The sequence below is a fragment of the Vibrio sp. T13N genome (assembly GCF_032970445.1).
GTDB lineage: Bacteria > Pseudomonadota > Gammaproteobacteria > Enterobacterales > Vibrionaceae > Vibrio > Vibrio diabolicus.
The window spans coordinates 633,225-683,844 of sequence record NZ_JAWJYE010000001.1; the positions used below are offsets into that span (position 1 = coordinate 633,225).

The window sequence follows — 50,620 nt, forward strand, 5'->3', positions numbered from 1 at the left end:
CATCTGATGTGGTGATGACACGAATGTTGCCATCGTGATCGGTACCCCATGAGCGCACATTGCCCGGGTTTTGCGCAACGAGAGTATTTTCGCCTGTTTTTAGATTATGTCGATAAACATCAAAGACTTGCGGGTTACGCTCGTTACTCGAAATCAAAATGTCATCGGGTTGATTGTCTAGTGTGTCGATAACGTATGCCACAACACCGGATGTCGGTGTGATGGTTTTCTCTTCGCCTGTTTTGACATTAACCGTCACGAGATAAAAGTTCTCATCTCCTCCCGTATCACGAGAGTAAATTACGGTGTCTTCGCCAACCCAGTAGTAGTATGCAATGTCGCGCCCTGTTACGGATGTGACGCGTTTTATCTGATCGGGGTTATCTGTGGGATAAACAAAGACGTTCTTACGGTCTTGCCATGGCTTCATCATTGAGATGTAGTCACCAGCAGGAGAGATTTGATAGCTAGAAACTTCGCTGTTTTTAAAGAAATAATCCACTGGATACTCGGGTGGAATGACTTCAGCATTGGTTGTGGTGGATGTTTGACTGCAACCCGCCAATAATAATCCAAAAGTGGCAGCAAGAAAAAGCTTGCGAGTGTGCATTGTGTAACGCTCCTTGTGTAAAGGACCTTAAGCTCATGAGCTTTTGGCCAGGGTGATAGATTCATCGCAGTTACTGCGAGCAAGCAACGAACATTAAAATAGCTGTGGCTTATGATTAGTGTGCTTTTAATAAATAGCGCATTGCTTCGCTACTATGACCCTGGCATTGTCCAAAAGTGGCGTTAGATTGTGATTATTGATTCAGTATCTACCTGAACTTTGTATTAGATCACGGTTTTACGGCTATTTTGTCTTCTATATCATTGGGATAGTCGACAGCAGTAAAAGCGCTGCCATCCCATAGTTAAACCCTTTTACACGCCTAGATGTGGTCAACCAGCGTTGAAGTTGCATGCCTGCCGCAGTCCAAAATGTTACCGATGGCAAGTTGGCTAAACAGAAGATACCGGCGATAAAAGTCAGTTCAAGCCAAGAACCGCCACTGGTGTATACCGTAATGGCCGTCAACGCCATCGACCAACCCTTCGGGTTCACCCATTGGAATGCCACCGCCCCTAAAAAAGACATTGGGCGAAAATCGTGTTTTGCTTCGGTTTTGCCGCTCGTGGCGATTTTGTACGTCAAGTACAGCAAATAACTCAAGCTCAATACTTTCAAAATGGAGTGAGTAATCGGGTAAGCGTTGAAGAGGCTCATCAAGCCAATGCCCACCAAAATTAGCATGGCACCAAAACCGAAGGTAATGCCCAACATGTGTGGAATGGTTCGTTTAAAGCCAACATTTGCCCCTGAGGTCATCAACATAATGTTATTGGGACCCGGCGTAAAAGTGGAGACAAAAGCGAACAACGCCAAAGCGCCCAGTTGATGATATTCCATAGATTGTTCCTTGAATCAGTTCTCGATAAGTGAGAACAACTATAAGTAGAACTGAGGTCAATATTGTGCTTTTATTTGATGATTAGAAACTAAATAAGCAATGAAACATCATCATGGATAGATTTGACGAAAGAATATTGCAAGTGCTCAAACGAGACGGAAGAATCTCCAATGTGGAGCTGTCGGAACGCGTTGGTTTATCTCCGTCTGCAACCTTACGCCGAGTGCAAGATTTAGAGCGTAAAGGCGTGATAAAAGGCTACCGAGCGGTACTGGATAATCAGCAACTTGGCGTGGGTTTTGTCGCTTATGTGTCGATTGGTTTGGCCTCGCACTCTAAGCAAGCACAGCTTGGTTTTGAAGAACACGTGCGTTTTGTGGATGAAGTGGTGGAATGCCACAATATTACGGGAGCCAATGAATATTTAATACGCGTAGAAACGCAAAATTTGGCCGCATATAAAGCGTTCCATGCCGATGTACTGGGTGAGTGTGAGCACGTTAAGTCGATCACAACCATGGTGGTGATGGACACACCAAAAGACGAGCGCTAGCCAAACGAGAGTGACAGTTTTTGTGGCACATGAATTTGAAGTGACTCGAAAGAGTCAGTCGAGTATGAGATAAGTACACAACAAATGCTGGAAAGCAGATGGCACTCTTACAATTTCCACCTTTATTCTCACCTTCGAAATAATCTCATCCTGCTAGTTTTGCTTAAACCGCTTGTGTTCATGAGCGGCGAGTCAGCAAATTTAAGGATGAACGATGAAATCACATGTAACACTTCCTCTTTTGAGCTTAAGCGCTGTTGCCGCATTGAGCTCATTTAACGTCAACGCCCACGGCTGGGTAGAATTTCCAAGTGCTCGTCAGAATACGTGTTATTTAGACGGTGGTTTTTGGACCAATGAGATCCCCAACCAAGCGTGTAAAGCGGCTTTTGAAGAATCTGGTGCTTACCCGTTTGTGCAACGCAGTGAAATTGCAGCAAACGTACCAAATTACCGAGATATGGAGCATGTTAAAGCCGTAGTCCGTGACGGCGAACTGTGTTCTGCCGGCGATGCCGCTAAGAAAGGTTTGAACATTCCTTCTCCAAACTGGCAGCGCACCAATGTTACGCCAGATGCAAACAACCAGATTGAATTGGTGTTTTACGGCAAGGCGCCGCACAACCCATCGTACTGGGAATTCTATCTCACCAAGCCGACTTATGATGATTCAAAACCGCTTACTTGGAGTGATTTAGAGCTGATCGACACCGCAGGTGACGTGTATGTTGATGCGGAAAAACGCTACCGTATTCAGGTGACTTTCCCTGCTGATCGTTCCGGCGATGCAGTGCTTTATACTCGTTGGCAGCGCATTGATGTGGCTGGTGAAGGTTTCTACAACTGTAGTGACATTACGTTAAACGGAACAGGTACGACGCCGCCGACTGACCCCGTTGATCCAACCGAACCGGGTAATAATCTGACATCTCTGGGCTACTTTGTTCAGCAAGGTTTTGGACCAGTAGAAGCGGGTGACACCATCCGTTTCCGTACGTTTAATGCGACAGGCAATGAAATTGTTGATATTTCACTGCCAATCAGCGCAAACAATACGACGACTTGGGCGGCAGAAATTGCGGATCAATTTAACGCGCAGCAAACGGGCGATTGGTATGTGGGCATTTGGCATCAAGAGATGAACCACTACATGTTCGATAGTAAGAACGTGAATGCGAACCAAGTATTAGCGCCAAGCGCAGACTTCAGTTATGCGTTGTCACTGATCAAAGCGGATGTACCGCCACCAGTTGAACCAACCAACTTATGGGACAAGACGGCCGTTTACGACCAAGGTGATGTGGTGACGCACAACGGTAAAGAATGGACCGCTCAGTGGTGGACGTCTGGTGAGGAACCAGGCACAACGGGTCAATGGGGTGTATGGCGTTAAGCCAGTTATTCGGGCCCTGAATAATAAAACCCTTCTCATGTGAGAAGGGTTTGTTTTTTCAGTCTAAAACGACCACTTTGGCGGAGTGGTTGTCTTGAAAAATCAGAGCACTTATCGTTATTCGCTTGCTCTCCACTCGCTCCAGTTGAGCATCGCGTAGTCTGCCAGTTTGAGCATCGGAATGTCTTCGTGTGTATCACCGTAGGCATAAACAGACGCAAACTCGTCGAGCGAAAACGCCGCCTTAACGCGCGAGACTTTTCTTTCTAAACTGCAATCACCTTGCTGGTAAAAGCCACTCAGTTTTGGCTGCTCTGAGATCAGTTCACTGCACAGCAAGTGGTAACCGTTCGCTTCACACCAAGGCTTGAGATACGCATTGAGTGATGCCGACACCACTACAATGGTATCGCCTCTGTGTTGATGCCACGCCAATCTTTCCATCGCTTCTGGCCGTAAGTACAGCGGGATCACTTCGTGGGCAAACTGAGCGCCAATCGCTTCAATTTGCTGCGTTTCTTTCCCTGAAAATGCAATAAAACTGCTGAGCGGACGCATAAGACGAGCGGGTAACACTCCGAGTTTGTACAGCGCATAAAATGGCATGATAGCGACCTTTCCTACTCGCTTGCGCAGGCCATAAGCAGAATAGTGGAGGAAAAGGCTAAACATATCCTCTCGGGTAATGGTGCCATCAAAATCAAACAGTGCCAGTGACGGCTTGGTAGTATCGAGCAAATTCAGCGCCTATTTTTCGATTTAAGATCGTTTTGTGTTTATTGATAAAACACTGCCAACCAAATGGTTTCTTGCGTTGGGTCAGTCCAGCTCACTTTGTGTTTGGTATGAGCTGGAATCGTAACGTGATCGCCTGCCTCAAGTCGTTTCACTACACCTGATTCAAAAGTCAGCTCTCCAGTTCCTTTAAGAACCAATACCCATTCATGTTCTTCTTGATCGTACCAGCCACTTTTGGGCGAGGTTTGCCCTGTTGAGACAATGCGTTCTATACGCAGGTTTTTGTGGGTCAGCAGGTCTTCGAACACTTCCTCGTCGAGGTTATTCGGTAAGTCTTTAAACAGGTTCATGGCCTTTCCTTAGATAATGATCAGTCCAAAAGGCGCAAGCAATTGCTCTTGTTGCCAATCACAAATTTTAACACCAAACAGAGAAACGCGGCGAACATCCAGCCCGTCTAGTTCGACATGAGTCAGATCACATTGCTCAACGTTAAAGGTTCCCCATTGTTCTGGCGAGAATTCGCAGCGAGATAAATCCGAGCCTTTAAGAGTTGCCCCCGCGAGGTTCGCTCCGTTCCAACGGTTTTCAAAGAGGTCACATTTTTCTAGTAACACTCGCTCGAAGTTACAGTAGGTGAGGTTGCAGCCAGTAATAAAAGCAGAACAGAAAAACATGGTGTTACTGACGCGATTAGCAAAGTTCGCACCTTGGAAGTTTGCCCCTTTGAGATCGCACTTACGCAGCTCCAAGCCCATACAATTTGCGCCGTTAAACAGGCTCATCGCCAACATACAGTTCGTGAAGCTGGCATCTTTTAAGTTCGCGAAGCGAAAACTACACCCTTCTAGCGCTTTGGATTCGATAAAGCGACAGTCGATGAACTTAGCATCGCGCAGATCGGCATGGTCGAAACTGCACATATAAAAGTGGCAGTTTTTAAAGGTGGCATTCTGAAAATCGTGGTGAGAAAAGTTTTCTCGTTCAAAAATGAGATCGGTTTTTAACATGTCTTCTCCTTAACTGCGAGCAGACTAGCACTCCAAGTGACTGATTTTCCAGAAAAATAACTTCTTGTATTTCAGTGTTTTACAAACCCCTCAAATCGCAATTTTAAGGGGTCAAACGAGCGTTTTAAGTGGGTTGTTTTTTGAAAATAGAAGACGTAGAGGAAGAAAAAAGTTTTTGCTGGCTACGAGCCCTAGCGAGAGGATTCGTGTTTTTGAGTAGGCATGGCTTCTCACACGCACAGTTTGCATTACAGAATTGTATCCGATTTGCATAATTTGTTGATCGGTATGGCGTTTCTCTATACAAAAAACCTATATTTTTCACAAATTGATTTCCATCAAAATAGTAGGGTTTCTATGTGCTAGATTGCGCGCAGCTCAAAAAAATATAGATGCCCGTGTGCTTCAAGGCGATGAGTTTACTTGAAATCTGAGGCCAGTCAGCAGGCACACCTTTGGGTACGACATAACGAAGCCCTATAAAAGGAAATAAAAAATGAAAAAAACAATCTGCAGTCTAGCAGTGGTTGCTGCACTCGTGTCACCAAGTGTTTTCGCTCATAAACAAGGTGACTTCGTTCTTCGTGTTGGTGCGGCGTCTGTCGTTCCAAATGACAGCAGCGATAAGATTCTTGGTTCTCAAGAAGAATTGAAAGTGGATTCAAATACGCAGCTTGGTTTGACGTTTGGCTACATGTTCACAGATAACATCAGCCTAGAGCTTCTAGCAGCAACGCCATTCAGCCACGATATCTCAACAGATTTGTTAGGTCTTGGTGATATCGCGGACACCAAACATCTTCCACCAACGCTTATGGTTCAGTACTACTTTGGCGAGCCACAAAGTAAATTCCGTCCATATGTTGGTGCAGGTCTCAACTACACCATGTTCTTTGATGAGGGGTTCAATAGCACGGGTAAAGGCGCTGGTCTTTCAGATCTTAAGTTGGATGACTCATTCGGTCTAGCAGCGAATATTGGTGTGGACTACATGATCAACGATCAATGGTTCCTCAACGCTGCTGCGTGGTACGCAAACATTGAAACAGAAGCAACTTACAAAGCAGGTGGAGCGAAGCAAAAAACCGACGTCAAAATTAACCCTTGGGTATTTATGATCAGCGGCGGTTACAAGTTCTAAGAAAAACCAGTAGTTACACGCACATTACTATTATTGGCATGACTTTTGGGGCGGTTACGGGGACTGCCCCTCTTTTTTATCCTCGTTTTGATTGCACATCATTTACTCCACTTAGCAACATGCAAAATTGGATCTTTACCTTGCAGATCATTTTATTGTCGGAAGATCGAAAAGTCCTACACTGATCACATAATTGAACAAGTGGACAATATAAATGAGCGGCGACATCGCGAAGCATTCTTCCTCTAGATCTAAGCTGGTAAAAACTCTTTTCTTTACTCTATGTGTTATCGCATTTGGTGCGATGTATTGGTCTTGGCAGTATTCAGATAGTCATCCAAGCACGGAAGATGCCTACGTTAGGGCAAAAATTTTATCGGTAGCCCCTCAGGTAAAAGGCCAAGTGGTTTCTGTGGATGTCAAAGATTTCCAATCTGTTAATAAAGGTGACCTACTGCTGAAGATAGATTCACGCCCATATTTGTTGGCAGTGAAGCAAGCAAAAGCGGCATACCAATTGGCGGTCCAGCAACATGACGTTGCCGATAAGCAGGTAACTGAGGCCGTTGCGGGCTTAGATGCAGCGCGCTCTAACCTGACAGAAGCGCAAGTAGAGTACAAACGTACGGATTCCCTGGTGAAACGCAAACTGGCGTCAGACCAAGATTTAGATACGGCGAAAAACAAACTAGCCAATGCCCAAGCGAGCCTAGAGCAAGCGCGTGCGACGGTAGAAAAAGCCATTGCGAACCGTGGTGAAGAAGGCGTAGAGGCTGCGGTCGTTCAACAAGCGGCAGCACAGTTAGCGCAAGCGGAGCTGAACTTGAGCTACACCGACATTACGTCACCAGTGGATGGCATTGCCGGTGAAATCAATACGCACGTAGGCTCGGTCGTTAGCGTGGGTCAAACGCTGTTCCCTGTGATTTTAAAAGACAGCTATTGGGTACGCGCGAACTTTAAAGAAACCGATCTTACTCACATCAAACCTGGTATGCATGCGGATGTGGTGATTGATATGTACCCAGACGTGGTGTGGAAAGCAACGGTAGAACAGCTGTCGCCAGCGAGTGGTACATCGTTCTCCTTGATGCCACCAGAAAACGCAACGGGTAACTGGGTTAAAATTAAACAGCGTTTCCCTGTACGTTTGGCATTAGAAGTACCGGCCGATGCGCCGCAACTTCGCGTTGGTGCGAGCTCAGAAGTCACCATTGATTTGCAAAGTAGCGTGCAATGAGCCATCAAATTACGGCAGACAAACGGGGGATTGCCACCGTCGCCGTGATGCTTTCTGCCATCATGGTGTTAATCGATATGACCGTTGCGAACGTGTCGCTATCGCACATGATGGGCGCGTTGGGCGCAACGGCAGACCAAATTACGTGGGTGCTGACGGGTTACAGCATGGCGGAAGCGATCTTCATTCCGATGACCAGTTTCTGGGTGTCGCGCTTTGGTGAACGCAAAGTCATGCTGGTTGCTGTGATCGGTTTTGTGATTGCCAGTGCGCTTTGTGGGCAAGCACAGTCGCTTGAAGAGATGGTGCTATTTCGCATTATCCAAGGCGCTTTCGGCGCGTCGGTGATTCCATTGGCGCAGTCGACGTTAGTACAGATTTATCCGTATGAGCAAAAAGGCAAAGCGATGGCGATTTTCTCCATCGGCATTTTGCTTGGTCCTATTTTGGGCCCAGTTGTGGGTGGCGTGATCACCGACAACATCAACTGGCGCTGGATTTTTTACATTAACTTGCCATTCGGTTTGATCTGTACCTCTTTGATTTATCGCTATATCCATATCGACAACAAATCCAAACCTAACTTTGACTGGTGGATCATCGGTTACATGGCGTTAGGTGTGGGCGCGTTGCAGTTTGTGTTGGATAAAGGTAACGAAGAAGACTGGCTCAACTCACGCATGATCCAGACGGCGATATTGCTCGCAGTCATGGGATTGGTGATGTGGATCTATCGTAGTTGGAAAACTAAAAGCCCAATAGCGCCATTATGGCTGCTTAAAGACCGAAATCTTATGGTCTCGTCGTTGATGATTGCCGTGGTGTCGATGGCGATGTTTGGTCTGACGACTCAACAACCGATGTTGTTGGAAAGTTTGCTGGATTATCCGGTCTCAACCACTGGCTTATTAATGGCACCGCGTGGGTTGGCGTCAGCGGCGATGTTGATTTTGGTGATTAAGCTCAATCCGCAATTCGATCCCAGAATCAAAATAGTCTTTGGCTTGAGCTGCATCGGGATTGGTAGTTATTTGATGGCGCAATACTCACTGCAGATCGATACATTTTGGATTGTGATGCCGAGTATGATTCAGGGCATGGGGCTTGGTTTAACCTTCTCGACGCTGTCCACCTTGGCGTATTTAACGATTCCGAAAGAGCAATCTGTCGCGGCGGCAAGTATTTACAATTTGTTCCGTACGATTGGTAGTTCGTTTGGTATCTCTATCGCCACCACGTTCCAATATCGTGATAGTCAGCAGCAATGGCATGCGCTGGGAGAGGGTATTAATCCTTATAATCCTAACTTGCATGACTGGGCGGCCAATCAGGGGCTTTCTATTACCGACCCGGTTGCGTTAGACCAATACCAACAGATGTTGCAGCAGCAATCGCAAATGGTTGCGTTTGTACACACTTTCCAGCTTGTAGGAGTGATGTTCGTGATCATGATGCCGATGCTGGTTTTCATCCGGTCGCGTGAATAACAACAAGTTCAGGTGAACTGTGCCAGAGAACGCCTCTCAAGTTGTGTCAGCTTGAGAGGCGTTTTTTATTGGATGGTATCAGTGAAAGAAGGACGTTTACTCAAACGTCACTTCATCAAAATGCGGATTGGCTTTGAGCGCGCGCATTGCGACTAATTGTTCAGTCGGGAAGGCGATGTGCTCACCATCCACATCTAAAAACAAGCACTCTTGTCGCTGCATGTCGTAGCCTGTGTCGAACGCGTTGCCCTGATGAGTTTCACCATTTTTTAGTGTGATCTCGATCGTGAGCTTAAACATACAGGCGATTTCAATAAAATCGTATTGGCTGCAAGTCACCATAGTTTTCTCCTTTCAAACCGACGCAGTATTCAGAAGGTTTGAGAACCGTATCCTTAAATAGGAGACGTTTGATTGAAACTGAATCTTCATCTTACACCTCATTTTGGTCACGAAATAGACATACATGCACGTTTTAATAAACCTACTGTTGAGCGTTCGCAAGCGAGACAAAACTACGATATGTCTGAAACGATACTTAAGCGCACATACCTAACGAGTGAACAAAAGACACAAAAGCCAAGTTCACTGATTCCGCCTCAAACCTACCATGCGCAGTTGGCGCACCGTGTTCACCACTCGCCTCAATTTGAAAACGGCCGCGTTAAAAACGAGATGCCAAATGTCCCTAGCCCGCAATCATTCTGGCAGGTGTGTTGGAGCTATCTTGGTGGTAGAACGCCGTTGAGTCCTAACCAACATCTGCCACATTCCCCAATTCAACCTACACAGTTTGCGCAGCGAAGTGAATCGATGCGCCTTACTTGGCTGGGCCATTCCACTATGCTGGTGGAGGTCGATGGCATTCGAATTTTGACCGATCCGGTATTTGATTACGCTTCTCCGTTCATCGCAAAAGCGTGGTTTGAACGCAATATTCCCAATACTCACGCCAGAGATTGTTTGCCGATTCCTGAAATTATCGTGATTTCGCACGATCATTACGACCATTTAGAGGCGTCGACCATACGTTTCTACGCCGATAAACCCGTGACGTTTTATGTGCCCTTAGGGGTTGGCAAGCATCTGATAAAGTGGGGCGTTTGCGCAGACAACATCGTGGAATTCGATTGGTGGGATAGCGTGCACTATGCCGGAATCGAACTGATTTGTACGCCTGCTAACCATAATTCGGGTCGTACTTATTTCGATAAAAACGCGACCCTGTGGGCGTCTTGGGTCATCAAAGGCAAAGAAGAGACGTTCTATTTTAGTGGCGATTCAGCTTACGATTCGCACTTTTCCGAGATCGCACAGCGATGTGGACCAATCGACATTGCCTGTTTGGAGGTGGCTGCCGATGTGAAAGGCCAAGGTTATCCGGTCGAAAACTGGGGGCACATGCAGGCTCACCATACCGTGCAAGCGTTTCACGATTTAAATGCGAAAAAACTGTTGCCAGTACATTGGGCTACATACGAGCTATTTACTCACCGCTGGGACGAACCGATTTTAGATTTGCTTGCCCATTGTCAAAAAGAACATATAACTCTGCTGACGCCAATGCCGGGGGAGAGTTTTTACGTTCATCAAGAACATATAAATAAACAGTGGTGGCGAGAAAAAGAAATATGCGAGCCAGCTAGAATTTTGACTTAATAATATGATCTTACTTCAATAATTATTTTAGAAATTAACTTTGTTATTTTCAGAATATAACAAGGTTTTTACTGGTCATTGAAATTAAAAATTTCCATAGATTCACTTTCCAATTGTGATCTCACGCTTTTATAAATCGATCGGTGTCATTTTTTGATACTTTTCATCTGAAAATTTGCGCTCTTATCAGAAAAGTTTTAGTAAAAATCTTTGCCATCTTAATTTTACTCTTCAAAACAATTATACTGACTATTATCTTGATAAGCCCATAGAGCAATGTCCATAACTTGTTCAGATTGGGTAAAATGCATCCAGTTAAAGAAAAGTAAAAAATTTAATGGATAAGATATGTTTTACGCCAACAAGATAGAATATTGAGACCAAAATCACAAGAGTAGGACTCTCTTGAATTTATCATCATGGATGCTGAATAAATAAAATACAGGCATTGTTAGATGAATAATTCTGCAACGTATTTACTTGCTGCTTTACGAGAAAAAATAAAAGAAAAAGGCATTGGATATTCCGAGCTTTCTATTGGACTTGGAATCCCGCTTTCTACTATAAAAAGGCAGCTTCACAATACGTCTCTTGGTTTAGATAAAATCTTGTTGTACGCCACGCACCTTGATACGGATTTGGTTGAGTTATCCATGCGAGGTAAGCAGCTGCAGCAAGAGAGTGAACAGTTTATCACCGACACCAACAGTGAGATTTTCCATCAATATCCTCACTTATTTGATTTTCTTTATCTTTTGCGTCGACCTGAGTGGTCTTTAGAAGAGAGCGCTCGGAGATACCAGCTGAGTGATACTTCCGTTGCGCTCTATTTACGTGCACTAGAAATGATGGATTACATTGAACTGAAAGGGGATAAACACTATCAATTTAAAGATACAGGCCGCTTTATTTTTGAAGAAGGTTCAAATTTAGACTCGCTATTTGCACAGCGCTTTCGTGAAGAAGTGTTTAGCCACGATATTCGACCTCCAATTTGTGTTGGACGCATTGCGATTACCGAAGAACAAGAAGAAAAACTGGCAAATGAAGTGTACAACAAATTAATTGAGTTTGATGTTCAAAATAAAACCAGTGAAAACAGTCAACGCCTAAAAAACGTTTTACTCACTTTTACACCTGGTAATCAGATATTTTTGGCTGACACAATTCCGAATATTAATGGCGATTTATTAAAAGCCATCACTGTCGCTAAAGAAAAATAAAAGAATAATTATCGGAAGCTTGTGCTTATTTAGTGCGAGCCGGGCTTCTGCACACTAAAAACACTCATTTATATAAATGAGAATATAAAAATAACGTAAATAATAGGGAAAAAGTATGTTTAAAAAGAGCACACTTGCCATTCTGATCGGGGCTACTATTTCGCTTGTTGGATGTGGTTCCAATGATAAAACTGAAATCCGTTTACCACGGGCGCCAACTTCGGAATTTACTAACGTGATTGATCGTACTGGTAATCCAACTTACCTGCGTGATTACGACAGTTATTCGAACCTGAAGTACAACGCGTTGACGGATCACGGCGCGTGGCATGGCCATTTGCTACCTGAAGATGCGGCGGGTTATGGCGCTTTCGGCGGTATTATGCAAGTGACGCAAGAGTACGCGCATTTTATGTCTGGCCAAACGTTCGACAAGCTCACGTTGACCGACAAAGTGAGTGGCCAAACTTACGATTTATCGAACGCAGAAGCGAAAGTCTATTCCATTCCTGGTGCATTAGTGCAGGTGTTGGACTTGGACGATATTCACGTGCAAATGGTGCTGCGCTTCGTGACTGATCGCTCTTCGCTGGTGGAAACGCTCATCACTAACAAAACTGATCGTGATATGAACTTGGCGTTGGAGTGGGACGGCGAGTTGGTGAAATACGCGCTGTCGACGCGCAAAGACCAAACCGTGGCGCAGTACTACCCAGATTACAAGCGCCAGATTTCGACCATCGAGAACGGCATTAAAATTAACTTTAGCGAGATGAAAGACAACTGGGCGATTCGTAATGACCGCGATGCCGAGTTCCGCATTACTCGTTCTCTACCGACGAAGACGTTCACCAACGAAACCTCATTCAGTTCTACCGCGGAGATGAGCCTACCAGCTGAGCAAACATCGGCGGTTTATACGGCGTATTCTAACCTGCACAATGCAAAAGAAGTGCAGTCGGAATCGTTGAAATTGCAAGATGTGTTGGCGAATCCAACTCAATACATGGAAGCGTCGAAAGCGCGTTGGGACGGCTATTTAGCGAATGGTCTTATCAACAAAGAAGCGACAGCAGACCAAGCTCGTGTGGCCGTAAAAGCGATGGAAACCCTAAACGGTAACTGGCGCTCTGCGGCGGGCGACATTGAACAAGCGACAGTCACGCCATCGGTCACTGCGCGTTGGTTCTCTGGTAACTTAACGTGGCCGTGGGATTCGTGGAAACAAGCGTACGCGATGGCGCATTTCAACCCAGATGTTGCGATGGACAACATTCGCACGGTATTCCAAGAACAAGTTCAAGCTGATGACAAGATTCGTCCGCAAGACAAAGGCTACTTGCTGGATGTGTTGACGTACACCAAACCTGTTAGTCGTGGTGGTGCTGGCTCTGAAAACTGGAACGAACGCAATACGAAACCATCGTTGGCGGCATGGTCTGTGATGGAGGTGTATCACGCTCTCGTGAACCAGTTTGATCGCCCAGAAGACGCGCAAAAATTCATTGATGAAATGTATCCGAAGTTGGTGGCATACCACGATTGGTGGCTATCAAACCGCGACCACAACCAAAATGGTGTGCCTGAATACGGCGCGGCAGTGGACCCTGCACACAACACGGAAGAAGGCGTGATGTACGTTTGGGTAGAAACGCGCGATCCTAACTTCACGACCATTATTCCGGCAGAAGACATCATCGAGCAAAACGGCAATTCTTATAAAGTAAAAGGCATGGCGTCTTACAATAAGATTCTCGATGAAGTGGATTACATGACGATTCACGTCGGCGCACAAGAAGCGGCTGGCTGGGAATCGGGCATGGATAACGCGGCTCGTTTTGGCTTTATCTACAACATCCACAACATGAATTCGCAAGCTGAAGACATCAGCAATCCAGACAAAAATGTGGATCAACTTGGTCGCTACGCGGCAAGTGCGTACGGCTTTGATAACAGCATCAAGCTGGAAGGCGAAGAGTGGGTGTACAGCAATACGTCAGCGGAAAACTTAGCGAAACTCGATCTTGCGAAGAAAGATTGGGAAGTTCGTTTTGCAGAAAATCGCACCAACAATAATGCTGCAGACGGCGAGCTGCTTGGCTTCTCTATGCTGCAAGAATCGGTGGATCAAGCCTCTTACATGTACTCAGACAACAAATACTTAGCGGAAATGGCGAAGTTGGTGTCCGATGGCGTAGAAGGTAAAGATCGTGCGCAAGAATTCCTTAACGGCGCAGAAAAAATCAAGACTTACATTAACCAATGTATGTTTGATGAAAGCACAGGATTCTTCTACGACATTCACTTAAATGTGGCTGAAGATGGCACTACTCCTGCGCCTCTTGCAAATGGCTGTGCGGGTTTGCCGATTGTAGAGCGTGGAAAAGGCCCTGAAGGTTGGTCGCCGTTGTTTAATGGTGCAGCAACGCAAGAGCATGCCGATAAAGTGATCGCGGTGATGCGTGATCAAGACGAGTTCAACACGCCAGATAAATTCCAAGGAACGGGTGTGCCTTTGCCGACCGCATCGCAAACTAACCCTGCTTACGGTAAAGATGTGTACTGGCGTGGTCGCGTGTGGCTAGACCAAGTGTACTTTGGCTTCCGTGCGATGGAAAACTACGGCTACAAAGAAGAAGCGATTGCGATGGCGAATGAGCTGTTTAACAACGCAGAAGGTATGACGGGTGACATGCCAATCCGTGAAAACTACAATCCTGAGACGGGCGCGGTACAAGGTGCGTCGAACTTCTCTTGGTCTGCTGCGCATTTGTACATGATGTACAACGGATTCTTCAAAAACTAGATCGCACACATTAGGCGCTTTGGATGACCCCCCCTAGCATTCGTAGCGCTTAACGAACGATAATTCATTGATAAATAAGACAAACCGGACTGTGTTGGCAGTCCGGTTTTTTTATGTCTCTTGTCTCAAAGATTTCAGTGCTGGGTCAGGGCGTGTTGCCAAATCGAAAGCATCTCTTCACTAAACAAGTAAAAGCGCATGTCGAGTGCCGCGTATTCCGGTCTTTGGCAAACGGCCATCGCGACTTCTGCTGCTTCTTGGGGCGGGTAACCATACACTCCGCAAGAAATCGCAGGCAGCGCCACACTTTGGCAATGCTTGTCGAGCGCGAGATCCAGCGAACGTTGATATGCAGATTCCAACACCGCTTTTGGATCGGCGAATTTATCGTAAATCGGGCCAACGGCATGAATGACGTAACGCGCGTTTAAATTGCCAGCCTCAGTAATGCGTGCGTCACCAAACGGGCATCGAATACCGTCGACATCATCAACGGCATAACACGCATTGATAAGCGCAGGCCCTGCTGCGCGATGAATGGCACCATCGACGCCACCTCCGCCGAGCATTCTCGGGTTTGCTGCATTCACGATGGCATCGACATGTGCGGTGGTGATGTCGCCTTGGACTAACGAGATCGCGTTCATTTTTTGAGCCTTCTACAATGATGAGAAACAAATGGTCAGTAACACAGTTAAGTGTAGCTTACTCATCAATGACTTGAGGTTTTAACTCGACGACATTTCCTTCCGGATCATGTATATAGAGTGATCTACCGAACCCTTGTGCGCCATACCGCTTCGCAAACTCTTCGGTTTCAATGCCGTTCGAACGCAGATATTCCAGTATTTCATTTTCGGAAAAAGGCGCTAGTTGCAGGCAAAAATGGTCAATATTACGACCATTTTGAACTGGTGGCTTTCCGCCAAGTTGCCCTAACTCGCTGTCCACCGTCACCACATCAATCAATGCGTTACCAGCCCTGAGCTGGGTTAAACCAAGCTCCATTACTTCGCGCTCGACAGGGCAGCCCAAAATATCTCGATAGAAATGCAACATGGCATCGAGGTTGCACGTTCTTAACACGACATGATCAAGGGCTTGGATTGCGATTGGGTTGTTGGTGGGCATGCTTCACTCCTTTTGTGCGGTTATGGAAAAGTATACGACCTGAACGTCCATATTGATCGTTAAGCCATTTTTAACATATGCGCATTTAGTCATAAAGAGTGCGTTTAAGAAGAGAGAAAGAGTTTTTGGCGAAACGCCTTGATGTGCGACCGAGTCAGGCGTTTAGGCCTGTAGCAAATTGGTCACGCGCCCAAGCTCGCAAACATTGATGGGAAGTGCTGGATTCATCTCGTTTATGGAAAATCAGCTTATAGCTGACTGGCTCGGAAAACATTGGAGTTTGAATGACTTGCAGATTCAAAGCCGATTGCCATTTCTGCGCCAAAGACAGGGGAAGCACGCCTAAGCAATCGTGTTTCGCCACATAAAGCATCATGCCAGAGAGCGATGTTGTCATCATTTCCACATCACGCTCTTGCAGCCCTGGCTGGTGAATTTCGGTGTTGCTAACTGGGAAGTCTTCGTCTCCGACAAACCGACAGTGCTTTTCAGAATAAAACTGTTCTTGTTCGATTTTTCCTGCGATACGTGGGTGATCTTGACGACAAATCACCACCATTGGCTCTTCAAAAATTGACTCACTGATAAATGATGGGTCATGAATGGTCGTTGGGCTAATAATCAAATCGATCTGTTTAAGTCGTAGATCGTTCAATAACGAAGGTAAATCCGTATCGGCGCAAATGCTGATCGTGTTGGTTGGTGTAATGCGGTGGAGCAGCGCTTCGTTACAGCTCAGGCGGAAAGTGCTTTGATCGGAAATGGCATCATTGATCATCGCAAACGCCTGATGAAATTTAGGTAGCAACTGATGCGCTACAGAAGTGAGTTTGATTTGTCGCCCATCCTTCACAAATAACGATTTGTTGGTTTCTTTTTCCAAACGCTTCATGGATGCGCTAATCGCTGGCTGAGTTAGCCCTAGGTGCTCTGCGGCGCGAGAGTAAGATTGATATTCAGCAACAATTAAAAAGGTTTGGATTAGATTAAAATCCATACGATACCTAAATAAAAATAATCACTAGATTCAGTGGGCGTCTCTTTGATTTTTGGGCTAGATGTTCGCCCTAGGCACCCACCTTGAAATAAGCCTCCTTAACGCACTTACGAGCTAAGGAGGCGACAGAGTAGTGGTTCGTTAAAACGAATTATTTAACTACTTTGATTTCAGGCATTTGATACTCACCACTTTGGATTGCATCGTCTGCGCCGTAGAAACGCATGATGGCGTAGAACGGTTTTTCAGGTACTGGCAAGAAGTTTGGATCGTCTGCTCGGCCTTTCTCGTTCGCACTCATGTAAATGGTGTAGTAACCGTCTTTGTCTGCTTTCATGGTTCGGTCGCCACGGCTGTGACGGTTTAGGTCGTTTTTCGCCATCAAACGGTTGTCGTTGCCGTAAATAGTAACAGACCAGAATTCGCTGACGTTCGGCGCTTTAAAGCGCATCACGTAATCATGCTTCGAACCATCCAGTTTTTGACCAGTGCTGTCGAAATCTGATTTACGGTAAGACGCTTCGATAGGTGGTAAACCCCACTGACCAAGGTAAGTACCTTCTGCAAAAATATCGCGTGGCGCATCACCCAAGGTATCGCGTGTACCAAGCAACGTACGAGCATCTGTCATTTTAGGTGCAAGTTCGACGAGGTGTTCCATGCCTTTCTTCTCACCAACTTTTGCCAGTTTTAGCTGCTCAGGTGTGAAGTCAGTTTTGCATGGTTCAACGCCGATAGATTGGTATTTGTCCAACCACTGTTTGTCTGCATTGCCCATCGAGCCATCACATAGCACGAAGTTCACGCGTTCAAGCCATGTTGAATTTTTTGGATCTGGATACGTTCTTTGTACTGGTTGTGGCCCGTTCTTACCTAAATATTCCGATAGGGTACGAATGTTCCATTGGTCCATGTAGTTAAGCGCGACTTTTGCGTCTTCGTCATTCACTGCCATGATGCGACCCATCAGCTTCACAAGATTGCTGTCTACGCGAACCACTTCGTCGACAGACGCTGGCACTTCACCTTGCCAATCTTGTGCTGCAAACATGAACTGGCCGCCTTTTGTGCCGCGAGTACGAGAACTGAACGCTGCGTTGGTGTAGTGGCCCATGTCCATTGTGTGCAAGATCCAGTAACGGCCTTCATCCATATCAGGCACGCTCACAATGACAGGTTCTGCAGCAACATCTAACCAGCCCATAAGGTGAAGCGTATCGTTATTAATGGTTGGGTGAGCGGTGTAAGAGTCATCAGCTAGAGCACGAATATTCTGAAAGCGGTTCAGTGGATAGTTGTTTTCTACCGCCGTGTGATAGAAAAACTTGTACGCTTCATCGATAGAGTAGCCGTAGATATAAGCATCTTCTGCAAGATCAACATTGGTGTTAGCCGCAAATACAGAGCTGGCTCCTAGCGCTGATAATCCCAATAGAGTAACGAGTAATTTTTGTTTCATGGCTGGTTTCATCCATTTGTTTGTGAGGATATGTTTCCAGCTAAGCTTAGTCGTTAACCCGTTTATTACAGAAATGAATTGTGAGTATTTAGTCTATATCAAAAGTGATATGCTTTGAGAAAAGCTAAAGAGATAACGTTGATGAACTTTGATTACAATTTGCTCAAGGTGCTTGCGGTGATTCTTGAAACACGCAACACCACAACGGCTGCGGAGCGTTTGTGCACCAGCCAGCCTGCTGTGAGTCGAAGCTTGCGTAAAATTCGGGATTTGTTTAACGACGACATTTTAGTGCGTAAGGGCACCAATATGGAGCTCACGCCGAAAGCCGAAGAGATCAAAGCGCAGCTTTCTGGGATCATCAACGACATCGACAAGCTAGTGAATGTTTCTCATAGTTTTGATCCCGCGATCGAAAGCTGTGTTCTGCGTGTTGCGATCAACTCGTCCATTGCGCAATGGTTTTCTGCCGCGTTTACTCAGCTGCTAGCCAAAGAAGCGCCGTTTATGAACTTGGTGATCGAAGACTGGACGGAAACCACGCCAGACAAAATCGATGCGGGTGAAATCGCTTTTGGCATCAACTATTTCCCTATGGAATTGCCGAAGCATCTGGTTCAGAAAAAAGGCGGGCGGGACGACTTTGCTCTGGCCTGTCGCGCGACGCATCCGCATGGTGGCAAACGCATGTATTTGGATGACATTTCAGAGTACGCGTACGCGGTTCACATCATCCAACATTGGAATGAAAAAGAAGATCACATCTCGCGCTTATTACAGCCTTTTTCAGTTGTCCCAAGAATTCAACTGCGTACCACGCACATCAACACCATTTTGAATTTGGTTGCGGATAGCGATGTGCTGTTTCCTTGTTCGCGTCACTTGATCAATCAGTTAGATAAGCGTTTTTCTTTTATCGAATTTGATGACGCGCTGCCGAAATTAGAGGGTAACTTCGGTTACGTTTACAGCGTAAAGCGCCGTAATGATCCGTTGATATTGTGGGTTAACAATACCGTTGAATCGTTGATGAAGTCGTTAGGCATTGAGTCGTAACAATGGTTGGTGAAACGGTTTGAACAACCGGGTTCAGTAACGCACTGATCCCGGTTGTGTTGCATGATGTAATTACTCGTATTCAGAAGCGTAAGTTTCTTCATAAGTGTGCGAGTAAAGCTCGAACAGGTTGCCGAATGGGTCTTCTAGATAAACCATTTTCGCAGGCTTGTTATCGTCTTCTGGGTGGTAACGCATGATGTCCATACGAACTTTGCCACCCAACCCTTCAGTGCGCTTGATTGCACCTTCAAAGTCGTCCGTCTGCAAACAGAAATGGAAGATACCGATGCGAGAAAAATCCACTTCATGGCGCGCTTGACGCTCTTTCATTTCAAATAACTCAAGTCCGATGCCATCGCTTGTCACTAGATGCGCAATGTTGAAGCCTTTAAAGCCCTCACCAAAGACCGCAATACACATTCTGCCAATTGCGGTTTCGCGTTCTTCAATCACTTTCGTGTTACCCATAACGACTTTTAGACCAAGCGCTTGTGTGTAAAACTCAACCGCTTTATCCATATCTCCGACCATAATACCGACATGATTCATTTTCATTTGTTTGCTCCCAACATGTGTGCTTAAACGTTGTTTTGTTTCGATGTGGGAGAGTATATGGCGCGGTTTTAATTACATGAAATTATCATAAATTATAAAAATAATAATTTTTTGTAATCATCATGAGCGGGGTTCGAGCTAATTGGCTAATGCCTCAACAGCTTGCTGTACCGAGGTGAAGTGAATTTTGATGATGCATCTTTGTGCGAGACTAAACTCATGCGACTGGATGAGTGACGTAACTTCCTCGACGGACAGAGTGCGTTCTTCCGGTTGTAAAACGGTGGTGTTCGAATCGTTGTATTGTAACCCGAACGTGTTGCCATTTGAGTCAATTACGTAATCATCTGGCCCCCAAATGAGCGCTTCGCATTCGGAATCAAGATCGGCATGAGAACGCAAATAGATAAGTTCATCGTCGCCATCGAGTTTCAATAAACATGGCCATGTAACCATGGGGCCTCCGGTGTAGTGGCTAAAATTGTTCCAATGTCTGAAAGGGCAAGGTGAGCGCTGGCATTCAAGGTGTTGGCCTTAAACCGCAGTCAAAAATTACGTGTGTTGAGCAATAATCGAAAACAGCTCGTCAACCGTTCTTGCCACGTAATCTGGTTGCACGCTCCAATGCTCTGGCATCGCGCCGCTGTACGCTGCTGCAACGGCAATCACTTTACTTTGGTCACCCAACTGCTGTTCGATGTTGCGTGCGAATTGCGTGTCGGCTTCATGGTCACCGATGTACATCAGCTGTCGATTTTCTGCGTGACCAAAAATCGACTCAACGCATTTGATACCACTGTACGCATCGGGCTTTTGGTGTCCGTTCGAGACGTCATCATACCCGACGATGGATTTAAACGGCGCACTGATGCCGTTGTCGGACAGCACTCGACGAATATTGCTTTGTGAGTTTTGAGAGCAAATGCCGTGAGGCAGCTGCGCAAACTCTTTAATAACGCCATTAATGCCTTCAAACAGGGTTACTGGTGTTTGGTTTTTCTCTTGATGCTCTGCCCATAAACCACCAGCTTTTAGCATTTCATCATGGGACATGCCGTAGTAATCCACGTAGAGCTCTTGCCAGTTTTTCGCCGCGTGGTTTGCGTAGTGATAGTTGGCTTCTGAATGGAGATATTTCGGTAAATTATCGCCAGTTAAATGCGGGGCAACGATGGCTAAGATCGCTTTGGTGATGTCGATGTTTTTCGGTACAGAGTTTACGAGTGTCCCATCGTAATCCCACAATATGGCGTCTAATTTCATTCAACGTTCTCGTTGTTATTGATGGTTAAAAGCTGGAACCGGGTTGCTGCAAAAATGCTAACTCTTCAGGTGTGCTTTCTCTTCCCAAGATGGCGTTGCGATGTGGGTAACGTCCAAATTGGTCGATGATGGCTTTGTGTTTTAGCTCAAAATCGTAGTTACTTTCAAGCCCTGATGCGCGAAACAATTTCTCTGCTTCGACATGAATGAGGCGAGATTCGCTGTGCATAAAAGGCATGTACAAAAAGCTTAGCTGCTCAGGCACTAATTCTTGGTCGTGTCCTAACCGAATTGCTTCTTGAGCCAATGCTAATGCGAGCGGGTCTTGCGCAAACGCTTTTGGGGTGTTGCGATACGCATTACGTGAAAACTGGTCGAGGACGATGATTTCGGCCAATCGCCCTTGTACGCTGTCTCGCCAGCTAAAAAGCTCACAGCGAGCGGCTTGCTCTAATACAGAGGTAAATCGCGATGTAATATGTTTGTCCAGTTCTGGGTCGTTTTCAAACCAGTTTTGAGGCGTTAGCTCTTCGAACCAGAACTTGATGATTTGTTGATGCATGGCGCTTCCTTTTGTTGTGCCTTAATAGTAAAAAGCCAGAAGCGTGGCTTCTGGCTCTTGGCGTGTTATCGACCGTAAGTCTCTACGATGTAACGTTCAAAATCGTCACACATTTGTTCGTCAGAGATGACGTTGCTTGCCAGTTCTTTACTGCCGTCGACGACTTTAATCGTCGCGTTCAGTGAAGCAACTGGTGCTCGTTCTCGCGTTGCAAGTGAGTCGATTTTCTTCTGCTGTACTTCCCACGCTTGCTCTGGCGATAGATTACATACATCTGCCAAGTACTTAGCATTGAACCCCTCGCCAGTCAGGCTGAAAATGGTTTCGTTGTGCGACAAATGATTGCCTGCGTGCCAGTAGTGTTTTGCCAGCAGTGGGCCAATTTCTGGGTTATCCGTCAGATAGCCAAACTTCTCAAGGAAGTATGCGCGGGTCTGATACACCGCCATGTGCGCGAGTAGATAACCTTGATACGCACAAGCTGCTTCATCGGATAGCAAATGTGGAATCGCCATCAGTGGGCGAGGGCTGCATTCCAAACCAAGGATCTGTTTTTCACAATCGCGAGCCAGCTTAGTGATGCGCTCTGGCGTTAACTCGTCATCGCTAAGTTGATATAACGCGCGTTCAAAGTACGGCACAACCAAGATGCTACGTTCTTCATAAGCTTTGAATGGCTGACGACTGTTGATCATCGCTTGAATGATCTCATCAGGAACCGGATTCCCTTCATCATCCAGTGCGTATTGTTTTAGCCAATCGGCATCGGTTAACAGGCTGTCACAGAACATCGACTGAGTTTCTGCATAAGCCATCGACGTTGGCGCAAACTCCTGTGAAAAACAAGGCGCGTTCATTTTTACGTTCGCAAAGTGTGCTGCGTGGCCACCTTCGTGGAACAGCGTGTTAATGCCATCGTAGCCGCTGCCCACTTGGTCTGGTTTGGCATTGCTGGTGAAGTTCACCTGTGCTGCGACCCATTCGCCTTGATTGTAGAAAGAAGGGATCGGGCCGTGGCAGAACCCGTTCGGGTACTTACCTTTGCGGTCTAACAAATCAAGCGTTAGCGTCGCGCCAGAGTAATCAATATTCAGACGACCAAACGATTCTACCCAGCGTCTCAGAGATTTTGAGAACGGCACGTATGGGTCAAGGTCACGCATGACGTCACCCGCGAACGAGTAAACAAAGTTGAAGCCTGTTAGCGCGCTTGCGCCTTTCTCTTTCGCCAAGTTTTCTAAGCTGTTTAGGTGTGCATCTCGCGTGCGTTGTTCGAAATCTTCCAAAATCTCAAATAGCTGCTCAGAGCTCATCTTTTCCGTTTTTTGCACGGAGTAATCAAAGAAGGTCGCATAACCCAGTGAGCGAGCGAACTGGTTGCGCAGTTTGATCAGTTCTATAAAGCCGTTTTGCAGTAGCCATTGTTCAAGGTTCAGCAACGCTTGGTGAGCCGATTGGCGAACTTCTTCATGATTGTTGGTGCGAATGGTTGAGCTCAATACTGGCAGTGAACCTTCCACTTGCTCGCCGTTTTCATCGGTAAACGTTTGTACGTGGTTCTGTTTTTTCTCGAACAGCTCAGCTTCAAAGGCAATGAGCTGATTTTTCAACGCTTGTGCCTTTTCGCCCTCGATTGCGTGAGATTCAAACATCGCCAGCCAACCAGAAAGACCCGTAATGGTTTGCTGTTTCTCTTGTGGGTCGGTAATTGAATCCGCGGCTTCAAGCTGTTGTTTGATGGCAGTAATTTGCTCGGCGTTGCTCAAAAAGCTTGTCCATGCGGTTTGTGCTTGCGTCGAGCCATCATGGTCATCGCTGATCCCCATGTAAGTTTCCCAAAAGAAATCTTCTTTGGTGCGGTGAATCGCGAGGTAACGTTGATTGAGGTCGTTGAGATAATCCGTTGCGGTCATTTTGATCCTTCAAATGGTTGGGAGTAGACTCCTAATTATTGCACGCTTGTTGATAATAAAGGAGGGACAAATTAATTTGCTGGTAGTGTACTGCGTAAACGTGATTTTACTATTTGTATACATTTTAATGAGTTAGCAAGAGTTGTTACGCGTTCGGAGTGCGCAGTGTTAAGGCTGGCACGGGTTTTACAGTTCATCAGTTAATTAATCTGCGAGGCGCTCTCGATGATCTTTGTCATGTGTAATAATATTTCTATATCGCGGCAATACATATGGAAACGATATGATAAATAAGACAAAAGTTACGCTATTGGCGCTAGGTACGATTTTGGTTGGATGCTCTTCAGTCACGCCGCCAAGAAATGATGCGGTCGAGAACATTCAACAAAAGTGCTCCGTAATTTTAAGCAGTGATGTTTCAGGTGAACAGCGCTGGCAGACATACAACGGCTTGCTTGTAGAATATGCTGTGCATGGCATTAAAACTCAGGCGCAGTTAGAACGCTTTGAAGCGTTTGTGCAGCGAGTACAAAATGATGAATCTGGACAGTTAGTTACCGAGCTGATTGAAGTCACCGATTGGGGATGCTCAAACGGCAATTATCTTGAAGAGATGGGCTTGTTTATTCAAGAAGTTCAAAAGTAAAAAACCGAGCGTTAAGTCGCTCGGTTTTTCTGTTTATGGAGCGCTTTGTGCGCTGGCCCGTCAGGACGCTTACTCCTCTGGGTACTCGCCCATACCTTGCGTTTTACCTTCCGCTTTCCAATGCTCACCGGGGTCAAATGCTTCATCGCATAAATCTACGGTGTAGCCCATTTCTGTGATTTCCTTTAATGTGAGATTATCTGCAATTTTTGCGACTTCACCCGATTTATTACGTAATTCCATGTTGTTTCCTCCTCTGTAGGTAGACGAGCGGTATCGATGCACAGTGACGAATGCATCGGTGACCTTTGTTCTAAGTATATAACTCTCAGCTCAAAATGAGGGTTTAATCCATTTTTATCGTGTGGTTAATTGAGTAATGCTTTGAGCTGCTTCAGTTATTTTTAACTGCATCATCGCGACAGTTGGTTATTTGTGATTTATTGAACGATTAAATTGTCAATCTGGAAACTCGAAATGGTGATTCTCGACCACGCTTTAGCACAACAAATTGTTGATCGAACCATGTCCATCATTGGTCACAATGTGAATGTGATGAACTCGGCAGGCATCATCATTGGCAGTGGCGACCCTAAACGTGTTGGGCAAGTGCATGATGGCGCGGTACTGGCGCTGAATCATGGCGATTCGCTAGAGCTTAATGAGCAGCAATGTTTGACGTTGCAGGGTGTCAAACCCGGTATCAATATGTTGTTGAAATTACATGGCGACGTGGTCGGTATTGTTGGCGTCACAGGCGAGCCGGAGAAAATCCGAGATTTTGCAAAACTGGTTAAAATGACTGCTGAACTAACAATCGAGCAAGCTGCGCTGGTGGAAAAATTTCAGTGGGACAGACGTCATCGTGAAGAGTTTATTCTGGCTTGGATCAATGGCAAATTGACCGATGAAGAGCTGAAAGATTGGGCGATGCGTCTTTCTATCGATGTTACTCAACCACGGGTGGCAACGGTGATTGAAGTCTCGACACCGTCCGCCTCTAAAAGCATGAAGAGTGTGCGCAATATTGTTGAGTTGCTTGAATACCCAGAGCGTAACAACCTAGTTGCGATTGTCTCAGTGAATGAAATTGTAGTGCTGAAACCGTGTCATTCCGCCAAGCAGTGGGATAGCCAAATCGAAAGTGAACGCATTGATAAGTTGATGTCGCGTTTAAGCGATCACGATTCACATACGTTTCACATTGCGCTAGGGCAGCTGTTTAATGAGCCTAAAGATGTCGCGTTGTCATACCAAAGCGCAAAGCAGGTATTAGCCATTGGCAAGCAGTTCTACCCAGAGAAACGTAAGTACCTGTTCGATGAACTTCGTTTGCCTGTGCTGTTAGCGCCGTTGGCGGATATTTGGCAAGGTGAACAAATTATTGATGGCGTGAAACGGTTGAAAGAGAAAGACAAATCTGGGCAATTACTGAAAACCCTAGATGCGTTGTTTGAATGCAATGGCAATGTAACAGAATGCTCTAAAATGCTGTTTATTCACCGGAACACTCTGCGTTATCGGTTAGAAAAAATCACTGAGATAACAGGGCTACCAACCTCCAATTTTGTGGGGTTAGCGGAGCTTTATATTGCGACTCGGCTCTCAAAAATGGCGTGATATTGTGCATCTGCACAATACGCGTCATTTTTTGACCACATCATTTGTCACTCCGCCTAAAGGAATTCGAAAGCAAACGATTAATAATTCATGCGTCCCTACATGTTGAGTGAGCCAACACGGACTCGCTCAGCAAAATAAGAATAAATGGAGTTATCATGATCCTTATATTAATCCTGCTTGGGGTGATCGCATTTATTGTGCTCACGACCACCAAATTCAAATTACATCCCTTTTTAGCGCTGATCATCGCAGCGTTCCTTGCGGCATTTGCTTACGGCTTACCGGCAGATAGCATTGCCAAAACCATTGCTTCTGGCTTTGGCGGCATCCTTGGTTACATTGGCTTGGTTATCGTTTTAGGTACCATCATCGGTGTTATTTTGGAAAAAAGTGGTGCGGCGATCACCATGGCTGATACGGTCATCAAAGTGCTGGGTGAGCGTTTCCCAACATTGACCATGAGCATCATCGGTTACATCGTTTCTGTTCCGGTATTTTGTGATTCAGGCTTTGTCATTCTGAACTCGCTCAAAGAATCACTCGCGAAGCGTTTAAAAACCTCAAGCGTTGCAATGAGTGTGGCGTTGGCAACTGGCCTATACGCAACACATACGTTTGTGCCGCCAACTCCTGGCCCGATTGCCGCTGCGGGTAACTTAGGCCTGGAATCTAACCTTGGTTTAGTGATTGGTGTGGGTGTGTTTGTTGCAGCGGTTGCGGCACTGGCGGGTATGTTGTGGGCGAACCGATTCCAGCATGTAGAACCAGATGGCATTGAAGCCGCAGAGGAAATTCAGCATGACTGGCAAGCACTCAAAGCGTCTTACGGCCAACTGCCAACGGCGAGCCAAGCATTCGCTCCTATTTTTGTTCCAATCTTATTGATCTGTTTTGGCTCTATCGCGAAATTCCCAAGCTTACCGCTAGGCGAAGGTTTTGTGTTTGATGTTCTGACTTTCTTAGGACAGCCACTAACGGCGTTGGTGATTGGCCTGTTCCTTTCTGTTCGCCTACTAAAATCAGACAACAAGATTGAAGAATTTGGCGAGCGAATCAGCCAAGGTATTACGGCTGCTGCGCCTATTCTTTTGATTACCGGTGCGGGTGGTGCATTTGGCGCGGTATTAAAAGCAACGCCGCTAGGTGAATACTTGGGTACGACGTTATCGGCGCTGGGCGTGGGTATTTTCATGCCATTTATCGTTGCGGCTGCGCTAAAATCGGCGCAAGGTTCGTCAACGGTTGCATTGGTGACCACATCGGCTTTGGTTGCGCCTATGCTTACGCAATTGGGTCTAGATTCAGAAATGGGCCGCGTATTAACGGTGATGGCGATCGGTGCAGGTGCGATGACGGTTTCTCATGCAAACGACAGCTTCTTCTGGGTAGTTTCGCAGTTTAGCCGCATGTCAGTGGGCTTAGCGTACCGCGCGCAAACCATGGCTACGCTCGTTCAAGGTGTCACGGCAATGGCATTGGTGTACATTTTGAGTCTCGTTCTCTTATAAGTCTCTGGAAATACGTATGAAAGTGGTAATTGCACCTGATTCATTTAAAGAAAGCTTAACCGCCAAACAAGTGAGCGAGGCGATCAAAACGGGTCTTGCTCGCGTATGGCATGATGCCGAGTTTGTTACGGTTCCGGTCGCAGACGGTGGCGAAGGCACGGTTCAATCTTTGATAGATGCAACTCAAGGCGAACAAGTCTTCACAACGGTGACCGCACCATTAGGGAATGATGTTGAAGCGTTTTATGGCATCCTCGGTGATGGCGAAACCGCGGTTATTGAAATGGCGGAGGCCAGTGGGCTACACCTTGTACCGAGTGACGCTCGCGACCCAAAACTGACCAGTAGCATTGGTACTGGACAGCTGATCAAACACGCGCTAGACCGCGGCATTCAACGCTTAATCATTGGTTTGGGTGGCAGCGCTACCAATGATGGTGGCGTGGGCATGTTGACCGCGTTGGGGGTAACGTTTCTTGATAAATCTGGTCATGCAATTACCCCAAATGGAGGCGGGTTAGCGGCGCTTGCCTCCATCGATATTTCTGGTCTTGACCCACGTTTAGCAACTTGTGAAGTGTTGGTAGCATGCGATGTTGATAACCCACTCTGTGGCGACAAAGGCGCATCGGCTATCTTTGGCCCGCAAAAGGGAGCGACGGTGTTAGACGTCACACTGCTCGATAACGCATTGCGCAAGTTTGGCGAGTTGACGGAACAAGCGACGGGTAAGCATGTACTGACTCGTGAAGGGGCGGGCGCTGCTGGTGGCATGGGAGCGGCCTTGCTCGGATACACGCCAGCACGTTTGCAACCGGGAATTGAGATTGTGCTTGAAACGGTCAAGCTTGCTCAGCATGTTGCGGATGCGGATATTGTATTCACAGGCGAGGGTCGAATCGATCATCAAACCGCACATGGCAAAACGCCGATGGGAGTTGCTCAGGTGGCCAAGCAGTTTGATTTACCAGTCGTTGCATTGGCTGGTTGTGTGGGCGACAACTATCAGGCGGTCTATGAATGCGGTATTGATGCGGTGTTTGCTTGTGTACCAAGGGCAATGAGCTTATCTGAGGCCATGAAAGAGGCCGACGTCAACGTTGCCAATTTAGCCGAAAACGTCGCGAGAATGTGGCAAATTAAGTCGCACTGAGGGCGATAACGATACGAGAAAACTCCACCTTTGCGTGGAGTTTTTTGTTGTTACCAGTCTACGTATGCGGGCATAAGTTCATTTAGCAAGAGCGAGTTAACGAACATGCTTTGCTATCAACTTTGCCAGTGTTTGCATCGCGTGAATCCAATCGGTTTCACTACCAAAGTTTGCTACGCTGAGGCGCACGCAATGTCGATATTGTCCTTGAGTGCCAAATACGGTACCGGGAAGTAGGCTGATTCTGTGTTGATTACACGCTTGATACAACGCATAGCTGTCCGTTTCTTTGGGCAGGCGCAACCAAAGCAAGAACGAACCTTGCACGGCGTTGATCTGGTATCGATTTTTTAGAGATTCGTATTCATCTAAGTATTGATGAAGCATCTGGATAAATCGGCGCATGTTGTTTTGATAAACCCGACCCATTCGCGCAGTATGCGTTCGATACTTGCCTGACGTTAGAAACGTTGCCACGGCAGATTGCATCAGATTCAAACTGCCCATGTTCTCACACAGTAGATATTGCTCAATTTGATCTCGATATCGCCCCGCCAACATCCAACCAATTCTCAAACGCGAATCGAGCGTTTTGGATAACGAATTCACGTAAATTACGCGTTGCTTGTCATCGAGCAACCTCAAGCTTGGCAAAGGCTTGTTATAACTTAACCCGCCAAACACATCGTCTTCGATAATAGGAATATTGCCAGACGCCAATAGCAATTGCTGGCGCTTTTCTAGCGGCATCATGGCACCAGTTGGGTTGGTGAAGTTTGGCGTTACGATGATCGCTTTTATGTCCCATGTCGCCATTGCTTTTGCTAAGGCTTCGGGGCACATACCGTCTCGTGGGCAACTCGGAATTTCCACCACTTTGAGGCCGAGTGATTCGAGCATCAATAAATTACCAAAATAGCAAGGGGACTCCACCGCGACGATATCGCCTTTTTGTGTCGTTGCGCGCAGCGCTAGGCTAATTGCTTGCTGCGCGCCGTGCGTCACCATGATCTCATCCAACTTGGTTGGCGTGCCCAAATCTTGTGTGATTTTCGCCAGTTGTTTGATTAAGAGGTGATCACCGGGTGGCAATTGGTAATGGCTCGGTACATGCGTTTGCTGGCGGCTGTGGCGGCCAATCTCGGCGTACAAGCTTTTGATCGCGGGGGAGTCAATGTTTGGGTGGGCAGAGCCTGCGGGCAAACGCTCTTGGTATTCAGGGTACGTGAGGATTTCTTTGCAGATCGAGAGCAAATCCACGCGAGTCGGATCCGGAATTGAGCGAGAGGTCGGCAAGGCGATTTTTACTCGATAACCCGACTTGGGAACCGAGTACACCAAGTTTTGCGCTTCCAGCTCTTGATACGCACGAATCACGGTGTTTTTACTGACGCTTAATTCTTGGCTCAATGAGCGAATGGAGGGCAGTCGATCATCCACTTGGTAAACGCCACCATTGATGGCTTGTTTAAGGTGCTTTTCCACCACGAGGTACTTATTCCCTTCACCGCTTTCCAATAAATCTGTACCCATAAAAACACTTCCATCTGTCACTTTTTGAAAACACTGTACCTAATTACATTAACAGTATCTCAAAACATAAAACAAGCGTGAGTGAGGCGATCATGTTAATCCGAGCCATCCCTTTTGTATTTGTCATCCTTTGGGCTTCTGGATTTGTTGGTGCGCGTTTTGGTTTGCAGTATGCCGAGCCAGCGACACTACTTTCTATCCGTATGGCATTCAATGTCTTACTGTTTTTGGTTCTTGTGGCGATGTTGCGTAGAAGGTTGCCAACAGGAAGCGATTTCTGGCACAGCTGTGTGGTGGGTGTGTTGATCCATGGCTTCTATTTAGGCGGCACTTATTTCGCTATTGATTTGGGTATGCCTGCCGGGCTGAGTTCGTTGTTGGTGGGCATTCAGCCGATTTTAACCGCGGCTTTGCTGGTGGTGTTTGTTCGTGAGGAATTTAAACCCTCGCAATGGCTGGGTTTGGCTCTAGGCTTTGTCGGCATCGCTATGGTGCTGATGGGAAACATGGAGTGGCAGTCTGAGCAACATAAGTTCTTAGCCATCGGAGTCTGTTTACTGTCTTTGGTTGGTATAACGTTAGGGACGCTGTATCAGAAGAAACATTGCCAACAGGTGGATATGGTTGGTGGTGCGACGGTGCAATATTTGGCCGCACTCATCATGTTTCTGCCTGTTGCGATGCAGTTTGAAACCATGCAAGTTCAGTGGAAACTGGAGTTTATTTTGACCGTGTTGTGGTTGGTCGTCGTGCTCTCTTGTGTGGCTATCCTGCTGCTGCTGTACATGGTGAGAAATGGCGCGTCTTCGAGTGTGGCGTCTGTGTTTTACCTAGTGCCGCCAACAACCGCGATTCAAGCTTGGCTCGCGTTTGGTGAGTCGTTTGATTGGATGGGCATTTCTGGCTTTGCATTGGCGGCCACGGCGGTCTATCTAGTGGTTAAAAAGCCAGATCTGACGATAAAAAAATCGGTTCAAACAGAATATACCTAAATTGGGTAGGGACATTAACGTGCCAGTGAGTACAATTCTGCTTCATCTTAATCCGTGGAGCAGAGTGATGACGTTAAAGCCAGATCGAATGACCGCGATGCGTAATATCATCGAGCAAGTAAAAGCTGAACTACCGATTTACGAACCGGAAACCTTTGTGTGTGGGCCGGAAGGGCAGTGCATCGGTTGTCCAAAGAAATTATTAGAAATGGTCGATTCAGAGGTTACTTATTGGGAGTCGGCAATGGAGCGGGGTGTGATTCCGCAGTTTGATGAGATCCGTCGTTTCGGGAAGATGTGCACTAACGTACGTCGCGGACTTGTTCGTAATAACGTTCCACTACTCGGGTAATCTACTTCAGTAAATAAGTGATTGATAAATAAAGTCCTAAAATTGACACATAAATGTGTGCGTTTGCATAGTAACTTGGCGAGCGGTCTCAACTTTGGCCCATGACTCTTGTTTGTCATCTACTAGGGCTTTAAACGTTTTAAATCAGCGATATATTGGCAAGGTCTCACATGGATGTGAGGCAAACGACCATTCATTCTGCTGAGATAAAAAAGTGAGATTAAAGGGATTTACTCTGATGGAAATCACCATAGTGCTCGCCACTTTGGCTTTCATCGCTTTGGCTGCGTTGCCAACACTACTCCACATTCATCGCCAAGCCTATGCGTCGATGTTACACAGTTCCAATTCGTCATTGGGTACCGCGCTTAAATTTTTTAACGCCCGAGTGGTGATAGACAATGCTGCCGAGCAAAACCAAGTCCACTATATTGATAGGAACGTAAAAACCTTAAGTGGTATGCCAGAAGCGAGCGCCAATAGCATTGGCGCGTTATTAGAAATCGATTTGCCGCAGAGTGGCGTGTCCAAAATTGATGTTCCCTGCAAAGGCAGTGACTTTTGTATTATTGGTCAGCAACACCCAAATAGTACCCACTTTGTGTCTATTCCCGATTATCAATTTGTCGACCAGTCAGGTCTTGATCGGGTGGTGTACATTTGGCCGCAAGGGTATACCTTGGCAGAAGAGGCATGCTATTTCTATTATGTAAATCAAGCATCCACAGAGTCTATCGTCCGAGGGCACGTTACTGAGGGTTGTTAGGCGCGCTTAACATCATCTTCTGACTCATCAACACTTCGCCATTGGGGAGAGTGACTTCTCCTAGTTCACCATGGTGCTCAAATCCAAATCGTTCGTACAACGCTATCGCGGCAAGGTTGTCCTTATAAACATTAAGTACAATGGTGTCATAACCATATTCCCAGGCACTTTTAAGTGCGACAGACAATAGCTGCTTACCTAGCCCTTTTCCTCTGAATGTTCTATCGATATGAATACCTAAAATGCCTGTGCTAGTGAGTTGACCGCCTTCATAACCGCACAGTTCGGCAGGAAAAATCTCTACACTACCAATCAGAACGTGATGGTCCAAAGCAACAAATTGAGGAATCGATTCAAGTTCTACGCGACGTAAAATATTGGTCAGGGTGTCTTTATCTGGAGCCGGACTGCGCAGGTATTTACCTTCGGCATAGACTCGGTTCCACAGTTCGGTAAAGCGCTCGATATCGCTTACCTGGATGGGTCTGATTTGCATTCATCTTCCTTGATTAGTGCAGGTTAGTGATGGTTAAGGTACGAGTTCAGATAAACAGCGAATTTGATTCGGAATGGGATCGGCTGGCGCATTGGCTCCTGTTGGATTAAACCAAATCGTATTTACGCCAGCTTGCATTGCAGGGTAAATGTCTTTATAGGGCAAGTCGCCAACCATAGTTAACTCACTCACGTTAACCCCTAGCTGTTTTGCGATAGCAAGATAAAACTCAGGTTGGTTTTTAGCGATGCCGAGATTGGCAAAACAAAAGTAGCCATTTAAGTACTGGTCTAAGTCGACGCGGACGAACGCACGCTGAACCTCTTCCATGTTGGAATCAGACGCACTGGTCGCGATGTAAATAGCATGATTTTGGGAAAGTGTTGCCAGTGTTTTTTTGGCCAGAGGAATCGTTTCTACGTGTTCCCAATCGCACATTTTTCCTTGTGCGTGAGGGAAATCCACCATTAAGGTGTTCCCCCAATCGAAAAGATAAATCATGTTCGAATCTCCTTTATCCGCACATCATATCGTCTTTTCTAAAATCAGGGGATAAATTGCATCGATAAATGCGATTTAGGTGGCTTTAGTCGTGAAAAGCGCTTAATTGTCGTTATCGTTACAAATGTTTCAGCATAATGCGTGAGTTAGTTTTAAAACCTTGCTTGTCGTAAAACCGCTGTGCTGATTGATTGAATTCCATCACTTCTAATCGAACTTGTGTAGCATTGGCATCGCGAGCCCATTGCTCACAAGCCTCAAGCAGTTGGCGACCGATGCCCTGCTGCTTTTGTTCTTCATTGACGACAATCGTTCCTACTCGACAAATTGGATCTTTGATCAGAAAGCTGACGGTTTCATTCTGAGTGATCATCGCGGTTAAAAAGCCGACTACCTCCTTTTCATGTTCTGCGACTAAAAACAAGCGTTCATCATTCTCGAGAGCCTGAGTGAGGAACGCTCGGTCGTCTTCCGAAGGTGCTACAAAAGCTTCAGGCGCGTTGGCAAAATGCAGTGCGTTGATTTGTAGGTTTAATTCAAAAATTGCATCCAAATCGTCAGGAGTTGCTTGTCGAATGTTGACTTCCATTTTACTTACCGCCTGAAAGATCGATAAAAGAGCCTGTAACATAAGAAGCTTCATCACTGAGTAGCCAAGCGACCGCATTCGCCACTTCTTCTACCGTACCGCCCCGTTTCAGTGGAATTTGAGGGCTGAGCCTATCCACTCGGTTTGGTTCTCCACCATCGGCGTGCATATCGGTATAAATGAAACCAGGTCGAACGCCATTGACGCGAATATTTCGGTCTGCCAATTCAAGCGATAGCCCTTTGGTTAAGGTATCCATTGCGCCTTTTGATGTGGCGTAATCGACATATTCGAATGGCGCGCCTGAGCGTGATGCCCCAGAAGAAACATTCACAATTGCGCCACCAGTACTGAATCGCTTCGCCGCTTCTCTACAACAGAGAAAGCAGCTATTCACATTAGTGTTCATTACTTTCTGAAAGCGTTCCAAGCTGATTTCCGCCAACGGTGACTGAGTAAATAGAATGCCAACGTTGTTGACCAAATGGGTGACTGAGCCTAGTGCGTTTTCTGTTGCATCGAAAAGGTTGAGCACTTGTTGCTCGTCAGATACATCGGCTTGAACGGCGATCGCTTTTCCGCCATTTGCTTGTATGTCTCTGACCACTTGGTGAGCTGCTTCACTTTGCGCACGGTAATTAACACACACGGCATAGCCTTGCTCGGCCAGTTTTTTCGCCGTTGCGGCTCCAATGCCTCGGCTTGCGCCTGTAACGATGACTACTTTATTCAAAATACATCCTTATTTTTGTAGCGAGTAGATTTTGTCGGCGTAACGCTTGTCGCCAATTTGGTATGCGTCAGGAATGACTTCAGATAGCTCGAATCCGCACTTCATGAGAACACGCTCTGAAGCAATATTCCCTTCAGTGACCGTAGCGGAAAAGCGGTCGATGTCATGTGTTGCTCTCGCCCAATTTAGAAGCGCTTGAAGGGTTTCTGTTCCAAACTGTCGGCCATGAAATTCAGGCAAAAGTAAGTAACCCACCTCTGCGTTACCTTCTTCAATGGCAAGGCCAGTGACGCCAATCGGTTGTTCAGATTGCTTATCGAGTATGATGAGGCAAAGCCAGTGCTGACTGTCTGGTGTCCATGGTAATAATCGCGAAGCAAATTTTTCTTTTATTTGTTTTTCGCTCGGGCGATCAAAACAGAGCTCAATGATCTCTGGTTCGGAATGTAATCGCTGAAATAGTTCCCAATCGCTGGCTTCGATAGGTCTTAATTGGCTTCGGTGAGTCTCAATATAAACTGACATGCGTGTCCTTACAGCATTTATGTAGAGAGCCAGTTTCTCATCCTCTTATCTCTTTAATCAAACGGTTGCACTTACAAAAGTGATTTGTGTGGTGAATGTCTAGTTGGGGAATGAATTCTTACTGAATATTCATTTGTGGGATGAAAATAACGAAATTTCATACTTGAGACACATAGAGCAACACGGAAATGATGTGGATCAAGAGAGAACTACCCATAAAGTAGTATTTTGCGATCTATAATTACATTTTATTTGGAAGTGTTGCTAATTATGTCAATAAAAAAACGATATGTTGCACTGCTGGTTGCTGCCGGCATTGGTGTGGGCTGGTTAACATTAGGTGGTACTGCAGCGGTAATGCATTACACCTCTGATACTGAGTTCTGTCTCTCGTGCCACTCTATGGAAATCCCTTACAAAGAGTATCAAGGCTCAGTGCACTTCAGTAATGCGAAAGGCATTCGTGCCGAGTGTTCTGATTGCCACATCCCACAAGAACCGATGGACTACCTGATCACGAAGATTCGTGCATCGAAAGACATCTACCATGAGTTCGTGACTGGCAAGATCGACACGCCAGAAAAATACGAAGCGCACCGCAAAGAGCTTGCGGAGATGGTGTGGGAGCAGTTCCGTGAAAACGACTCTGCAACGTGCCGTTCTTGCCACGACTTTGACGCGATGGAAGAATTTGAGCAATCTCGCGATGCAGCGAAAATGCACGAGTACGCAAAAGCGAACGATCAAACGTGTATCGATTGTCACAAAGGCGTTGCTCACTTTGCACCAGAAGCTGAGCTAGACAGCAAGGCATTTGAAACGTTGATGAGCTTCACCACAAAAACATCACCTGGTGCCAAAGTCGTTTACCCTGTGACTGAAATCGCAATGGGTGAGATGGGTAAAATTAACCCAACGACGAAGTTAGAAGTAATCAGCTCTGAAGGTGATGAGCGTACTGTTAAGTTGGACGCATTCCAAATGAAAGGCGCAGAGCAAGTGCTGTACATGGGTGAAGGTCAACGTGCCATCGTAGCAACGCTAACCGAGCAAGGTCAGCAAGCTCTTGAGGGCGGTGAGTTTAAGGCCGACGTTTACGGCAACGAATGGCGCGCAGTGTCACTAACAGGCACGATCGATTCTCCTGTTGTGGATACACTTGACCCAGTTTGGTCATACGCAGAAGAGCTAGACAACGTTTATTGTGCAACTTGTCACGCGAAAATTCCTTCAAATCACTTCACAGTGAACGCATGGGGACCAGTGGCGAAGAGTATGGGTGATCGAACAGACATCACTGCCGAAAACCTAGAAATTCTTACTAAGTTCTTCCAGCACCACGCGAAAGATGTGGTTGGTCACTAACGATAAATAGAAGGATAAGATTATGACTAATTTAACCCGTCGTGGATTTCTAAAAGGCACAGGTATGGCGGCTGGCGCCATGGCATTTACTTCTTTTGCGCCTATGTCTGTTGCGTCTTCAAACCAGCGTGGTAAGGGCATTTTGACAGCGGGCCGCATGGGCCCAATGTTATGTGAAGTGAAAGATGGTAAGTTGGTTTCGACTACTAATGCTCTTCCACAAACTGTACCAAATAGTCTACAAACTACTGGGCCTGACCAAGTGCATACCAAGGCGCGTGTGAAGTACCCAATGGTACGTAAAGGCTACTTGGCAAACCCATCGTCGCCAGAAGGTGTGCGCGGTAGTGATGAGTTTGTGCGTGTGTCTTGGGATGAGGCTTACAAGCTGATCCACGAACAGCACATGCGAATTCGCAAAGAATATGGCCCGGCTTCTGTGTTTGCAGGCTCTTACGGCTGGCGTTCAAGTGGCGTACTGCACAAAGCACAAACCTTGCTGCAACGTTACATGAGCATGGCGGGTGGCTATTCAGGCCACTTGGGTGACTACTCAACGGGTGCTGCGCAGATCATCATGCCGCACGTTGTGGGCTCTATCGAAGTGTACGAACAACAAACCACGTACCCAGTGGTGCTAGAGCACAGTGATGTAGTGGTTCTTTGGGGCTTAAACCCAATTAACACTCTAAAAATCGCGTGGAGCTCAACAGACTGCGCGGGTCTTGAGTTCTTCCATCAATTGAAAAAATCAGGCAAGACGGTTATTGCAATTGACCCTATTCGTTCTGAAACCATTGAGTTCTTTGGCGAGAATGCGGAGTGGATTGCTCCTCACCCAATGACCGACGTAGCAATGATGATGGGTATCGCACACACCTTGGTGAAACAAGGTAAGCACGATAAAGCCTTCCTCGATAAATACACCGCTGGTTACGACAAATTTGAAGCGTACCTGATGGGCGAAGAAGACGGCGTAGAAAAATCAGCGGAGTGGGCATCGCAAATCTGTGGCGTACCTGCGAAGCAACTTGAGCTACTGGCTGACATCTTCAGTAAAAACCGCACCATGCTGATGGCGGGTTGGGGCATGCAGCGCCAACAATACGGTGAACAGCGTCACTGGATGCTGGTTACACTGGCAACGATGTTGGGTCAAATCGGTTTACCGGGCGGTGGTTTTGGTTTCTCTTACCACTACTCAAACGGTGGTAACCCTGCTCGTGACGCTGGCGTGCTTCCTGCGATTTCAGCATCACTGGGTGGCGGCTCTTCTGCGGGTAACGACTGGGCGGTATCTGGCGCGGTGCAAAGCTTCCCTGTGGCGCGTATTGTCGAGGCGTTGGAAAACCCAGGTCAATCCTACCATCACAACGGTCATGAACTGACGTTCCCAGATATCAAGATGATTTGGTGGGCAGGTGGTGCGAACTTTACTCACCACCAAGACACCAACCGCTTGATTAAAGCATGGCAAAAGCCTGAACTGATCGTGATTTCAGAACCTTACTGGACAGCGGCTGCGAAGCACGCGGACATCGTCCTACCAATCACCACATCGTTCGAGCGCAACGACTTAACGATGACGGGTGACTACAGTAACCAACACTTGGTGCCAATGAAGCAAGTGGTTGAGCCACAAGGTGAAGCGCGTAATGACTTCGACGTATTCGCGGACATGGCGGAGATGCTAGCACCGGGTGGCCGTGATGTGTACACCGAAGGAAAAACCGAAATGGAATGGCTGTACGGCTTCTACAAGGCGGCGCAACAAGGTGGCCGTGGCTCTCGCGTAGCAATGCCGAACTTCAGCAAGTTCTGGGAAGATAACCAACTGATCGAGATGAAGTGGAACGAGAAGAACGCACAGTTTGTTCGTTACGCGGATTTCCGTGAAGACCCGATCATGAACCCGCTAGGTACGCCAAGTGGTAAGATCGAAATCTTCTCGAAAACGATTGAAGGTTACCAGTTGGAAGACTGTCCTCCACACCCAACGTGGATGGCACCAACCGAGTACACTGGCAATGCAAAAGATGGCGAGTTGCAGCTAATGACCGCGCACGCAGCGCATCGTCTACACAGCCAGTTTAACTACGCGAAGATTCGCGAAGAGTACGCAATTGCAAACCGTGAACCTATTTGGATTCACCCTGAAGATGCGAAAGCGCGTGGTATTAAAACGGGCGATCTAGTTCGTGCGTTTAACAACCGTGGCCAAGTATTGGTTGGCGCAGAAGTGACTGACCGAATCAAGCAAGGTTCAGTGTGTATTCATGAAGGCGGTTGGCCGGATCTGGATCCGAAAACCGGCATTTGTAAGAACGGCGGTTGTAATGTGTTAACGTTGGATATTCCGACCTCTCGACTTGCAAACGGCTGTGCGGCGAACTCGGCACTGGTTCGTATTGAAAAATACACTGGCCCAGAATTAGAACTAACAGCGTTTGAACCACCAAAAAATGGCTAGAAAAAAGTAGCGCTTGAAAGCAAGAAGCCAGCGAATCGCTGGCTTCTTTTTTATCTAGTCATCGTTCACATTAGCGCGAAGCGAGAGAAACAAACGGCATCTGTTTCTTAATCTGAAATGTCGGGAGTAAAGTAAATACAATCGCGACAAACAAGACCGAACCTATTAAATCTTCAGGGCGATGCATGCCCAGCCATAAGCGGCTATATGCGACGCTCATTCCCCACATCCATAATGACAGTGCAGAGGTATAGCACTTGTTCTGTAAGAACAACCCACCAAAGAAAGCCAGACAAATCGAAACGAAAATCGTATGACCGGATGGGAAAGAATAGTCTTTCTCGCCTTGCCAATGGCGCGTCCGCCAATCACTGACTCGTTCAGAAATCTGGTTAATTACGTTGGCTTGTTGTTTTGTATCTAACTGATAAAACGTTTCTGGTGTTTCAATCAATTGTTCTGCTGCGAGCAATTCCGTGTACGGGCGCGGGCTTTCTGTCATCAGTTTTAGCCCCGTTTTGCTGGCAAAGCCAATCACAAGTAACAGCACTAACATTGAGAGTTTTTGCATCCACTCAGTGCGACTTGGTTTAAAGCGAAATAAAGAAAGCAGTAGCAGTGTTAAGGTAATTAAAAAGCCTTTGCTGCCAGCAGAATCAGTGAGCAAAGTAAAAGTAATACCCAGACTTTCAGGCACCTGTGAGGTGAGATCATGATAAGAGCCAAACAGCGACATTGGGATGATGCCAAGAACAAACAAGGCGAGCATCATCAATCCATATTTTTTGGTTTTCATTGAGAGCGTTTTGTTTTTATTGAGGGTTATTCAACCACGTGAAAATAAGGGGCTTATCTTACGTTATCTGGCGTGAAAAACTTATCAACGCTTTGTCAATTTGACGAGAGAATGAAGGCTGAGTGATGAATTGATGACATTTATCCGAAGGGTAAAGGCGCTCATCCTTAAGCGTTGGGGTCTTAATCCATCAGAGAAAGTAAGTATTCTGCTGCTTTGGTTGGATTTTCTGCATGACAAATGGCAGAAACCAAAGCCAAACCATGAACACCAGTGGCGCTAAGTTGCGGAATGTTACTTTCGTTAATGCCGCCAATGGCAACAATCGGTAGTGAAGTCGTCTCTAACGCCATCTTCAAACCTTCAATACCCCAGTGTTTTTTGGTGTTGGTTTTGGTCGGCGTAGCGAAGATGGCACTCAAACCGATGTAATCAATGGGCAGAGAATCCGCCTCTGCCAGTTGATCTTCAGTCTCAATCGATAAGCCGAGAATTTTGTTTGGTCCAATCAACTCGCGAGCGATAGTTGCGGGTATATCTGATTGCCCCAAGTGGACACCATCAGCATCAACAGCAAGGGCAACATCAACACGATCATTGATGATTAACGGGACTCCAGTGCCTTCAAGGATCGTCTTTACGGCTTGAGCTCGTTCAATAAATGCACGAACGTCACCATGTTTTTCACGCACCTGCACCATGGTGACCCCACCTTCTACCGCCTTTCTTACAACGTGTTTGAGAGTGGGTAAATCTTGTTGGTCGTCGGTGACCAAATACAAACGATAGGCGTTCATTGTGTTTCCTTTTGCCTCCCACTTTCGTTGGAGTGAGAGGCGTTTAAAGCATTGAGAAGCGATTTATCTCACTTGTAATTTAAGACGTGTTGCCAGTGCTTCTTCATCCAGTTGGTAAAGCTCATCCAAAAGATGCATTTGCAAGCTACCTGGCCCTCGCGCTTGCTCAGCCGCAATTTCACCCACAACGCCAAGCACCGCTGCCGCAGCAAGGCCTGTTTCCTCGCCGATTGCTGCGAAAGCGCCAGTCAGTGCGGTTAACGTGCAACCCATGCCCGTTACGTATGGCATCATCTCGTGACCATTATTCAGCTGGACGGTTTGCTCTTTTGTCACGATGTAGTCAGTTTCGCCGGAGATCACCACGCTCGCTCCATATTCTTCAATTAAGAAGTGAGCCGCCCCAAGGGCTGCATCACTACTGTCGAGTGCATCTACACCTTTGCTTTGCGCTTGCTCACCAGCGAGAGCAATGATTTCGGACGCATTACCACGAATGATTAACTTGTTTGCAAGGCGGGCGATTTCGCGCGAGGTTTCGGTACGTAGTGAACTTGCACCGCAACCGACAGGGTCGAGCACAACAATTTTGCCGTTCGAGTTGGCTTGCTCTACGGCGTGGCTCATGCGCGGTGTCCAAACGCTGTCTAGGGTGCCGATGTTGATCACCAAAGCGCCAGCAAACGACATCATTTCTGCCATTTCTTGCTTTGAATGCGCCATGATAGGCGAAGCACCGATAGCCAGCAAAGCGTTCGCCGTGTTGTTCATCACCACGTAGTTGGTAATGTTCACGACTAAAGGCTTTTGCTGACGCACTGCGGTTAATGCTTGAGTGATTTGTTCTACTAACATGAGATTCTCCAATTAACCTTATTGCGCGTTTAGACCTTGTTGCCAAAACGCCACTTCCATACGCGTTGCGGTTTTGAAGACCTGAATCAGGTTTTGACCGCGCTGGCTGTGGATGTCTATTTCAGCCAGTAGCTGGTTAAAGTGTTCGGCCCCACTTGCCACGCCAGATTGGAACTCTTCACCGCCGTACAAGTTAATCCAACTTGCGTAAGGATTGCCTTCGAATACCGTGTTTTCATCTTCAATCAGCATTTTACCAATGACGGCGTAGCCGATGGAGCAAGGGGCGAGCGCGGCATACAAGTCAACTAAGTCGCCCGTCATGCCCGCATCCAATACGTAGCGCGTGTAAGCCACCGTGCCAAAATCTTCCGGCTCGTTTTCGAGATCAGATTCCGTTAATCCCCATTGACCGCAGTAGGTCACATGGTGGGCAATCTCTGAATCTAAAAGCGCATGTACGCTTGGTAGTGCGCGGCGCATGTCGTCTAACGTACGTGCTTTGTAGATTGCCAGCGCATAAGCTCGTGCGTACTGTTTTAGGAATAAGAAATCTTGCTTTAAGTAATGCAGAAAACAAGGTTGAGCCAGAGTGCCTTTGGCCAATTGCTGCACAAAGGCATGCTCGGTGTATTCTTGCCAATCTTGGCGGCAAGCGTCGATCAAATCTTGGTATTTCATAATGGGGCTGCCTCGTAATTAGTCAAAGCTCGGTACGTAATCTTTCGCTTTTGGTAGCGTTTCGATGATTTGTTGTGAGTACATGAACTCTGCGTAATCGTCGTAGCGTTTTAGATCGACTGCTGATGGGCGAAGCGCGAAACGAGTTAACGTGTCATTCCAAGCGCGTTGGTTGAGCTCGTTGTTTAGCGTGTCTGGCGAGTAAGCGACAAACTCTTTCCAAGACTCTTTAGGATGGTTGACGATGTAAGTGGTCGCTTGCTCCAGCGCTTTGTTGAACGCTTTAATAGCCGCTTTGTCGTAGGTTTTTGCATTCGCCACAAACACCAGTTCGTCATACGCTGGTACGCCGTGTTCTTCTGGGAAGAAGGCTTTGGCTTTGTAGCCTTCTAGCGCAAGTTGGTTGGTTTCGAAGTTACGCAAGCCGCCCCAAATAGCGTCTACTTTCCCTGATGCAAGAGAGGAAGAGAGTGCCCAACCGACGTTGATGATTTGCACGTCAGAAAACCTCACGTTCTCCTGCGCAAGCATGGTGCCGATTGTCGCCTCTTCGTTACCTGCGATAGCAATACCGATTTTCTTGCCTTCAAGGTCGCCAAGGTTTTCGTTCTTACCGTTATCCAACACCATCAAAGTGTTGAGGGGAGTTGCAATCAAGGTCGCAGAGCGAATTAATGGCAAGCCAGCCGCTACGTCGATGGTCAAGCTAGGTTGGTATGAAATCGCCATATCGACTTTGCCAGCCGCAACTAGTTTGGGTGGAGTGCTTGGGTCGGCGGGTTCTTGGATATTGATCTTCAAACCTTGCTGTTTAAAGTAGCCGCGCTCTTGTGCGATCACGATAGGGCCATGGTTCGGGTTAACGAACCAATCCAGCATTAAAGTAAGCTCCTTTTCGGCAGCAAGTACGTTAGTTGAAATGGTTGAAGCGAGCAGAGCAGCAGCGCTCATAAGTTTGTTTTTATTCACGGGGTTCTTCCTTTTTCTTTCCCTATTTGTTTTCCCAGGGAATGGCTTTTTTCAGTAATTTGTCAGTGGTGAAATAGAGTGTGATAGACAGTGCGGCGAGAATAAACAGCGCCGCGAACATCTCATCGATGATCATGCGAGCGTTGGCTTGCAGCATCAGATAGCCTAGGCCCTCACTTGAACCAACCCATTCACCTACCACGGCACCAATCGGCGCAATAACTACGGCAACACGAATACCAGACGCTAACGTTGGTAGGGCGGCAGGGAGTTGAATATGGCGCAGTAATTGCCATTTCGATGCGCCCATGGTTTTGGCAAGATCGAGATAGCCGGTGGGGGTGTTGCGCAGTCCGTCGTAACAACAAGTTGTTACAGGGAAAAAGATGATGATGGCCGCCATTACTACTTTCGATGCGATGCCGTAACCGAGCCAAAGCATGAGCACTGGCGCGATGGCGAACACAGGGATCGCTTGGCTAGCAATCAGAATTGGCAGTAACCAACGCTTCAGCGGTTCGAACATCAGCATTTGCAATGCGAACAGCAAACCCATCGATAATCCAAGCGCCAAGCCAAGTAAGATTTCTTGCGCGGTAACCCAAGTATGTTTGAGCAGGACATCGTAACGAGTGACCAATCTATCCAGCACTTCAATTGGTGAAGGTAAGATGAAGCTTGGTATGTCGAATATCACCACGACCAACTGCCACAATCCCAAGATCACCGCCGTGCTGATGACCAAGCGCAGAGCCGGATGGGTCACACGTTCTTTTTTACCAATACGTGCCGAAACGGAGTTGTACTGAGTCATATCACTCATAGTCTTTCTCCAATTGATCCAAAATCGCTTGTTGTAGCGCCGCGCACTCTCCATCGAGAACTCGCGGCGGCTTGGAATTCGGAACGACTAAGTGCTGGGCTTTCGCAGGCGTGCCTTGCAGTACATAGAGTTGGTGGGCTAATCGCACCGCTTCTTGTGGGTCGTGGGTAATAAGAACAACGGTTTTATCTTTCAGTAACTCGGCAGACAAGTTTTGCAACTTATGGCGAGTAACCGCGTCCAGCGCAGAGAAGGGCTCATCCATCAGAACCAGAGGCTTGTCTTGCATCAGAGTACGAGCAAGGGCAACACGCTGTCTCATGCCGCCAGAGAGCTGAGCTGGCTTAGCATCCGCGTAATCGGCGAGTCCCACTTGGTTGAGTAAAGTCAGTGCACGTTGTTTATTTTGCTCTGGTGCTTGTTCTTGAGAAAATCGAGTGCTGAGGCAGACGTTGTCTAACACATTTAACCACGGCAACAACAAGTCTTGCTGCGCCATGTAAGCAATACGTTCGTGCAAGGCAATGCCATCCGTGGTGGTTAATTCACCATGCCATTCGACTTTGTCGTCTAACAAACCCGCGAGATAACGAAGGATCGTCGTTTTTCCGCAACCACTGCGGCCAAGTAACACTGTCCATTGATTAGCAGGGATGACCATACTCAACCCTGCTAATGTTGGTGTGTGGCTGTCTTTGTATTGCAGACTTGCTTCGATAAGCTGAATGCCCAGTGCATTAGCGCACATGCGTGTGCCCTGCAAAAAAGTGGTTCACTGGTCCGTGACCTTTCCCCACTTCCAATTCATCCGCGTGTGCGATAGCTTGGCTGATGTACTGCTTACCAAGGTGCACCGCTTTGTGCAGGTTGTTGCCTTGACTAAGGTAAGACGCAATGGCGGAAGACAGCGTACAGCCCGTACCGTGGGTGTTTTTGGTCGGAAAACGCTTGGCGCTGATTAACTCCGCACTGTTTTGCATGATCAGCAGATCGTTGCTGTTTTCATTTTCTTCAAGATGACCGCCTTTGAGCAGAATAGCTTTGGCACCAAGTGCACGAAGGTCGGTAATCATATCGTTCATTTCAGATTCTGATTGAGGCACTGGCTTACCCGTCAATGCTGCACCTTCTGGCAGGTTAGGAGTGATGATGTCTGCCAGTGGAATTAGTTCTTCTTTTAATGTGCTGATTGCTGATTGCTCAAGTAGCAAATCACCGCTGGTGGCGACCATGACGGGATCAATCACAAGATGCTTGGGTTGGTACTGTCTTATTTTGCTTGCCACCACTTTGATGATGTTCGAATCCGCCAGCATGCCGACTTTTACCGCCACAATATTGAGATCGGTAAACACCGCATCGAGTTGGCTTTCAACGTGATCAAGTGGGATCGGGAAAATCGCAGAAACGCCTTGCGTGTTTTGTGAGGTGATGGCGGTAATCACTGAGCAGGCAAAGCTGCCAGTTGCGGACATCGCTTTGATATCGGCTTGGATGCCTGCGCCGCCGCCGCTGTCGGAGCCTGCGATGGTTAAGACAACAGGGGTGGTTATAGGTGATTGTGCCTGGTGTAAAGATGGCTGTGATTGCTGCGTCATGGTCGCTCCTACTACAAGACGTATAGGAACTGACTTTGACCGTTGTGGATAGATCGATTGTTCGATCGTTATCGCTCGCCAAAGAGGAGCGGCGAAAGGCAAAGTGCGCATAGTTCCCTACGTCAGTGCTAACTGAATCAGGTTCAACGGGTCTCGAATCTCGATCTCAGCCAACGCTTATCGCGTGGCCCCCCGACTATTTCGCTCGGATGATAGCAGGACCCTTGTAGAAGGGATACGTTTTTTGAGAGTAATTATTATTGAGTATTCAATTATGCGAGGTGAGTGATAGAGTAAGCATCTAAATGGTTCGTCGTGTGGAATTTACTAGTGCAACGCTCTGGTGAAAGAGCTGAACCTGGAATATTTAATAAATAATCGTGGTCTCGCTAAGCAAGGATTAGCATAAAACAAGGTTAAAAAACTGTTAAAATTTAACGCGTTGCCAATTTAACTTTGTTGAACTTTTCGACAGTTAATTAGGAAGGCTAAGACGATCATCGAGCAAGGAGACTTCATGCTTAATTCTGCAACAGCGAAGTCAGTGATCGATCATGCTCTCTTTTTAGGGGCTGATTTCGCTGAACTATTCGTTGAACATCATCAAACTAACACCGTCCAGATCGCATCTGGTGAGGTGGACAAGATCAATTCGGGGATTGATTTTGGTATCGGCATTCGCCTCTTCTTCGGTCACAAAGTGCTTTATGGATACACCAATAGCACGGACGAAGCCGAGCTAAAACGCGTAACGTCATTGCTTGCGGCAAAAGACAAGCGTGAACAAATCGCGTCAGCAGGTTCTTTGAATTTGAACCGCTACCCAATCCAACACGGTTGCCGCATGCCGTTAAGTCAGGATGCTAACTTAGATTCAAAAATCGCGTTTCTATTGAAAGTTGACCAAGCTGCGCGTGCAGAAAGTGAGTACATCAGCCAGTTCATTGGTAGTGTGCTTCAGCGCGAGCAGCAAGTGTCTATCTTCAACTCAGAAGGTTTGCATGTAGACGATACGCGTCACTACATTCGTGTGGCGGGTAACACCGTTGCTCAAAAAGGTAATGAGCAGTCTTCTGGTATGGAAGGTCCTGGCGCTCTTGCTGGTTGGGAGTTCAGCGAACAGCTTGATGCAAAAGAGCTGGGTCAAACTATCGCGCAGCAAGCGTTAGTGAAACTTGGCGCTGATGCTTGTCCATCAGGTGAAATGCCAGTGGTAATTGGTAACGGCTTTGGCGGCGTTATCTTCCATGAAGCGTGTGGTCACTTACTAGAAACCACTTCGGTTGCGAAGAAAGCGTCCGTATTCCACGACAAAATGGGCGAAATGGTTGCTCACACTGCAGTGAATGCTGTAGATGATGGCACCATGACCAACGAATGGGGCTCGATTCATGTTGATGACGAAGGCATGAAGACTCAGCGCACTCAACTGATCAAAGACGGTAAGCTAACCAGCTTCATGGTCGATAAAATGGGTGGCATGAAGACAGGTTATGAGCCTACGGGTTCTGGTCGTCGTCAAAACTACAAGTTCGCACCAACCTCGCGGATGCGTAACACCTTTATCGAAGAAGGTGAGCATTCACTTGACGACATGCTGGCAGGTATCGAACGTGGTATCTATGCGAAGAAGATGGGCGGCGGCTCGGTTCAACCGGGAACGGGCGAGTTTAACTTTGCTGTTCGTGAAGCTTACCTCATTGAAAATGGCAAAATCACCAAACCTCTGAAAACAGCAACGCTGATCAGTACGGGTCCAAAAGTGTTGAAAGAAATCAGCATGGTCGGCAAAGACATGGCGCTTGCGCCGGGCATGTGTGGTTCAGTAAGTGGTTCAGTGCCAACAACAGTCGGTCAGCCAACACTGAAAGTAGATAATATTCTGGTAGGAGGCGGTAACTAATGAGCCAAGAAAAACAACTTCTTAATGCGGTTGATTACGTACTATCAGAAGCAAAGCGTCAAGGCGCAGAAGCGGACGTCATTGTAAACTGCAACAGCAGCTTTTCTCTGAAAGCGAACCAAGGAAAGCTGGATGAGTACAAAGTAAGCTCAAGCCAAGTTCTGGGTGTTCGTGTTGTGAAAGATGCGCGCGTTGCAACGAGCTATTCTGAGTCGTTAGAACAACAAAGCTTAGATTTGATGCTGACTAATGCACTGCAAAGCGCTCGTTTTTCCAAGCAAGACGAGCACCAGACCATTAGTTGCGTGAACAGCCAAATCACGACTGACGTGGCTGAGATTGCTCAAGAAGACACAACTTCGGTTGATGAAAAAATTGAACTGTCTCTCGCACTTGAGCAAGGCGTAGTAGCTCTGCCTCACGCTTCTAGCGCACCTTACAATGGTTACAGCGATGGCGAAACACAACTGATCATTGCCAATACTCAAGGCACATTGTGTCAACACTTCGAGCGCTCGTTCACTTGTTACGCATATACCTTGTTTGAAAAAGACGGCAAACAGTCAATGGCGGGTCGAATGTCACTGGGTCGCCGTTTTGATGAGTTGGATCCAGCTTACTGTATAGAAGGTGGCTACAACCTTGCTCGCGATCTTCTTGAAGGCGCTCCGGTTGCGACAGGTAACTATCCGGCCATTTTCCACATCAATGCTTTAAGCAGCCTGTTTGGTGCATTCGGCAGTGCGTTTTCTGGTGTGAGTGCGATGAAAGGCATCTCGCCACTGGGTGACAAGCTTGGTCAAAGCGTTGCAAGTGAACTGATTACCTTTACCGATGCGGCATACATGCCGAATGGTATGGCTATCGCAGGGTTTGATAGTGAAGGTTTTGCCACCCAAGACAATGTGTTGATCGCCAATGGCCAACTGAATACGCTATTGCACAATAGCCAAACAGCGAGTTATTTGGGTGCAGTGTCGACGGCAAGTGCTGCTCGCGGTGCAAAATCGAGCTTAGACGTGTCAGCGAATCACAAAGTGATTGCGACAGGCAACAGCAATGCGTCAGAAGTCAATGCAGGTGAATACCTAGAATTAGTGGAACTGCAAGGGGTTCACTCTGGTGCAGATGCTGTCAGTGGTGATTTCTCATTTGGTGCGAGTGGTTTCTTGTGCCGTGATGGAGAGCGCGTTCAACCAGTTCGTGGGATCACGGTAGCGGGTAACTTCTACAAGATGCTGCAAGAAGTTGAAGCTGTGGGTGATACCCAGCTTATTAATGATAGCCGCACTTTCTTCGCGCCAGATGTGCGTTTTGCTCGCTTGAGTATTGGCGGCAAATAAGCGCGGCATAGAAAATCAGAAACAAAAAAGAGGACTCAATCGAGTCCTCTTTCATCATCTAGCAACGTGTACGCGAATAACTAGAATTCGCGGATATCCAGTTCGTTGTGGATCAATACCACACACTGAGAAGCGAAAAGCATCTTAGGACCCAAGCTGATCTTCTCTGTGCCAAGGCGCTTTAAGCTGTTAAAAGACTTCTTAGGCATCGGAATATGGTCAGTTAACAAGAAGCATGGGTTTTCACCAATTTCTGCATCACGAACAAATTCGCCTTTCTTGTCCAACATATAAAGTTGGTGATCTTCGGCTAGTTCTTGAACCAAGCGTTCGAAGCTTACTGTACGAACCGTAATACCCGGTTCAACTTCGCGAAGCTGCTCTTTACCCATACCAACAGATGCGTCCAACGCACGGGCAACGGCAGCGATCAACGTTGACTCGTGAAAACCGCCAATATTGGTAATGTCGTTTGAACGAATGGTAATCGTGCGCGAGTAATCCTTCGTGCTCTCTAATACTAAGTGGACAACCACATCTTCACGGTGAGATTGTGCAACGAACATGGTGTTCATCATGGTATGAGCAAGGATCTCGGTATGCGCCTCGTTACCAACACCTTCTAATAGTGCTTTGCTGGTGGTTGGCGCCGCGCGAGCTCGTAAAACAAAAGAGCGCATGAATTTAGCCTCTATATAGGAAGAGTGAATGCGCGGAAGTATATACCCAAGCAGGGAACGGATGCGAGTTTAATAGTAAATGTGAACTTACTTACAAAGCTTCGATTGTCGTGCGGAGTGTGCTGGTTAGAATAGGAGGCAACCCTGTTAGGAGCGGTATATGGAAATCAAAAAGATAAATAAAGACATTTATAAAAAGAAAGTAAACCTGGTGATTGGCGGTTTTGTTGCGTTGCTCGCTATCTCATCTCTTGCCTTTAGTACCTTGCTTATTGTTTTGTTTGGCAACACTGAAGTCGTACCTGAACAATCAACGGGAAACTTCCATTGGAATTTGATTGGTGTCGTTATCGCAGTCGCAACTTCCCTCTCTTTATTGAATCAAATTAAAACTCGGCCATACATGGAAGAGGTGTTGTACGTTTGGAAGCTCAAGCAACTGCACAACAAAATATTTCGTAAACTAAAAAGCATTAAAGCAGCCGCGAGCAATGACGATGTAAAAGCGCTCACTACGCTTAAGTTCTATTACACAACGCAACAACAAGTGTTTGAGTTAGACAACAACACATTGACGATGAGTAGTGTAAATAAAGAATTAGAGGCAATTGAGCAAATCGAAGCGGAGCAATCACTGGATCTTGATATCACCAGCTTTAAAGAGAGCTGGGTAGACACATACTGATTGCCTATTTGCTACTTGAAGTTAACAACTGAGTGCTAAAAATAAGCGTTTGAGTGAGATTTAATCACTCGACGCTTTTTTTTAGTTTTTTTTCTAAAAAGGGGTTGCCAAGAAAAATCATCTCCCTATAATGCGCCTCCGTTGTCAGGGCAAAGCGGAAACGCAAAAGCGGTTGGCAACAAGGCGAAAGAAAAGCTTCTAAAAATTAATTTAAAAAAGTGTTTGACACTGAAAGTTAATTCCTTAGAATACGCCTCCGCTTCGATAGCAAAGCTTACGAAGCAAGCTCTTTAACAATATAGACCTATCAATCTGTGTGGGCACTCGTTGATGATAATCCAATTAGAAGCTTCGGCTTCAAATTAGGTTTCAATGAAACGAAGTGACCATTCGAATTGGAAAGCAGCCTTGAGCTGTTTTATTTCACTTTTTAAAAGTGAAAACCAATAAGAGCACAGTCAATTCAAACATTACTTTATGTAATGTTCAGTATTCATTGAGCCGAACAAAATCTTAAATTGAAGAGTTTGATCATGGCTCAGATTGAACGCTGGCGGCAGGCCTAACACATGCAAGTCGAGCGGAAACGAGTTATCTG

Annotated in this window: 52 protein-coding genes, 1 rRNA gene and 1 riboswitch (1 of these 54 running past the window's edge); of the genes, 22 read left to right on the forward strand and 31 right to left on the reverse strand. The window is 46.7% G+C overall.

Annotated features, from left to right (window positions below; translation table 11 throughout):
* Together R2S67_RS02820 and R2S67_RS02825 are read right to left on the reverse strand one after the other, a co-directional pair.
* Positions 1–610: the 5' end (the start) of a S9 family peptidase gene (locus R2S67_RS02820; protein ID WP_317342079.1), read on the reverse strand. It extends 1,313 nt beyond the left edge of the window; the window shows 610 of its 1,923 coding nt (coding positions 1–610); it begins with the start codon at positions 608–610; its stop codon lies beyond the left edge, outside the window.
* Between the two features lie 255 nt (positions 611–865).
* Entirely contained in the window at positions 866–1,450 is a 585-nt protein-coding gene (locus R2S67_RS02825) for a LysE family translocator (RefSeq protein ID WP_006740964.1), read from the reverse strand.
* 113 nt (positions 1,451–1,563) lie between these two features.
* On the opposite strand from R2S67_RS02825, the gene R2S67_RS02830 reads away from it, so the two are divergent.
* Together R2S67_RS02830 and R2S67_RS02835 are read left to right on the forward strand one after the other, a co-directional pair.
* On the forward strand, positions 1,564–2,004 hold the full coding sequence (locus R2S67_RS02830; RefSeq protein WP_031813570.1) for an Lrp/AsnC family transcriptional regulator: 441 nt from the start codon (positions 1,564–1,566) through the stop codon (positions 2,002–2,004).
* A gap of 214 nt (positions 2,005–2,218) precedes the next feature.
* Entirely contained in the window at positions 2,219–3,397 is a 1,179-nt protein-coding gene (locus R2S67_RS02835) for a lytic polysaccharide monooxygenase (RefSeq protein WP_100088169.1), read from the forward strand.
* A 117-nt stretch (positions 3,398–3,514) separates the two neighbouring features.
* Here the strand turns inward: R2S67_RS02835 and R2S67_RS02840 are convergent, their stop codons facing one another.
* The 3 genes from R2S67_RS02840 to R2S67_RS02850 are packed head-to-tail and all read right to left on the reverse strand — an operon-like array spanning position 3,515 to position 5,145.
* Positions 3,515–4,135, reverse strand: a complete 621-nt coding sequence (locus R2S67_RS02840) for an HAD-IB family hydrolase (protein ID WP_025505418.1) — start codon at positions 4,133–4,135, stop codon at positions 3,515–3,517.
* 38 nt (positions 4,136–4,173) lie between these two features.
* Positions 4,174–4,485 carry a cupin domain-containing protein gene (locus R2S67_RS02845; protein ID WP_029865421.1) on the reverse strand — a complete coding sequence of 104 codons (312 nt, stop codon included), beginning with the start codon at positions 4,483–4,485 and terminating at the stop codon, positions 4,174–4,176.
* Between the two features lie 9 nt (positions 4,486–4,494).
* Complete coding sequence (locus tag R2S67_RS02850) at positions 4,495–5,145, reverse strand: Qnr family pentapeptide repeat protein (RefSeq protein ID WP_005391967.1); 651 nt, start codon at positions 5,143–5,145, stop codon at positions 4,495–4,497.
* A 496-nt stretch (positions 5,146–5,641) separates the two neighbouring features.
* Between R2S67_RS02850 and ompW the strand changes: the two genes are divergently transcribed.
* The 3 genes from ompW (at position 5,642) to R2S67_RS02865 (ending at position 9,013) form a co-directional block, all read left to right on the forward strand.
* Entirely contained in the window at positions 5,642–6,286 is a 645-nt protein-coding gene (gene ompW, locus R2S67_RS02855; RefSeq protein WP_005391962.1) for an outer membrane protein OmpW, read from the forward strand.
* 214 nt (positions 6,287–6,500) lie between these two features.
* Positions 6,501–7,526, forward strand: a complete 1,026-nt coding sequence (locus tag R2S67_RS02860; RefSeq protein WP_021452788.1) for an HlyD family secretion protein — start codon at positions 6,501–6,503, stop codon at positions 7,524–7,526.
* On the forward strand, positions 7,523–9,013 hold the full coding sequence (locus R2S67_RS02865) for an MDR family MFS transporter (protein ID WP_258658128.1): 1,491 nt from the start codon (positions 7,523–7,525) through the stop codon (positions 9,011–9,013). The genes R2S67_RS02860 and R2S67_RS02865 overlap by 4 nt, the downstream gene beginning before the upstream one ends.
* Before the next feature lie 96 nt (positions 9,014–9,109).
* Here R2S67_RS02865 and R2S67_RS02870 read toward each other — a convergent pair whose 3' ends face one another.
* Positions 9,110–9,355, reverse strand: coding sequence for a Rho-binding antiterminator (locus R2S67_RS02870; RefSeq protein WP_317342093.1), 246 nt, complete (start codon positions 9,353–9,355; stop codon positions 9,110–9,112).
* A gap of 180 nt (positions 9,356–9,535) precedes the next feature.
* Between R2S67_RS02870 and R2S67_RS02875 the strand changes: the two genes are divergently transcribed.
* From R2S67_RS02875 to ygjK, 3 genes are all read left to right on the forward strand, one after another.
* Positions 9,536–10,672, forward strand: a complete 1,137-nt coding sequence (locus R2S67_RS02875; protein ID WP_317342143.1) for an MBL fold metallo-hydrolase — start codon at positions 9,536–9,538, stop codon at positions 10,670–10,672.
* A 455-nt stretch (positions 10,673–11,127) separates the two neighbouring features.
* Positions 11,128–11,895, forward strand: a complete 768-nt coding sequence (locus R2S67_RS02880) for a transcriptional regulator (protein ID WP_317342094.1) — start codon at positions 11,128–11,130, stop codon at positions 11,893–11,895.
* A gap of 115 nt (positions 11,896–12,010) precedes the next feature.
* Positions 12,011–14,701 (forward strand): alpha-glucosidase, encoded by a 2,691-nt coding sequence (gene ygjK, locus R2S67_RS02885; protein ID WP_317342095.1) that lies wholly within the window; start codon positions 12,011–12,013, stop codon positions 14,699–14,701.
* Between the two features lie 134 nt (positions 14,702–14,835).
* On the opposite strand, the gene R2S67_RS02890 is transcribed toward ygjK, so the two are convergent.
* The 4 genes from R2S67_RS02890 to R2S67_RS02905 all read right to left on the reverse strand — a co-directional run bounded on the left by R2S67_RS02890 (position 14,836) and on the right by R2S67_RS02905 (position 18,288).
* Positions 14,836–15,348: an O-acetyl-ADP-ribose deacetylase gene (locus R2S67_RS02890; RefSeq protein WP_199804139.1), complete on the reverse strand. Its 513-nt coding sequence runs from the start codon at positions 15,346–15,348 to the stop codon at positions 14,836–14,838.
* A gap of 58 nt (positions 15,349–15,406) precedes the next feature.
* Positions 15,407–15,832 carry a VOC family protein gene (locus R2S67_RS02895; protein ID WP_005391937.1) on the reverse strand — a complete coding sequence of 142 codons (426 nt, stop codon included), beginning with the start codon at positions 15,830–15,832 and terminating at the stop codon, positions 15,407–15,409.
* Positions 15,833–15,986: 154 nt separating this feature from the next.
* Positions 15,987–16,829, reverse strand: coding sequence for a LysR family transcriptional regulator (locus tag R2S67_RS02900; RefSeq protein ID WP_139060498.1), 843 nt, complete (start codon positions 16,827–16,829; stop codon positions 15,987–15,989).
* Between the two features lie 151 nt (positions 16,830–16,980).
* Positions 16,981–18,288 (reverse strand): DUF1254 domain-containing protein, encoded by a 1,308-nt coding sequence (locus tag R2S67_RS02905; RefSeq protein ID WP_048625580.1) that lies wholly within the window; start codon positions 18,286–18,288, stop codon positions 16,981–16,983.
* Between the two features lie 141 nt (positions 18,289–18,429).
* Here R2S67_RS02905 and R2S67_RS02910 point away from each other — a divergent pair, with 141 nt between their 5' ends.
* Complete coding sequence (locus R2S67_RS02910; RefSeq protein WP_029846112.1) at positions 18,430–19,344, forward strand: LysR family transcriptional regulator; 915 nt, start codon at positions 18,430–18,432, stop codon at positions 19,342–19,344.
* Positions 19,345–19,416: 72 nt separating this feature from the next.
* Here the strand turns inward: R2S67_RS02910 and R2S67_RS02915 are convergent, their stop codons facing one another.
* From R2S67_RS02915 to R2S67_RS02935, 5 genes are all read right to left on the reverse strand, one after another.
* The gene (locus R2S67_RS02915; protein WP_239958787.1) at positions 19,417–19,902 is read right to left on the reverse strand and encodes a VOC family protein; all 486 of its coding nucleotides are present in this window, start codon (positions 19,900–19,902) and stop codon (positions 19,417–19,419) included.
* A gap of 138 nt (positions 19,903–20,040) precedes the next feature.
* On the reverse strand, positions 20,041–20,358 hold the full coding sequence (locus R2S67_RS02920; RefSeq protein WP_005460842.1) for a DUF4144 domain-containing protein: 318 nt from the start codon (positions 20,356–20,358) through the stop codon (positions 20,041–20,043).
* A gap of 96 nt (positions 20,359–20,454) precedes the next feature.
* Positions 20,455–21,165: an HAD family hydrolase gene (locus R2S67_RS02925; protein WP_317342099.1), complete on the reverse strand. Its 711-nt coding sequence runs from the start codon at positions 21,163–21,165 to the stop codon at positions 20,455–20,457.
* Between the two features lie 25 nt (positions 21,166–21,190).
* Complete coding sequence (locus tag R2S67_RS02930; RefSeq protein WP_074190237.1) at positions 21,191–21,727, reverse strand: DUF924 family protein; 537 nt, start codon at positions 21,725–21,727, stop codon at positions 21,191–21,193.
* Positions 21,728–21,792: 65 nt separating this feature from the next.
* Positions 21,793–23,640, reverse strand: a complete 1,848-nt coding sequence (locus tag R2S67_RS02935; RefSeq protein ID WP_005391914.1) for a M3 family metallopeptidase — start codon at positions 23,638–23,640, stop codon at positions 21,793–21,795.
* A 283-nt stretch (positions 23,641–23,923) separates the two neighbouring features.
* Here R2S67_RS02935 and R2S67_RS02940 point away from each other — a divergent pair, with 283 nt between their 5' ends.
* Complete coding sequence (locus R2S67_RS02940; protein ID WP_047009761.1) at positions 23,924–24,286, forward strand: hypothetical protein; 363 nt, start codon at positions 23,924–23,926, stop codon at positions 24,284–24,286.
* Positions 24,287–24,355: 69 nt separating this feature from the next.
* Here R2S67_RS02940 and R2S67_RS02945 read toward each other — a convergent pair whose 3' ends face one another.
* Positions 24,356–24,529, reverse strand: a complete 174-nt coding sequence (locus R2S67_RS02945; protein WP_005391896.1) for a hypothetical protein — start codon at positions 24,527–24,529, stop codon at positions 24,356–24,358.
* A gap of 234 nt (positions 24,530–24,763) precedes the next feature.
* Here R2S67_RS02945 and R2S67_RS02950 point away from each other — a divergent pair, with 234 nt between their 5' ends.
* The 3 genes from R2S67_RS02950 to R2S67_RS02960 all read left to right on the forward strand — a co-directional run bounded on the left by R2S67_RS02950 (position 24,764) and on the right by R2S67_RS02960 (position 28,570).
* Positions 24,764–25,906 (forward strand): sugar diacid recognition domain-containing protein, encoded by a 1,143-nt coding sequence (locus R2S67_RS02950; protein WP_301575685.1) that lies wholly within the window; start codon positions 24,764–24,766, stop codon positions 25,904–25,906.
* A 158-nt stretch (positions 25,907–26,064) separates the two neighbouring features.
* Entirely contained in the window at positions 26,065–27,417 is a 1,353-nt protein-coding gene (locus tag R2S67_RS02955; protein ID WP_317342100.1) for a GntP family permease, read from the forward strand.
* Between the two features lie 16 nt (positions 27,418–27,433).
* A complete protein-coding gene (locus tag R2S67_RS02960; RefSeq protein ID WP_317342101.1) occupies positions 27,434–28,570 on the forward strand; it encodes a glycerate kinase in 1,137 nt (378 codons plus the stop codon).
* Between the two features lie 96 nt (positions 28,571–28,666).
* Here the strand turns inward: R2S67_RS02960 and R2S67_RS02965 are convergent, their stop codons facing one another.
* The gene (locus tag R2S67_RS02965; RefSeq protein ID WP_186437921.1) at positions 28,667–30,103 is read right to left on the reverse strand and encodes a PLP-dependent aminotransferase family protein; all 1,437 of its coding nucleotides are present in this window, start codon (positions 30,101–30,103) and stop codon (positions 28,667–28,669) included.
* Positions 30,104–30,195: 92 nt separating this feature from the next.
* Here R2S67_RS02965 and R2S67_RS02970 point away from each other — a divergent pair, with 92 nt between their 5' ends.
* The 3 genes from R2S67_RS02970 to R2S67_RS02980 all read left to right on the forward strand — a co-directional run bounded on the left by R2S67_RS02970 (position 30,196) and on the right by R2S67_RS02980 (position 32,213).
* A complete protein-coding gene (locus R2S67_RS02970; protein WP_145534133.1) occupies positions 30,196–31,095 on the forward strand; it encodes a DMT family transporter in 900 nt (299 codons plus the stop codon).
* 67 nt (positions 31,096–31,162) lie between these two features.
* Complete coding sequence (locus R2S67_RS02975; protein WP_047009765.1) at positions 31,163–31,447, forward strand: hypothetical protein; 285 nt, start codon at positions 31,163–31,165, stop codon at positions 31,445–31,447.
* Between the two features lie 238 nt (positions 31,448–31,685).
* Positions 31,686–32,213, forward strand: coding sequence for a hypothetical protein (locus R2S67_RS02980; protein ID WP_005391876.1), 528 nt, complete (start codon positions 31,686–31,688; stop codon positions 32,211–32,213).
* Here R2S67_RS02980 and R2S67_RS02985 read toward each other — a convergent pair.
* The 5 genes from R2S67_RS02985 to R2S67_RS03005 all read right to left on the reverse strand — a co-directional run bounded on the left by R2S67_RS02985 (position 32,197) and on the right by R2S67_RS03005 (position 35,057).
* Positions 32,197–32,709 (reverse strand): GNAT family N-acetyltransferase, encoded by a 513-nt coding sequence (locus R2S67_RS02985; RefSeq protein ID WP_074190229.1) that lies wholly within the window; start codon positions 32,707–32,709, stop codon positions 32,197–32,199. The genes R2S67_RS02980 and R2S67_RS02985 overlap by 17 nt on opposite strands.
* Before the next feature lie 33 nt (positions 32,710–32,742).
* Complete coding sequence (locus R2S67_RS02990; protein ID WP_170902858.1) at positions 32,743–33,210, reverse strand: HAD family hydrolase; 468 nt, start codon at positions 33,208–33,210, stop codon at positions 32,743–32,745.
* 118 nt (positions 33,211–33,328) lie between these two features.
* The gene (locus R2S67_RS02995) at positions 33,329–33,799 is read right to left on the reverse strand and encodes a GNAT family N-acetyltransferase (protein ID WP_074190227.1); all 471 of its coding nucleotides are present in this window, start codon (positions 33,797–33,799) and stop codon (positions 33,329–33,331) included.
* A 1-nt stretch (position 33,800) separates the two neighbouring features.
* Complete coding sequence (locus R2S67_RS03000; protein ID WP_317342103.1) at positions 33,801–34,532, reverse strand: glucose 1-dehydrogenase; 732 nt, start codon at positions 34,530–34,532, stop codon at positions 33,801–33,803.
* 9 nt (positions 34,533–34,541) lie between these two features.
* Positions 34,542–35,057, reverse strand: coding sequence for a GNAT family N-acetyltransferase (locus tag R2S67_RS03005; RefSeq protein WP_237284581.1), 516 nt, complete (start codon positions 35,055–35,057; stop codon positions 34,542–34,544).
* 270 nt (positions 35,058–35,327) lie between these two features.
* On the opposite strand from R2S67_RS03005, the gene R2S67_RS03010 reads away from it, so the two are divergent.
* The gene (locus R2S67_RS03010) at positions 35,328–36,422 is read left to right on the forward strand and encodes a NapC/NirT family cytochrome c (protein WP_005391870.1); all 1,095 of its coding nucleotides are present in this window, start codon (positions 35,328–35,330) and stop codon (positions 36,420–36,422) included.
* A gap of 22 nt (positions 36,423–36,444) precedes the next feature.
* Positions 36,445–38,892: a trimethylamine-N-oxide reductase 2 gene (locus R2S67_RS03015; protein WP_145472540.1), complete on the forward strand. Its 2,448-nt coding sequence runs from the start codon at positions 36,445–36,447 to the stop codon at positions 38,890–38,892.
* 70 nt (positions 38,893–38,962) lie between these two features.
* Here the strand turns inward: R2S67_RS03015 and R2S67_RS03020 are convergent, their stop codons facing one another.
* From R2S67_RS03020 to thiD, 8 genes are all read right to left on the reverse strand, one after another.
* A complete protein-coding gene (locus R2S67_RS03020) occupies positions 38,963–39,688 on the reverse strand; it encodes a phosphatase PAP2 family protein (protein ID WP_317342104.1) in 726 nt (241 codons plus the stop codon).
* 182 nt (positions 39,689–39,870) lie between these two features.
* Positions 39,871–40,485 carry a thiamine phosphate synthase gene (gene thiE, locus R2S67_RS03025; RefSeq protein ID WP_317342106.1) on the reverse strand — a complete coding sequence of 205 codons (615 nt, stop codon included), beginning with the start codon at positions 40,483–40,485 and terminating at the stop codon, positions 39,871–39,873.
* 63 nt (positions 40,486–40,548) lie between these two features.
* Entirely contained in the window at positions 40,549–41,340 is a 792-nt protein-coding gene (thiM, locus tag R2S67_RS03030; protein ID WP_317342107.1) for a hydroxyethylthiazole kinase, read from the reverse strand.
* 18 nt (positions 41,341–41,358) lie between these two features.
* Positions 41,359–42,021 carry a thiaminase II gene (tenA, locus tag R2S67_RS03035; protein WP_006740999.1) on the reverse strand — a complete coding sequence of 221 codons (663 nt, stop codon included), beginning with the start codon at positions 42,019–42,021 and terminating at the stop codon, positions 41,359–41,361.
* A gap of 18 nt (positions 42,022–42,039) precedes the next feature.
* The gene (locus tag R2S67_RS03040) at positions 42,040–42,990 is read right to left on the reverse strand and encodes an ABC transporter substrate-binding protein (RefSeq protein ID WP_317342111.1); all 951 of its coding nucleotides are present in this window, start codon (positions 42,988–42,990) and stop codon (positions 42,040–42,042) included.
* 22 nt (positions 42,991–43,012) lie between these two features.
* The gene (locus R2S67_RS03045) at positions 43,013–43,813 is read right to left on the reverse strand and encodes an ABC transporter permease (protein ID WP_317342112.1); all 801 of its coding nucleotides are present in this window, start codon (positions 43,811–43,813) and stop codon (positions 43,013–43,015) included.
* Positions 43,806–44,561 (reverse strand): ABC transporter ATP-binding protein, encoded by a 756-nt coding sequence (locus tag R2S67_RS03050; RefSeq protein WP_031814548.1) that lies wholly within the window; start codon positions 44,559–44,561, stop codon positions 43,806–43,808. The genes R2S67_RS03045 and R2S67_RS03050 overlap by 8 nt, the downstream gene beginning before the upstream one ends.
* Positions 44,551–45,411 (reverse strand): bifunctional hydroxymethylpyrimidine kinase/phosphomethylpyrimidine kinase, encoded by an 861-nt coding sequence (thiD, locus tag R2S67_RS03055; protein WP_031814547.1) that lies wholly within the window; start codon positions 45,409–45,411, stop codon positions 44,551–44,553. Before thiD ends, R2S67_RS03050 begins: the two co-directional genes overlap by 11 nt.
* Positions 45,412–45,508: 97 nt before the next feature.
* Positions 45,509–45,616, reverse strand: a riboswitch (TPP riboswitch).
* A gap of 312 nt (positions 45,617–45,928) precedes the next feature.
* Between thiD and R2S67_RS03060 the strand changes: the two genes are divergently transcribed.
* Complete coding sequence (locus R2S67_RS03060; RefSeq protein ID WP_048625558.1) at positions 45,929–47,314, forward strand: TldD/PmbA family protein; 1,386 nt, start codon at positions 45,929–45,931, stop codon at positions 47,312–47,314.
* Positions 47,314–48,657 (forward strand): TldD/PmbA family protein, encoded by a 1,344-nt coding sequence (locus R2S67_RS03065; RefSeq protein WP_317342114.1) that lies wholly within the window; start codon positions 47,314–47,316, stop codon positions 48,655–48,657. Before R2S67_RS03060 ends, R2S67_RS03065 begins: the two co-directional genes overlap by 1 nt.
* A gap of 80 nt (positions 48,658–48,737) precedes the next feature.
* Here the strand turns inward: R2S67_RS03065 and trmY are convergent, their stop codons facing one another.
* On the reverse strand, positions 48,738–49,337 hold the full coding sequence (gene trmY / locus R2S67_RS03070; RefSeq protein ID WP_005459965.1) for a tRNA (pseudouridine(54)-N(1))-methyltransferase TrmY: 600 nt from the start codon (positions 49,335–49,337) through the stop codon (positions 48,738–48,740).
* A 160-nt stretch (positions 49,338–49,497) separates the two neighbouring features.
* Between trmY and R2S67_RS03075 the strand changes: the two genes are divergently transcribed.
* Entirely contained in the window at positions 49,498–50,022 is a 525-nt protein-coding gene (locus tag R2S67_RS03075; RefSeq protein WP_317342134.1) for a DUF3087 domain-containing protein, read from the forward strand.
* 515 nt (positions 50,023–50,537) lie between these two features.
* Positions 50,538–50,620, forward strand: a 16S ribosomal RNA gene (locus R2S67_RS03080); the annotation flags it as partial.

Excerpts from the sequence above, each read along its gene's own strand:
- R2S67_RS02825 (WP_006740964.1), bottom strand. The coding sequence starts at position 1,450 with ATGGAATATCATCAACTGGGCGCTTTGGCGTTGTTCGCTTTTGTCTCC.
- R2S67_RS02830 (WP_031813570.1), top strand. The coding sequence starts at position 1,564 with ATGGATAGATTTGACGAAAGAATATTGCAAGTGCTCAAACGAGACGGA.
- R2S67_RS02835 (WP_100088169.1), top strand. The coding sequence starts at position 2,219 with ATGAAATCACATGTAACACTTCCTCTTTTGAGCTTAAGCGCTGTTGCC.
- R2S67_RS02845 (WP_029865421.1), bottom strand. The coding sequence starts at position 4,485 with ATGAACCTGTTTAAAGACTTACCGAATAACCTCGACGAGGAAGTGTTC.
- R2S67_RS02850 (WP_005391967.1), bottom strand. The coding sequence starts at position 5,145 with ATGTTAAAAACCGATCTCATTTTTGAACGAGAAAACTTTTCTCACCAC.
- ompW (WP_005391962.1), top strand. The coding sequence starts at position 5,642 with ATGAAAAAAACAATCTGCAGTCTAGCAGTGGTTGCTGCACTCGTGTCA.
- R2S67_RS02860 (WP_021452788.1), top strand. The coding sequence starts at position 6,501 with ATGAGCGGCGACATCGCGAAGCATTCTTCCTCTAGATCTAAGCTGGTA.
- R2S67_RS02865 (WP_258658128.1), top strand. The coding sequence starts at position 7,523 with ATGAGCCATCAAATTACGGCAGACAAACGGGGGATTGCCACCGTCGCC.
- R2S67_RS02870 (WP_317342093.1), bottom strand. The coding sequence starts at position 9,355 with ATGGTGACTTGCAGCCAATACGATTTTATTGAAATCGCCTGTATGTTT.
- R2S67_RS02875 (WP_317342143.1), top strand. The coding sequence starts at position 9,536 with ATGTCTGAAACGATACTTAAGCGCACATACCTAACGAGTGAACAAAAG.
- R2S67_RS02880 (WP_317342094.1), top strand. The coding sequence starts at position 11,128 with ATGAATAATTCTGCAACGTATTTACTTGCTGCTTTACGAGAAAAAATA.
- ygjK (WP_317342095.1), top strand. The coding sequence starts at position 12,011 with ATGTTTAAAAAGAGCACACTTGCCATTCTGATCGGGGCTACTATTTCG.
- R2S67_RS02890 (WP_199804139.1), bottom strand. The coding sequence starts at position 15,348 with ATGAACGCGATCTCGTTAGTCCAAGGCGACATCACCACCGCACATGTC.
- R2S67_RS02895 (WP_005391937.1), bottom strand. The coding sequence starts at position 15,832 with ATGCCCACCAACAACCCAATCGCAATCCAAGCCCTTGATCATGTCGTG.
- R2S67_RS02900 (WP_139060498.1), bottom strand. The coding sequence starts at position 16,829 with ATGGATTTTAATCTAATCCAAACCTTTTTAATTGTTGCTGAATATCAA.
- R2S67_RS02905 (WP_048625580.1), bottom strand. The coding sequence starts at position 18,288 with ATGAAACAAAAATTACTCGTTACTCTATTGGGATTATCAGCGCTAGGA.
- R2S67_RS02910 (WP_029846112.1), top strand. The coding sequence starts at position 18,430 with ATGAACTTTGATTACAATTTGCTCAAGGTGCTTGCGGTGATTCTTGAA.
- R2S67_RS02915 (WP_239958787.1), bottom strand. The coding sequence starts at position 19,902 with ATGAAAATGAATCATGTCGGTATTATGGTCGGAGATATGGATAAAGCG.
- R2S67_RS02920 (WP_005460842.1), bottom strand. The coding sequence starts at position 20,358 with ATGGTTACATGGCCATGTTTATTGAAACTCGATGGCGACGATGAACTT.
- R2S67_RS02925 (WP_317342099.1), bottom strand. The coding sequence starts at position 21,165 with ATGAAATTAGACGCCATATTGTGGGATTACGATGGGACACTCGTAAAC.
- R2S67_RS02930 (WP_074190237.1), bottom strand. The coding sequence starts at position 21,727 with ATGCATCAACAAATCATCAAGTTCTGGTTCGAAGAGCTAACGCCTCAA.
- R2S67_RS02935 (WP_005391914.1), bottom strand. The coding sequence starts at position 23,640 with ATGACCGCAACGGATTATCTCAACGACCTCAATCAACGTTACCTCGCG.
- R2S67_RS02940 (WP_047009761.1), top strand. The coding sequence starts at position 23,924 with ATGATAAATAAGACAAAAGTTACGCTATTGGCGCTAGGTACGATTTTG.
- R2S67_RS02945 (WP_005391896.1), bottom strand. The coding sequence starts at position 24,529 with ATGGAATTACGTAATAAATCGGGTGAAGTCGCAAAAATTGCAGATAAT.
- R2S67_RS02950 (WP_301575685.1), top strand. The coding sequence starts at position 24,764 with ATGGTGATTCTCGACCACGCTTTAGCACAACAAATTGTTGATCGAACC.
- R2S67_RS02955 (WP_317342100.1), top strand. The coding sequence starts at position 26,065 with ATGATCCTTATATTAATCCTGCTTGGGGTGATCGCATTTATTGTGCTC.
- R2S67_RS02960 (WP_317342101.1), top strand. The coding sequence starts at position 27,434 with ATGAAAGTGGTAATTGCACCTGATTCATTTAAAGAAAGCTTAACCGCC.
- R2S67_RS02965 (WP_186437921.1), bottom strand. The coding sequence starts at position 30,103 with ATGGGTACAGATTTATTGGAAAGCGGTGAAGGGAATAAGTACCTCGTG.
- R2S67_RS02970 (WP_145534133.1), top strand. The coding sequence starts at position 30,196 with ATGTTAATCCGAGCCATCCCTTTTGTATTTGTCATCCTTTGGGCTTCT.
- R2S67_RS02975 (WP_047009765.1), top strand. The coding sequence starts at position 31,163 with ATGACGTTAAAGCCAGATCGAATGACCGCGATGCGTAATATCATCGAG.
- R2S67_RS02980 (WP_005391876.1), top strand. The coding sequence starts at position 31,686 with ATGGAAATCACCATAGTGCTCGCCACTTTGGCTTTCATCGCTTTGGCT.
- R2S67_RS02985 (WP_074190229.1), bottom strand. The coding sequence starts at position 32,709 with ATGCAAATCAGACCCATCCAGGTAAGCGATATCGAGCGCTTTACCGAA.
- R2S67_RS02990 (WP_170902858.1), bottom strand. The coding sequence starts at position 33,210 with ATGATTTATCTTTTCGATTGGGGGAACACCTTAATGGTGGATTTCCCT.
- R2S67_RS02995 (WP_074190227.1), bottom strand. The coding sequence starts at position 33,799 with ATGGAAGTCAACATTCGACAAGCAACTCCTGACGATTTGGATGCAATT.
- R2S67_RS03005 (WP_237284581.1), bottom strand. The coding sequence starts at position 35,057 with ATGTCAGTTTATATTGAGACTCACCGAAGCCAATTAAGACCTATCGAA.
- R2S67_RS03010 (WP_005391870.1), top strand. The coding sequence starts at position 35,328 with ATGTCAATAAAAAAACGATATGTTGCACTGCTGGTTGCTGCCGGCATT.
- R2S67_RS03015 (WP_145472540.1), top strand. The coding sequence starts at position 36,445 with ATGACTAATTTAACCCGTCGTGGATTTCTAAAAGGCACAGGTATGGCG.
- R2S67_RS03020 (WP_317342104.1), bottom strand. The coding sequence starts at position 39,688 with ATGAAAACCAAAAAATATGGATTGATGATGCTCGCCTTGTTTGTTCTT.
- thiE (WP_317342106.1), bottom strand. The coding sequence starts at position 40,485 with ATGAACGCCTATCGTTTGTATTTGGTCACCGACGACCAACAAGATTTA.
- thiM (WP_317342107.1), bottom strand. The coding sequence starts at position 41,340 with ATGTTAGTAGAACAAATCACTCAAGCATTAACCGCAGTGCGTCAGCAA.
- tenA (WP_006740999.1), bottom strand. The coding sequence starts at position 42,021 with ATGAAATACCAAGATTTGATCGACGCTTGCCGCCAAGATTGGCAAGAA.
- R2S67_RS03045 (WP_317342112.1), bottom strand. The coding sequence starts at position 43,813 with ATGAGTGATATGACTCAGTACAACTCCGTTTCGGCACGTATTGGTAAA.
- R2S67_RS03050 (WP_031814548.1), bottom strand. The coding sequence starts at position 44,561 with ATGTGCGCTAATGCACTGGGCATTCAGCTTATCGAAGCAAGTCTGCAA.
- thiD (WP_031814547.1), bottom strand. The coding sequence starts at position 45,411 with ATGACGCAGCAATCACAGCCATCTTTACACCAGGCACAATCACCTATA.
- R2S67_RS03060 (WP_048625558.1), top strand. The coding sequence starts at position 45,929 with ATGCTTAATTCTGCAACAGCGAAGTCAGTGATCGATCATGCTCTCTTT.
- R2S67_RS03065 (WP_317342114.1), top strand. The coding sequence starts at position 47,314 with ATGAGCCAAGAAAAACAACTTCTTAATGCGGTTGATTACGTACTATCA.
- trmY (WP_005459965.1), bottom strand. The coding sequence starts at position 49,337 with ATGCGCTCTTTTGTTTTACGAGCTCGCGCGGCGCCAACCACCAGCAAA.
- R2S67_RS03075 (WP_317342134.1), top strand. The coding sequence starts at position 49,498 with ATGGAAATCAAAAAGATAAATAAAGACATTTATAAAAAGAAAGTAAAC.